The sequence below is a fragment of the Bradyrhizobium sp. Rc2d genome (assembly GCF_900099855.1).
GTDB lineage: Bacteria > Pseudomonadota > Alphaproteobacteria > Rhizobiales > Xanthobacteraceae > Bradyrhizobium.
In genome coordinates, this window is the sequence record NZ_FNCU01000016.1 from 1 (window position 1) to 56,035 (window position 56,035).

Genomic DNA, 56,035 nt, shown 5'->3' on the forward strand with positions numbered 1-56,035 from the left:
TCAAAGATCTACGGGCGGCAAGCAGAAGCTCGGCGCGACATCCAAAATGGGCGAACGCACGCTCAGGCGCCTCCTCATCATCGGCAGCAGCGCCGTAGTGCAGCAGGCAAGCAAACGGGGCGCGCCAAAGGGGTCGTGGCTCGAACAGATGCTGGCTCGCAAACCGCGCATGCTGGTAACGGTGGCGCTCGCCAACAAGATGGCGCGGATCGTCTGGGCGCTACTTGTAAAGCAGGAAAACTACAGAGCTCCGGTCGCCGCCAAGGCGTGAGCCTGGCGGGCCTGAGGTCGTCACAGGTGCAGTCGGTCGAAGGAGAGTATGGCGCAACAGTCGGCGAGACGGGGCTGGAAGAACCAGATGTACTCATCGTGCCTGGAGCACGCATTTATGATTTGGTTCCGGTCCGCGAACTCCCATACAGGCCCGCAGCTCCATCGCTGCATCAGAGGCCGGACAGATGGCAGCATCCGACTACGTGCCAATCTTCCTCTAAAATACCGCTTGCATCCGGCGGGGCGTCCACAGATGAGTACGCGCCCTAATCTTGAGATTATGCGATGTCTTTATTTCAATTTTGCCGGAATGGATCCTGCTCTCGTAGAGATTCGATTAGGAATGAGGGTTGTTCCATCGCCTAACGACGTCGGCAGGTTGTTGATATATTAAAGGTTGTGTTGCCATATATTTCCCGGAAAATGCAGGAAATGGCGGCGCATGACCGTTCGTGCTTACGTGAGAAACAGTCCCGCCCAATCCGCCGGAGCGCAAACGAGTTCAGAAGCAGTGGAAGCCTGTGGTCTCTACCTGCTGAACTGGATCACTATTACAATTCTGGCGCTATTCGTCGGTGTGTCCCTTGCCTTGCTGAAACTCTCGATGGCCCTCGAAGGCGAGTTGTTGGGAGGCATAGCGACGGTTGCAGGTCTCACGGCGGCGGGTCACGTCTTGTTGTCACGAGTACGCGCCGTGCGCATTGCGTACGTTCTTATTTCGATCGCCCAGTTAGGCCTCGTGTCCATGCTCGGGGCCGTCCTGACCTACGTCGCAGCATCTGCAAATTTGCCATTGCAGGATGCCATGCTCGACTCCTGGGACAAATTCTTCGGACTGGATTGGACTGTCTATTACCGGCTCATGACAGCCTGGCCTGCGCTGCTGCCGTATGCATGCTTGTCCTATGGTGCAATCGGTTTGCCGCCGATCGCGGTTCCCATCGTTCTCGGACTGACGAACAACCACGTTCGATTGCAACAGTTCACGATGGCGACGTTGCTCACCCTTTGTGCGGTGGCTTTGATTTCTGCGCTGATACCGGCCATCGGCACCTATCAGCAATACAATTTGCCAACCGAGTTCGCGACCTTCAAGGCTAGCGGCTATCTCATCCAGCTCGATCGCCTGCCCGTGGTGAGAAGCAGCAGCCTACAGGTTCTGAACATCTCGCAGATCGGCGGCATCGTGACCTTTCCCAGCTTCCATGCTGCTGCGGCTCTGCTCGCGCTGTGGGCGTGGTGGGGCGTGTGGTGGATGCGTCCATGGGCTTTAATGATGTGCGTTGCAATGCTGGCAGCAACGCCCTTGTGGGGTGGACACTACTTTGTGGACATCTTCGCTGGTGTAGCCGTTGCAGCTCTTGCGATTGCCTTCGCGAAAGCAATTGAAGGTCAATCGTTGGTCATTCCCCACGGCGCAAAAAGTACCTCGCTTGCATGCGTGACTCCCTGATCGGGCGAAGCTTCGACGGCACGCTGCTGCCGTTCACGATCGACTTCTTCCTGTCGACGCTCGCAGCGCTTGCGATCGTACTGGCGGTGGAAAAGGGACGGCTGTTCAAGCCGCATCATCGCCCCATCGCGTGAGGAACTTCCCGTCCCTCTCGATGTTGTCCTGCAGCAATTCGAGAGGCCACGTTAATGGAACTGGAACACCGCGAAAACCGCGAGGCGAAACGGCAGAAACAGGAGCGTTCGGAGCCGGACGCTGAGCAGGCCACGCTCACGACGCCTTTGGCGAGCGAGGGGCTCGAGCAGGTACGCGACAGCCATTGCTGATCACGAAATCTATTCGGCCGCCCGCCTGCTGGCGCTGAAATCCTCAGCAGCGCTCTCGGGCGCCGCCCCGCTTCCTCGCGGCGGCACCATCAGCACGACCACCTTCCGCGACAGGCCGGGCCGCCCCCACAGAGTTGCCTGCACGGTGAACTCGCGCCTGACGACGTGTCCGGCTTTCGAGGACACCCATCCCATCCACCTGCCACAATAGTCCTGGCCACGAAAACAGAGCGCGGCCCAGCCGCGGTCCAGCGTCGCCTTGCGCGGCAAGCCCCAGGAGTTTTGATGCTCGAACGGCCGTGCACAATGCGGATGGTCGGGGCTGTAGAACGCCGTCGCGAAGGCCAGCGAATCATCACCGCTCACGGCGCTGAGCGGCGTGCCGGCCAACTCGCGCCATTCGCGCGTCAATTCGCCGGCCACCTGCGCGTAGAAATTCCGGCCTTCTTCGTAACCGTGATCGTTGCGATAGACGGCATGGATCGGCGCTACGACCATGACCGCAACGAGCGCGACGCCAGCCACGGTCACGGTGAGGTTGACGGTGTAGAAGCGCTCGATCGGATAGCGCGCGCCGCAAACCACGAGGACGGCGAACAGGAACACCCCCTGCAATGCCCACAGCGACGGCAGATCAGTGCCCATCACGAGCGATGTCAGCACCGGCAACGTGATCGTGCCCATGGCAACGTAGAACAGGAGCCGCAGACCCGGGCTCATTGCAGCGAAGTCGGCCGGAAATTGCTTCAGCCGCGTGCCCGCGATCAAGACCCATAGCACGGCCGACACGCTCATGGCCGCCGCCAGCCCGAGCAGGAAATTCCTGGCCTCGCCGAGCGAGCTTAAGGCATTGCCGTTGGCATGGGCCAGCGCATAGGTGAAAGTCGACGCCCCCGTGGCCGCGAGCCACACGACGTGCGGCGACAGCGCCGCGAGCCCGACCACCGCCGAGATCCAGGGCGAAGCGGAGGTGAAATAGGCGCGCCGCGCCGGGTGCGCCAGCGCGGCAAACGCGAAGCTCGCGACGAGAAAGATCGAATAATATTTGCCGAGCATTGCCAGCGCCGTCGTGCACCCCACCGCGACCGCCCACGACGCGGAGCGCGTCTCGAACGCGCGCAGGAAGCACCAGGTCGCCAGCGGCCAGACCGCGAGCAGCACGGCATTGGCATTGAAGCGCTGGGCATGGAATTGATAGGCCGGCGTCAGCATCAGGAGCAGCAGCACCAGGACGCGCTTGTGCCCGCTTACGAACTGCCGCGCGATGAGGTCCACGAAATACAGCGCAAGCCCGGCGTTGGCCATCGCCATCAATTGCAGCGACCAGTCGCTGAGCGGGAAGACGAAGGTCCAGCTAGCGGCAACCCAGCCGGTCAATGGCGGATGCTTGTGATAACCCCAGGCGAAATGCCGACCCAGGGTCCACGCTTCGAGCGTATCGGGATGCAGGCCGCCGCCGGCGTACGCGATGACGAGATAAAGCGTCCAGATCGCGACAAAGCAGGCGATGAGAAGCGGCACGGCCCATCCTGTCTCGACCGCGTCCAGCCAGTGCAGGAAAGGCCGGCGCCATCGCGCCGGCGCACGATCGGACCGTTCGGCCATCGCCTGGAATGCAAAATCGAGCGGCACGGGAATCAAATGAAAGAAGGAAAAGCGATGCGCGAGGACGACACATCTATTTCAGGACAGAAACAAATAGCAACAATTGAAAACTGGAACGGTTAAAAAGCTCCGGCCTCTCAGCCAACGCAAGGTCGACAAAAGGCAACGGCGCCGCTGATGACAGCGGCGCCGCGTGGTGAAGGAGACGAAAGGCGCGTGGTCTGGCCTGCCCCTACTCCGACTTGTCAATGTTCCAGAACAGCGGCGTCGCGGGGCCGTCGAGCACGCCGCTCAGCGATTTGCGCCAGCCGCTCGGCAGCAGATATTGCCCCAGCGGAATGTAGATCACCTGCTCATAGGCTTCCTTCTGGATGTCGGCGGCGATCTTCTTCTGCTCGTCGATCGAGGGCGCGCGGACGAAGGCGTCCTTGAGCTGCTCGATCTTGGCGTCTTCCGCCCAGCCGAACCAGCCGCCCTTCTTGCCCTGGCCGCCGATCGAGAGATTGGCGATCGGGTTGGAGACGTCGGCCGCGACCCAGTTGGTGAAGAACATGTTCCAGCCGCCCTCCTTCGGCGGCTTCTGGCTGGCGCGACGGCTCACCACGGTCTGCCAGTCGGTCGCCTGCAAGTCGACCTTGAAGCCGGCTTCGCGCAACAATTGGGCCGCAACGATCGGCTGCGCCTTCAGCGTCGTGACATCGCCAGGGGCCATGATCACGACCGGGGTACCGTCATAGCCGGACTCGGCGAGCGCCTTCTTGGCTTCCGCCATGCCATTGCCCTTCACCAGGGTTTCCCCGCCGACCTCGGTCGCGAGCGGCGTATCGCACACGAAGAACGCGCCACAGATCTTCTGGTACTTCGGGTTTCCGACCAGCGCGTCGAGCACGTCCTTCTGGTTTATCGCCAGCAAGGCAGCCCGGCGCACCTTCACGTTATCGAACGGCGGATGAAGGAAGTTCATCCGGCCGAGCGTCTGAAAGCCGAACTTGTTCGAGACTTCGAGCGTGAGCTCCTTGTTCGCCTCCAGTATCGGCAGCATGTCGTAGGGCAGATTTTCCATGAAATCGATGTCGCCCGACTGCAGCGCGTTCACCGCGGTCTGGGAGTCCGGCATGGTGATCCATTCGACGCGGTCGACCTTCACCACCTTGCCGCCGGAGGTCCAGCTCGCAGGCTCCTTGCGCGGCACGTAATCGGTGTTCTTGACGTAGACCGCCTTCACGCCCGGCTGGAATTCCGACTGCACGAACTTGAAGGGACCCGAGCCGATCTGCTCCGGGATCTGCTTGTCCGGCGGCGTTTCGGCGAGGCGCTTCGGCATCATGAAGGCGACGCGCGAGGACGGCTTGCCGATCGAATCGAGCACGAGGCCGTAGGGCTCCTTCAGCTTCAGCGTGATGGTCTTGGCGTCCGTCGCCTCGATGCTCGCGGTGAAGTCCATGAGCTTCTGGCCCATGCCGTCGACCGCGGCCCAACGCTTCAGCGAGGCGACGCAATCCTCCGCCGTGACCGGCGCACCGTCATGCCACTTCAGGCCGTCGCGCAGCGTGAAGGTGTAGGTGAGCTTGTCGTCGGAGACCTTCCAGTCCGCCATCTGCGGCTGGATCTTGAAGTTCGAATCGGTGGCCACCAGCGTGTCGTAAACCATGTAGCCATGGTCACGCGTAATGTAGGCCGTGGTGAAGATCGGATCGATGATGCGCAGATCCGAATGCATCACCGCGGTGATGGTCTTGCCGGCGGCAAACACCGGCGAGGCCATCGCCGTGGACAGCGCGACGACTGACAGCGCAAGTTTGGAGGCAAACGCGCGAGACCCCCGGCGCATGAAGTTGAACATGGAAAGTTTCTCCTGACGTGAAACTGTTCAAAGGCAGATTATTGGTTGAGCATCCGGTTCGTTCTTTGGGCGAACTAACCTCATGCAATGCCTTTATCTTTTCGAGACTTGCAGACCGTGCCGAGCGCGTCAATCCGGTTTCGCTGCAAGCCCTCGCGGCGTGTGCACGGGCTCCACAAGGATCGGTTTGGCTCTACAACACTCTCTGCCTGTCGTGCCCCGCGCCAATGCAATGCGCGTTCCATCTTTCGAAGCTTGAGAGACATTGAGATGAATCCAGCCAATCTTCCTTTCGATTCCGAGGCGATGCTCCAGGGCCTGCGCGGCTGGGTGGAATGTGAGAGCCCGACCTGGGACGCAGGCGCCGTGAATCGCATGCTCGATTTCGCAGCGCGGGATATGGCGATCATGGGTGCGACGATCGAACGCATCGCCGGCCGCCAGGGCTTTGGCGACGTGATCCGCGCGCGCTTTCCCCATCCGAAGCAGGGCGAGCCCGGCATCCTGATCGCCGGGCACATGGATACCGTCCACCCGGTCGGCACCATCGAGAAGCTGAAATGGCGGCGCGAGGGCAATAGATGCTATGGCCCCGGCATCTACGACATGAAGGGCGGCAACTATCTCTCGCTGGAAGCGATCCGGCAGCTGGCGCGCGCCGCCTTCACCACGCCGCTGCCGATCACCGTGCTGTTCACGCCGGACGAGGAAGTCGGCACGCCCTCGACCCGCGACATCATCGAGGCGGAGGCCGCGCGCAACAAATACGTGCTGGTGCCCGAGCCCGGCCGCGCCGACAACGGCGTCACCACCGGACGTTACGCCATCGCGCGTTTCAATCTCGAGGCGACGGGACGACCGAGTCACGCCGGTGCGACACTGTCGGCGGGACGCTCGGCGATCCGCGAGATGGCCCGGCAGATCCTCGCGATCGACGCGATGACCACGGACGACTGCACCTTCTCGGTCGGCGTCGTGCATGGCGGACAATGGGTCAATTGCGTTGCCACGACCGCCACAGGCGAGGCGCTGTCGATGGCCAAGCGCCAGGCCGATCTCGATCGCGGCGTCGAGAGGATGCTGGCGCTGTCAGGCACAACCAATGATGTCACCTTCAAGGTCACCCGCGGCGTGACGCGCCCGGTGTGGGAACCGGACGCCGGGACCATGGCGTTGTATGAAAAAGCCCGCGGCATCGCCAAGTCGCTCGGGGCCGAACTGCCGCATGCGAGCGCCGGCGGCGGCTCCGACGGCAACTTCACCGGCGCAATGGGGATCCCGACGCTCGACGGCCTGGGCGTGCGTGGTGGCAACGGCCACACGCTCGAAGAATATATCGAGGTCGAAAGCCTGGCCGAACGCGGCCGGCTGATGGCGGGGCTGCTGGCAACGCTGGAGTGATTTTTGAGCCCGTCATTCCGGGGCGGCCCAAAGGACCGAACCCGGAATGACGCCTGAGGTGAAAGGGGCGCTCGAAACGACTGGCCGCACTGCAAAAGCTGTGGCCCGCATGGCACGGGAATTGCTGAAATGTTAGGCTGATGGCAGGCTTGCCAAAGACCCTGCCACGATTTGACTCTAATCTGACGGATCCAACTTGCTCGGATATCTCGTTCGCCGAATCTTCGCCGCCGTGCCCGTGATGGGCGTCGTCGCGCTGTTCGTCTTCCTGCTGCTTCGCCTCACCCCCGGCGATCCCGCCGCCATTCTCGCCGGCGACAATGCGACGCCGGAGCGGCTGGAGCGCATCCGCACCTCGCTCGGCCTCAACGAGCCCTTGATCGTGCAGTTCGTCACCTGGGTGAACAAGCTGCTGCACGGCGATCTCGGGACCTCGCTGATCTCCAACCTGCCGGTGATGAAAATGATCGGCCAGCGCGTCGAGCCGTCGATCTCGATCGCGCTGTCGACCATCATCCTCGCCGTCATCGTCGCCGTCCCGCTCGGCGTGATCGCGGCGTGGAAGCACGGCACCTGGATCGACCGCTTCGTGATGGGCCTGTCCGTGCTCGGCTTTTCCGTGCCGGTGTTCGTGGTCGGCTATGTCCTGATCGAAATCTTCGCGATCGATTTGCGCTGGGTGCCGGTGCAGGGCTTCAAGAGCATCTCGAATGGTTTCGGGCCGTTCTTCGAGCGTATCATCCTGCCGACTTGCGCGCTCTCCTTCATCTACATCGCGCTGATCGCGCGCATGACGCGCGCAGCGATGCTCGACGTGCTCGGCGAAGATTACGTCCGCACTGCACGCGCCAAGGGCATCAACGAGGTCGCAGTAATGATGCGGCATGCGCTGCGCAACGCGGCGGTGCCCGTGATCACCGTCATCGGCACCGGATTCGCGCTTCTGATCTCCGGCGTGGTCGTCACCGAGAGCGTGTTCAACATCCCCGGCATCGGCCGCCTCACCGTGGACGCGGTGCTGGCGCGCGACTATCCGGTGATCCAGGCGATGATCCTGCTGACGTCGCTGATCTATGTCGTCGTCAATCTCCTGATCGACGTCGCCTATACGCTGCTCGATCCCCGGATCCGGTACTGAGGCAAGGGTAAGAACAAGAATGTCGGTTGATAGCCTCCCCCAGTCGTCCATTCCGATCACGTCGCCGCTGCGGCCGCGGTTCGGATTCCTCACCTCGACGCCGATCATCGCGACGGCCACGGTCTGCCTCGCGCTGGTCGTGGTGATCTCGATCGTGGCGCCGCTGATCGCGCCGCATGATCCGATCCAGCTCGCGCCGTCGCAGCGGCTCAAGCCGTCGTCGGCGCAGTTCCTGCTCGGCACCGACGCCTACGGACGCGATCTCTTGTCGCGTGTCATCTATGGCGGCCGCATCTCGCTCCTGATCGGCATCGGTTCGGCGATTCTCTCCGTCGCCATTGGCCTTGCGATCGGTCTCGTCTCCGGCTTCTTCAAGCTGGTCGATGCCGTGATGATGCGAATCATGGACGGCCTGATGGCGATGCCGAGCATCCTGCTCGCGATCGCCGTGGTGTCCCTCTCCGGTGCCAGCCTCTGGACCGTGCTGATCGCGATCACCATTCCGGAGATCCCGCGCGTGGCACGCCTGGTGCGCTCGGTGGTGCTGTCGGCGCGCGAGGAGCCTTACGTCGAGGCGGCGATCTCGGTCGGCTCCAGCCTGCCGAAGATCATGTGGCGACATCTGATGCCGAACACGATCGCGCCGCTGATCGTCCAGGGCACCTATGTCTGCGCCTCCGCGATCCTGACCGAGGCCATTCTCTCCTTCCTCGGCGCCGGCATCTCGCCGGAGACGCCGACCTGGGGCAACATCATGGCCGAGGGCCGCCAGTACTTCCAGCTCAAGCCGTCGCTGATCTTCTGGCCGGGCCTGCTGCTCTCGATCGCCATCCTCAGCATCAATCTGATCGGCGATGCCGCCCGCGACGCCCTCGATCCGCGCATGAAGCAGCGGGAGGGGAAGTGATTTGTTTCGCCGGCCCATCCCCTTGTTTCGTCATTGCGAGCGAAGCGAAGCAATCCAGTCTGCCTTCGCGGAAAGATTCTGGATTGCTTCGTCGCCAGCGCAAAATTGCTTTGCAATTTTGTCGCGGGCTCCTCGCAATGACGATGGAGTGACCTGATGACCAACACCATCCTCGACATCAACAATCTCGTCGTCTCCGTCGGCAAGAAGCCGGGCGGGCCGAAGATCATTGACGGCATCTCGATCCAGGTGCGCGAGCGCGAGACGCTGTGCCTCGTCGGCGAAAGCGGCTCGGGCAAGTCGGTGACCTCCCTGACCACGATGGGCCTCTTGCCCAAGGGCACGCTGGTGCCGACCGGCGGCAGCGTCAAGCTGGTCGGCGAGGAGCTGCTCACCGCGACCGACCGCCGCCTGCGCCAGCTCCGCGCCACGCAGATGGCGATGATTTTTCAGGAGCCGATGACCGCGCTCAATCCAGTCGTGCCGGTCGGCCGCCAGATCGACGAAGTCCTGCGCGCCCATACCAATCTCGACGCCAAAACACGGAAGAAGCGCATCCTCGACATGATGGAGCAGGTGCGCCTGCCGCAGGTCGAGCGCATCTTCGCCTCCTACCCGCACCGCCTGTCCGGCGGCCAGCGCCAGCGCATCATGATAGCGATGGCCCTGGTGCTCGAACCAAAACTCCTGATCGCGGACGAGCCGACCACTGCGCTCGACGTCACCACGCAGAAGCAGATTTTGACCCTGATCCGCGATCTCCAGCGCGATCACGGCACGGCGGTGCTGTTCATCACCCACGACATGGGCGTGGTCGCGGAGATCGCCGACCGCGTCGCGGTGATGCGGCAGGGCCGCCTGGTCGAGACAGGTCCGCTCGAGACCGTGCTGCGCAATCCAACCATGGAGTACACCCGGAACCTGCTCGCCTCGGTGCCGAGCCTGGTGCCGCGGTCGCCGCGCGAGGAGACCCGCGAGCCGGTGGTGCTGGAGGCCAACGACCTCAGCAAGGTCTACAAGGAGCGCGCCTTCTTCGGCAAAGGCCGCGAGGTCGTCGCCGCCGACAAGGTGACGCTGACGCTGCGCAAGGGCCGCACGCTCGGCATCGTCGGCGAGAGCGGCTCGGGCAAGTCGACGGTCGCGCGCTGCATCGTCCGCCTGATCGATCCGACCTCCGGCGGCGTGCGCCTCGCCGGCCGCGAGATCGCCGACATTTCGCGCCGCCTGCTCCAGCCGCACCGGCAGAAGATCCAGATCGTGTTCCAGGATCCCTACCGCTCGCTCAATCCGCGCGTCACCGTCGGCGAGAGCATCGCCGAAGGCCCGATCAATTACGGCGTCGCACACGCCGATGCCATGAAGCGCGCGCGCGAGCTGCTCGAGCTGGTCGGCCTGCCCGCAGATGCGGTGTCGCGCTATCCGCATCAGTTCTCGGGCGGCCAGCGCCAGCGCATCGCCATTGCCCGCGCGCTCGCGCTCGATCCGGACGTGCTGGTCGCGGACGAAGCCGTCTCCGCCCTCGACGTCTCCGTGCAGGCGCAGGTGCTGGAACTGCTGGACGAGATCCAGAAGCGGCTCGGCATTGCGATCCTGTTCATCACTCATGATTTGCGCGTCGCGGCGCAGATCTGCGACGAGGTCGTGGTGATGCAGCACGGCCGCGTCGTCGAACAGGGCCCCGCCGCCGAAGTGCTGACGCACCCGAAGGAGGCCTACACTAAGGCGCTGCTGGATGCAGCTCCGGGGCGCGACTGGGACTTTGCGAACTTCCGGCCGGTGTCGGAGGGTGTGGGGGCGAGCGCGTAAAAATCTCTCCGCTGTCGTCCTGGCGAAGGCCAGGACCCATTACCCCGCGAGAAGTTTGGCGAAGACTCATCGCTCGGGACTAACAGCGCACACCACAGATAGACCTCGCGGTATGGGTCCTGGCCTTCGCCAGGACGACACCGGAGGTATGGCAGATGGCTCCTCTCACAACACCCACCGCATCCGCAGCATTCCCAAAACGATCTGACCCTATGCATGGCGCGATTGCTTCGCACCTTGCTCTCGCCGCGGGGCCAAGGCTAACGTCGAAGGCTAACGTCGCGCACTTTCAATGGCCTGGACTGAGTAATGACACGTATCGCCGTCGGCGGCTTCCTGCACGAGACCAACACCTTCGCTCCGACGAAGGCGACGTTCGCGGACTTTCAGCATGGCGGCGGCTGGCCGGCGATGACGCAAGGCGCCGACGTGCTGAAGGTGATGCGGCGCATCAATGTCGGTCTCGCGGGCTTCGTCGACAGCGCGGAAGCGAATGATTGGGAACTCATTCCAACGATCGCCTGCGGTGCAAGCCCGTCGGCGCATGTCACCAAGGATGCTTTCGAACGCATCGTGAAGGTGATGGTCGACGGCATCGCAGCCGCCGGTCCGCTCGATGCCGTTTATCTCGACCTGCACGGGGCGATGGTGACCGAGCACCTCGACGACGGCGAAGGCGAGATTTTGGCGCGCGTGCGCCGCGTCATCGGCAAGGATGTTCCACTCGTCACCAGCCTCGACCTGCACGCCAACGTCACGCCCGAGATGATCGAGCATGCCGACGCGCTGATCGCCTACCGCACCTATCCCCATGTCGACATGGCCGCGACCGGGCGCGCCTGCTCAAGGCATCTCGCGCTGCTGCTGAAGTCGAAGCAGCGCTTCGCAAAGGCGTTCCGGCAATTGCCGTTCCTGATCCCGATCAGCTGGCAGTGCACCAACGACCAGCCCACCCAAGGCATCTACGAAAAGCTCGCCGCGCTGGAAAGCGATGCGGTTCCGACGCTCTCCTTCGCACCGGGCTTCCCCGCGGCCGATTTCCGCGATTGCGGACCGAGCGTGTTTGCCTATGGCAAGACGCAAGCCGACGCCGATCGCGCGGCTGATGCGATCGTCAAGCTGATCGAAAGCCACGAGGACGATTTCGACGGCAAGATCTGGTCACCCGACGACGGCGTGCGCCACGCGATGGAGCTTTCCAAGAGCGCGAGCAAGCCGATCATCATCGCCGACACCCAGGACAATCCGGGCGCCGGCGGGGATTCCGACACGACAGGCATGCTGCGCGCGCTGGTGCGCAACAGAGCGAGTGCCGCGACGGGGGCGATCTACGATCCGGTCTCGGCCAAGGCGGCGCATGCAGCCGGCGTCGGCGCCACCGTGACGCTGTCGCTCGGCGGCAAATCCGGCATCCCCGGCGACGAGCCCTATCGCGAGACCTTCGTCGTCGAAAAGCTCTCCGACGGCCGCTTCATCGCGCCCGGCCCTTATTATGGCGGCCGCGAGATGGAGATGGGTGCCTCCGCGTGCCTGCGCATCGGCGACGTCCGCGTCGTCGTCTCTTCGCACAAGGCGCAGCTCGCCGACCAGGCAATGTACCGCTATGTCGGCATCGAGCCGACCGCGCAGAAGATCCTGGTCAACAAGAGCTCGGTGCACTTCCGCGCCGATTTCGAGCCGATCGCGGCGAAGCTGCTGATCTGCGCCGCCCCCGGCGCGATGCCGGCCGACACCGCCACCCTGCCCTGGACGCGCCTGCGGCCGGGCATCCGCATCAAGCCGAACGGCCCCGCCTTCCATCCCCCATCACGCTAACCGGACAGGACACATGCCCACGATCGACCGCATCGACGGCTATGCCGACGAACTCACTGCTATCAGGCGCGACCTCCACGCCCATCCCGAGATCGGCTTCGAGGAAGTGCGCACCTCCGGCATCGTCGCCGACAAGCTGAAGAGCTGGGGCATCGAGGTGCATCGCGGCCTCGGCGGCACCGGCGTGATCGGCGTCATCAAAGGCAAGGGGACAAGCGGCAAGCGCATCGGCCTGCGCGCCGACATGGACGCGCTGCCGATGGAGGAGAACACCAATCTGAAATGGAGCTCGAAGATCCCTGGCCGCTTCCACGGCTGCGGTCATGACGGCCACACCACCATGCTGCTCGGCACCGCGCGCTATCTCGCCGAGACCCGGAATTTCGACGGCACCGTGCATTTGATCTTCCAGCCGGCCGAAGAAGGCCTTGGCGGCGCCCGCGCGATGATCAAGGACGGCCTGTTCGAGAAATTCCCCTGCGACGAGCTCTACGGCCTGCACAACGCGCCTGACCTCAACCACGGCGAGATCGCAATCCTGCCAGGCCCGGCGATGGCCAGCGCCGACTTCTTCGACCTCCGCATCACCGGCTACGGCGCGCATGGCGCGATGCCCGAGCGCTCCAAGGACGCGGTGATCATCGCGACCACGCTGGCGCAGGCGATCCAAACCATCGTCAGCCGCAACGTCGAGCCGCTGCAGTCCGCCGTCATTTCGATCACCCAGATCCATGCCGGCTCCGCCTACAACATCATCCCCGGCGAAGCGCATCTCTGCGGCACCATCCGCACCTTCTCGGACGAAGTTCGCGCCCTGATCAGCGAGCGCATCCGCACGATCTGTGCCGGCATAGCAGCTGCGTTCCAGTGCACGATCGAAGCCGACATCCGCGACACTTTTGGCGTCCTGATCAACCAGGTCGAGCAGTCCAAGGTGGTCGAGGAGGTCGCGCGCACAGTGGTCGATCCCGCCAATGTGATCACCCGCGCCCAGCCGAAGATGGGCAGCGAGGATTTTGCCGACATGCTGCAGACCATTCCCGGCGCCTATTTCTGGGTTGGCCACGACGGCTCGGTGCCCGTGCACAATCCCGGCTTCGTGCTCGACGACAAGATCCTGCCGATCGGCGCCAGCATGTTCGCCCGCATCATCGAGACCCGCATGCCGGTGGGTAGCCATGCATAAAAAGAGCGCCGAAGAGACGGTCACCTCGCTGCATGATCTGTCCGCGGTCGATCTGATCGCGGGCTATCGCGCCAAGCAGTTCTCGCCGAGCGAGGTGCTGGAGGACGTGCTTGCGCACGTCGCGGCGTGGGAACCGCATCTGAAAGCGCTCTATGCATTCGACCCCGACGGCGCGCGCGAGGCCGCGAAGGCCTCGACCGCGCGCTGGACCGGCGGCGAGCCGTCTGGCGCGCTCGACGGCGTGCCTGTCACGGTGAAGGACAATATCGCGACCAAGGGCGTGCCGGTGCCGCTGGGGGCTGCCAGCGTCAAGCTGGTGCCGGCCGAGAAGGACGCACCGCCCGCCGCGCGGCTGCGCGAGGCCGGCGCGATCATCTTCGCCAAGACCACCATGCCCGATTACGGCATGCTGTCCTCCGGTCTCTCCAGCTTTCACGCGCTCGCGCGCAATCCCTGGGACCTCTCCAAGAACCCCGGCGGCTCCAGCGCTGGCGCCGGTGCTGCCGCGGCAGCCGGCTATGGTCCGTTGCATCTCGGCACCGATATCGGCGGCTCGGTGCGCCTGCCCGCGGGTTGGTGCGGCCTCGTCGGGCTGAAGCCGAGCTTCGGCCGCGTGCCGATCGACCCCACCTATGTCGGCCGCGTTGCCGGACCGATGACCCGCACGGTCGATGATTGCGCGCTGATGATGAGCGCGATTGCAAAGCCCGACCGGCGCGACGGCATGAGCCTGCCGGCCGAGCCCCTCAACTGGAAGGGGCTGGAGAAGTCTCCGCGCAAACTGCGCATCGGCTTGATGCTCGATCCCGGCGTAGGCATGCCGCTGGACAAGCCGGTGCGCGAGGTCGCCGTGAAGGCGGCCAAGGCGTTCGAATCCGCCGGCGCCGTCGTCACCGAGGTCGACGGCATCCTCACGCGCGAGATGCTCGACGGCCTCGACAATTTCTGGCGTGCACGGATGTGGGACGATCTATCCAAGCTGACGCCGGCCGAGCAGGCCAAGGTGCTGCCATACATTTTCAAATGGGGCGAGTCCGGCGCAAAGCTGTCGGGCGTCGACGTCATCCGCGGCTTCAACCAGACCATGGCGATCCGCGCGGCAGCAGGAAAACTATTTTGCGAGATCGACTATGTGATCTCGCCGACCGCCCCGAACGTGAACTACCCGGCGGAATGGGCCTCGCCCACCAACGATCCCATGAAGCCGTTCGAGCACATCGCCTATACCGTGCCGTGGAATATGTCGGAGAACCCTGCGATCTCCATCAACGGCGGCTTCGATGCCAAGGGTTTTCCCATCGGCGTGCAGATCGTCGGCCGCCGCTTCGACGATATCGGCGTGCTCGGCATCGCCAAGGCCTTTGAGGGTCTGCGCGGGGCGCAGCGGCCCTGGCCAAGTCCGCCGGGGCGGTAAGACGCTCTCCTCATCCCGCGCCCTTTAGGCGCAAGCCCGAATGACTTGGGACGGGCAGCATGCGGAGCCTCTCTTGCTTACCCTCCCCTGGAGGGGGAGGGTCGGCTCACATTGAGCGAAGCGACATGTGAGACGGGGTGGGGTGACGGTCTCTCCGCGTCCGACAGTGCCCGAGAGGAGAGATCACCCCACCCCGCTCGCGCTACGCGCGATCGACCCTCCCCCTCCAGGGGAGGGTAAAAAAACTCAAGCCCTCTGCCATCTGCGCAGCGAAAAGAACAACGGAAGGAAACCACCATGGCGTATAAGACGATCAAATACGAGGTCGCCGAGCAGATCCTCACCATCACGCTGAACCGGCCCGACAAGCTCAACGCCTTCAACGCGCAGATGCAAGCAGAGCTGATCGACGCGTTCGACGCCGCCGACAAGGACGACAATGTTCGCGCCATCATCGTCACCGGCGCGGGCCGCGGCTTTTGCGCGGGCGCCGATCTTTCGTCCGGCGCCGACACGTTCGACCGCGACGCGCGCCGCGGGCCAGTGAAGCGCTTCGCCGACGGCAAGGTCGATTATAGCGATCCGCAGGTGCGCGACGGTGGGGGTCAGGTGACCTTGCGCATCTTCAAGTGCCTGAAGCCGGTGATTGCCGCGGTAAACGGCCCCGCGGTCGGCATCGGCGTCACCATGCTGCTCGCCATGGACATCCGCATCGCCTCGGATGCCGCGCGCTTCGGATTCGTGTTCTCCCAGCGCGGCATCGTGCCGGAGGCCGCCTCGAGCTGGTTCCTGCCGCGCATCGTCGGGATCTCGCAGGCGCTGGAATGGTGCTATTCGGGCCGCGTCTTCCCGGCGCAAGAAGCGCTCTCCGGCCGTCTCGTCAGCAAGGTCGTCGCGCCGGATGATCTCCTGCCAACCGCGCGCGCACTTGCCAAGGAATTTGCCGCCAAGACTGCGCCGGTCTCGATCGCCCTGATCCGCCAGATGATGTGGCGCATGATGGGCGCGGACGATCCGATGGAGGCCCACAAGATCGACAGCCGCGGCATCTATGCCCGCGGCCGCTCGGAGGACGTGAAGGAAGGCGTGGTGTCGTTCCTGGAGAAGCGTCCGGCGCAGTTCAAGAACAAGGTGTCCAGCGATATGCCGGACTATTTCCCGTGGTGGACCGAGCGGGAGTATAAGTGAGGCTCTCGTAGGGTGGGCAAAGGCGCTCTTGCGCCGTGCCCAGCATCTACCAGCAACCGAAACCAGAATGGTGGGCACGCTTCGCTTTGCCCACCCTACGGCACCTACAACACCGTCAATCCATCACCAGCGCCACGCGTCCGATCGCCTTGCGGTCGATCAGCAGCCGCATCGCCTTCGCATAGTCTTCCAGCGGCAGGCGGTGCGAGACGTTCGGGCGCAGCTTGCCTTCCTCCGCCCATTGCAGCAGCGCCTTCAGGCGCACTTCGCCGAGCGCGGGATTTCTTCGCACGGCCTCGCCGGCACGCACCCCCAACACGCTGGCGCCCTTGATCAGCAGCAGATTGGTCTTGGCCGAACCGATGCCGCCGGTGAAGCCGATCACCAGAAGCCGCGCGCCCCAGGCGATGCAGCGCATCGAATCCTCGAAAACCTGGCCGCCGACGGGATCGAACACGACATCCGCGCCGCGGCCATCGGTGATGCGCTTGACGGCATCGCGAAACGGCTCGCGATCGTAGCGGACGAGATGATCGGCGCCGCGCGCCTTTGCGATCGCAAGCTTCTCGTCGCTGGAGGCGGTCGCGATCACGGTCGCGCCCAGCATCTTGCCGATCTCGACGGCGGCAAGGCCGACGCCGCCGCCGGCGCCATGCACCAGCAGCACCTCACCCGGCGCGACCCGGCCGCGATCGATCAGTGCATGATAGGCCGTGCCGTGACCGGCGAGATAGGTCGCAGCCTCCGCATAGTCGAAAGTGGACGGCTTAGGTGTGAGCTGAGATGGCGTCACCACCGCCTCATCGGTGAAGGCGCCGTGGCGCATCTTCGCGATGACTTTGTCGCCGACGGCAACGCCCCTCGCCTCCGCCCCCACTTCGATGACATCCCCGGCTGCTTCCATGCCGGGCGTGAACGGCAGCTCTGGCTTGAGCTGATATTCGCCCGCCGCCATCAGCACGTCGGGAAAATTCAGCCCGGCGGCGCGGATCGCAACGCGCACCTCGCCGTGCCCAAGCGGCGGCGACGGAAACTGCTCCAGCCGCAACGTCTCGGGCGCCCCGAGTTCGCGGCAGACGACAGCCCGCACCATCAGGCCGCACTCGCCTTTTGACGCTGCAGCGCCTCGCGGATCAGCGGCAGGCGGTCGTTGCCAAAGTACATGTCGGTCTTGCCCACGAAGATGGTCGGCGAGCCGAAACCGCCACGCGCGACGACCTCCTCCGTATTCGCCTTGAGCTGGTCCTTGATGCCCTGCTCTGCGATGCCGGCGAAGAATTTCTGTTCGTCGATTCCCACCTTCCTGCAGATGTCGGCGAGCACCGCGTCCTGCGAGATGTCCTTGTCCTCGCCCCAGTAGGCCTCGAACACGGCGGTCGCGAACGGCACCATGTCCTTGCCCAGCCAGATGCAGCCACGCATCGCCTTGACGCTGTTCACCGGAAACACCGTCGGCGGCATCTTGATCGACAGGCCAGCCGAGCGGGCCCAGTCGGCGAGGTCCTTTTTCATGTAGCGCGCCTTCAGCGGCACCGGCTTCTCCCGCTGCGCATAGACACTCGGGTTGACGGTGTTGAAGATGCCGCCCACCAGGATCGGCCGCCAGATGATCTCCGCGCCGAGCTCCTTCGCGAGCGGCTGGATGTTGTGGAAGGCGAGATAGGTCCAGGGGCTGGAACAGTCGAAGAAGAATTCGATCATGGCGTTTCCGGTCCGGCGGCGCGGGTTTGACGACTTTTGTCGTTCTGTACCTCGACGTTAAGACATGGCAGGAAGGGGCGCAACACAACCCGCCGGGAGGCCGCCATGCTGTTTCCAACCACGATCGCCGGCTCCTTGCCGAAGCCGGAATGGCTCGCCGAGCCCAACATGCTCTGGGCGCCCTGGAAGTCGCAGGGCGAAGAGCTCTTGCGCGCCAAGCGCGACGCGACACTGATCTGGCTGAAGATCCAGGAGGACGCCGGCATCGACATCGTCACCGAGGGCGAGCAGGCCCGCCAGCATTTCGTGCACGGCTTCCTGGAGAAGATCGAAGGCATCGACTTCGCCCACAAGGTCGAGATGGGCATCCGCAAGGATCGCTACAAGGCGATGGTGCCGCAGGTGGTCGCCCCGCTCCGGCTCAAGGGCCGCGTTCATGCCGACGAGGCGCGGGTCGCGCGTTCGCACACGAAAAAGAAGCTGAAATTCACCCTGCCCGGGCCGATGACCATCATCGACACGATTGCGGACCGTTATTACGGCGACCGCGTCAAGATGGCGTTCGCCTTCGCCGAGCTGCTAAACGAGGAGGCCAAGGCGCTACAGGCCGACGGCGTCGATCTCGTGCAGTTCGACGAGCCCGCCTTTAACGTCTATATGGACGAGGTCAACGACTGGGGCATCAAGGCGCTGGAGCGCGCGGCGCAGGGCCTCTCCTGCGCCACCGCCGTGCACATCTGCTACGGTTACGGCATCAAGGCCAACACCGACTGGAAGGAGACGCTCGGCAGCCAATGGCGGCAGTATGAGCAGATCTTCCCGGCGATCGACGCCAGCCCGATCCAGCAGGTCGCGATCGAGTGCCGCAATTCGAAGGTGCCGCTCGACCTGCTGGCGCTGCTCAAGACCAAGATCGTGCAGGCCGGCGTGATCGACGTCGCCAGCGACACGGTGGAGAGCGCCGACGACGTCGTGAAGGTGATCGAGGCGGTGTCGAAATTCGTCCCCAAGAGCAACATTATCGCCACCACCAATTGCGGCATGGCGCCGATGCGGCGGGAGATCGCGGAAGCCAAGCTGGTAACGCTCGGCGCGGGTGCTGCGCTGGCGCGCGAGAAACTCGGGTGATTGCAAGGGCGGGCGCTGTGCTAAGGCAGCGCCGTCGGATGCAACACTGGCGCGTAGCCGGCGTTCAATGTGCGCAGCGTTGAGGGCGGCGTCAACAACGCCGCTTCGCCAAGCCGACGCCCGACCGCGCTATAGCCCGCCGGTGACCACAGCAGGGTCCTGCCCTGCGTCACCAGAAAGCTCTCCGCACCCTGCTGAACCATCGCACCTTCGGGAAGCTGGTCCAGCGGCACCAGCAGTGCGTGCAGCCGCTTCCTGCCGTGATCGAGCCGCTCGTGATGCAGCACCGTGTCGATGTCGTGCATACGGACGCCGTGCACGCGATTGCCCTTCTCCCATGCGGCCCGGAAGCGATTGGCATCGTCGCGGCGACAATAGAAGCAGGGGCGATGGCCGGCGGCGAGCGCAGTGGCCTCGTCCAGGAAGAACAGCTCGGTCCAGCTGCGCTGTGCCATCACCTCGCGGCGCCGGCCGCGGAATTCGCAAGTGCAGGTGAGCCAGGCCGGCGACGACCAGCGCTTCTTCAGCAGCGTCTTCGTCGCGGGATCATGGATGATGCCGCGGTTGCCGGTGAACAGGCCGCGATGCGGGGTGGCGATGATGTCGCCTGTCGGCGTGACGCGGTTTTGCAGGGGCATGGCTCCCTCCGCCCGTCATTGCGAACGAAGCGAAGCAATCCAGAAATGCATCCGCGGAAGCAGTCTGGATTGCTTCGTCGCTTCGCTCCTCGCAATGACGGCGACAGTCACGCCGCCCCATCTCGCAGCGGCGGGTGGTAGGACAGCGCGGTGTCCCAGGGGAAGAAGATCCAGGTGTCCTGCGACACTTCCGTGATGAAGGTATCGACCAGCGGACGGCCCATCGGCTTGGCGTAGACCGTGGCGAAATGCGCATCGGGCAGCATCTCGCGCACCAGCTTGCCGGTCTTGCCAGTGTCGACGAGATCGTCGACGATCAACAGCCCTTTGCCGGTGCCGCCGCCGAGCTTCATCGCCGCCTCGGAAATACCCTTGAGGACCTGGAGCTCGCCCTGCTTGTTATGCTCGTAACTGGCGATGCAGACCGTATCGATCACGCGCACGCCAAGCTCGCGCGCCACGATCGCGGCCGGCACCAGGCCGCCACGGGTGATCGCGATCACCGCATGGAACGGGCCGACCTCGTTCAGCCGCCAGGTCAGCGCCCGGCAATCGCGGTGGAACTGGTCCCACGAGACCGGGAAGGCCTTGCCCGCCCGCTCCTGCGCGCTCAGTTCCGGTGCCTCACCAACCATTGTCGTCTCCTGCTTCGTCAAACGTCCAGCAAGCTGGGCGCTTTAGCGGGTGATGTTCAATCCCGCCAGCATTTCCTTCACCGCCGCCATCGCCGCCGCGAGCTTGTCCGCATCGCGCGAGCGCACCACGAGATTGGTGTTGGGCCTCTGCTCTTCGTCCATGAAGGGATAGCTGCCGATGATGGTGTCGGGGTGAGCGGCGGCAATGGCCCGCAGTGGACTGCCGATGTCGCCCTCGCGCGCATTGGCGCGGACCGATTCGGAGAGCATGCGCACGCCGGATTTCAGCTTGGGCGAAACGATGTCCATCATCGCCTGCATGATCGAGGGCACACCGGCCATCACGATGACATTGCCGATCTTGAAGCCGGGGGCGAGGATGGTCGCGCTCTGGATCAGCTCGGCACCATCAGGGATGCGGGCCATGCGCAAGCGGGCCTCATTGAGGTCCTGCTCGCTCCAGCGCTCGCGGAAGCGGGCGACCACCTCCGGATGATGATCGATGCCGACGCCAAAGGCCTTGGCGACGCTGTCGGCAGTGATGTCGTCATGGGTCGGGCCAATGCCGCCAGTGGTGAAGACATAGGTGTAGCGTTGCCGCAGTGCATTCAAAGCGGCGATGATGTCGTCCTCCTCGTCGGAGACGATCCGCACTTCCTTCAGGTCGATGCCGATATTGGTCAGATATTCGGCGATGAAGCCGATGTTCTTGTCCTTGGTCCGGCCGGACAGGATTTCGTCCCCAATGACCAGAATGCCCGCCGTGACGATCTCGCTCATAAAACTGTCCCTCACCTGTGGCGCCGACTTTGCCGAGGTAACGCGTTCAAGTCACGCGGTTTTGCTGCCGAAATAAGCAGTCCTCAGCCATTTTTTCAGGCAAGCCGCCGGGCATCCCCGGCAAATGCCCATCCTCCATGCTTATCGCGCTGGCCCGCCCCTTGCTACCACATGAAAGTCATGCACTCTTGCCGCATGGCCACGGAAACAAATCGGGATCTATGGCAATCGCGTTTGATGAAATGAATATTCCCGGCGGGGACCTTCGCCCCGCCTATCAGGAGCTGGCGCGCTGGCTCAAGGAGACGCCTCCCGAGGCGCTCGAATATCGCCGCCAGGAGGCGGAGCTCCTGTTCCGCCGCATCGGCATCACCTTTGCGGTCTATGGCGAGGCCGAGGCGACAGAGCGCCTGATCCCATTCGACGTGATCCCGCGGATCATGTCCGGCAAGGAATGGGCACTGCTGGAGAAGGGCCTGAAGCAGCGCGTGCGCGCGCTCAACATGTTCTTGCGCGACATCTATCATGGCCGCGACATCCTTCGCGCCGAGATCGTGCCTGACGATCTGATCTTCCAGAACCCGGTGTTCCGTCCCGAGATGAACGGCCAGCAGGTGCCGCACGACGTCTACGTGCACATCGCCGGCATCGACATCGTCCGTGTCGACGCCGAGAATTTCATCGTGCTGGAGGACAATGCGCGGACGCCCTCGGGCGTGTCCTACATGCTGGAAAACCGCGAGATCATGATGCGGCTGTTTCCGGATCTGTTCGCCCGCCACAAGGTGGCGCCGGTCGAACGCTATCCGGACGAGCTGCTCGCCGCGCTGCGCTCGGTCGCGCCGCAGAGCGCCTCGGGCGAGCCGACAGTCGCGCTGCTCACCCCCGGCGTCTACAACTCGGCCTATTACGAGCACTCCTTTCTCGCCGACAAGCTCGGCATCGAGCTGGTCGAAGGCCGCGACCTCATCGTCAAGAACAACGAAGTGTTCATGCGGACGACGGAAGGCTTGAAGCGGGTGGACGTGATCTATCGCCGCGTCGACGACGATTTCCTCGATCCCCTCACCTTCCGCCCCGATTCCGTGCTCGGCGTGCCCGGCCTGATGTCGGCCTATGCGGCCGGCAACATCACGCTCGCCAACGCGGTCGGCACCGGCATCGCCGACGACAAGGCGATCTACTCCTACATGCCCGATATCGTAAAATTCTATCTCGGCGAGGAGCCGATCCTGAAGAACGTGCCGACCTGGCGCTGCCGCGAGCCGAAGGATCTCGCCTATGTGCTGGACAATCTCGGCGAGCTCGTCGTCAAGGAAGTCCATGGCTCCGGCGGCTACGGCATGCTGATCGGCCCCGCTGCTACCAAGGCGACGATCGAAGCCTTCCGCGAGAAGCTCAAGCGCGAGCCGGAAGGCTTCATCGCACAGCCGACGCTGGCGCTCTCGACCTGCCCGACCTGCACGGCGTCAGGCCTCGCCCCACGGCATGTCGACCTGCGGCCGTTCGTGCTCACCGGCAGCAAGCGCACCACGATCGTGCCGGGCGGGCTGACACGCGTCGCACTGAAGGAAGGCTCCCTGGTGGTGAATTCGAGCCAGGGCGGCGGCACCAAAGACACCTGGATTTTGGACGAGTAGAGAGATGCTGTCGCGTACCGCCGAAAACCTCTACTGGCTCGCCCGCTACGTCGAACGGGCCGAATACCTCGCGCGCACCATCGATGCGACCTTGCGCGTCACTGCGCTTCCCGCCGCCTATATCGGCAAGACCAATGAATGGGATTCGGCGCTGCTCACCGCCGGCGTCGCCGCCAGCTTCTATCAGCAATATGAGGAAGCCAACGAGCACAACGTCGTCGACTATCTCTCGTTCTCGGCGGACAACCCGTCCTCGATCCGGAACTGCATCGAGGCGGCGCGACTGAACTCGCGCTCGGTGCGCACGGCGCTGACCAGCGAGATGTGGGACACCATCAACTCGGCCTGGATCGAGCTCCAGGCGGTCTGGAGCAAGGGCACCTCCACGCGCGAGGACCTCGCCAAATTCCTGCGCTTCGTGCAGGAGACCTCGCTGCGCTTCGACGGCTCGGCCTATCGGACCATGCTGCGCAACGATGCCTACTGGTTCTCGCGGATGGGCGTGCATCTCGAACGCGCCGACAACACCGCGCGCATCCTCGATGTGAAGTATCACGTGCTGTTGCCCGAGGAGGAGCATGTCGGCGGCCCGCTCGACTTCTACCAGTGGAGCTCGATCCTGCGCTCGGTCTCGGCGCTGACTGCCTATCATTGGGTCTACCGCGAGACGCTGAAACCGTGGCTAATCGCAGACCTGCTGATCCTCAACGACACGCTGCCGCGCTCGCTGGCGAGCTGCTACGGCAATCTCGTGCGCAACCTCGACCAGATCGGCGTCGCCTATGGCCGCCAGGGCCCGGCCCAGCGCCACGCCCGCGGCATCCGCAACCGGCTGGAACACAGCAATATGAACGACATTTTCCAGCACGGCGTGCATGAATTCATTCAAGAATTCATCGCGGACAATTCCAGGCTGGGCGAAATCATCACGAAGCAGTATTTGATCTGATGTCCGCCGACTGACGAAATGGGATACCGTCATGGCCGGGCAACAGCGCGAAGCGCGTCTTCGCGCTAGACGTCCCGGCCATCCACGTTCTTGCTTTCGCGCGACGAAGAAGGACGTGGATGCCCGGGACAAGCCCGGGCATGACGAGCTTCTTTGCGGCGACAGTCGGGCCCAAACCACTAACGACACGGTCTACCATGCGCCTGCGAATCCAGCACACCACGACCTATCGCTACGAGCCGCCGGCCAGCAGCGTGATTCAGATCCTGCGCATGACGCCCGGCAGCCATGACGGGCAATATGTGGCGGAATGGCAGATCGACGTCTCGACCGACACCAAGCTCGACACCCACGAGGACGCGTTCGGCAACGTCACCCATGTGCTGTCCTGCGGGCCCCTCAGTGACATCAAGATCACCGCCGAGGGCCTGATCGAGACCCACGACACCGGCGGCGTGCTGCGCGGCACGGACGAGCGCTTTCCGGCCGGCATGTTTTTGCGCCCGACCGACCTCACCACCGTCAATCCGGCGATGATGGCGGTTGCGCGCCAGTTGCGTAGCGAGGCCGAGAGCGACACGCTCGGCTTCCTGCACACGTTGATGACGCAAATCAGCGATCACATGACCTTCGACGAGGACCCGACCAACAGCGGCACCTCGGCGGCCGAAGCCTTCGCGCTCAAGCGCGGCGTGTGCCAGGACTACGCACATATCTTCATCGCCTGCGCGCGCAGCGGCGGCGTGCCGGCACGCTTCGTCTCCGGGCACTTCCTGCGCTCCGACGGCACGGTGCATCAGGAGGCCGGCCACGCCTGGGCGGAGGCCTATGTGCCCGATCTCGGCTGGGTCGGCTTCGATCCCGCCAACAGCATCTGCGCCACCGACGCCCATGTCCGCGTCGCGATCGGGCTCGACTATCTCGGCGCAGCCCCCGTGCGCGGCACCCGCTATGGCGGCGGCACGGAGACGCTGACGGTGACGGTCAAGGTCGAGCAGGCCGGCCGCGGCGGGCAATCGCAGTGGCAGAGTTAGCTGTCATTCCGGGGCGCGACAACGTCGCGAGCTACGGTACGCAATTGCGCACCTGAGAATCCATCGGGCCGCAGAGCTAGTGGATAAATGGATTCCGGGTTCGCGCTGGGCGCGCCCCGGAATGACGTGTCCCAGGGAATCGGGGGTTGGAGCGGCCCCCGAAATTGGCTAGTAATTCCGCGCAAACGCGTTCGGGGACTGGAAATGACCTATTGTTGCGGAATCCTGGTTCGGGACGGTCTGGTGATGATCGCCGATACCCGCACCAATGCCGGCCTCGACAACGTCTCGACCTTCCGCAAGCTGCACATCTTCTCCAAGCCCGGCGAACGCATCATGGCGATCGCCAGCGCCGGCAACCTCGCCATCAGCCAGTCGGTGCTGTCGACGCTCACCGAAGGCCTGGAGGACCCCGACACGGGCGAGATCGAGACGCTGATGAACGCGCCGACCATGTTCCAGGCGGCTCAGCGCATCGGCCGAGCGATCCGGTCCGTGCACGCGACCGAAGGGCCGGCGCTGAAATCCGAGGATGTCTCGTTCGACGTCTCCTTCCTGTTCGGCGGCCAGATCAAGGGCTCCCGGATGCGCCTGTTCATGATCTACACCGCCGGCAATTTCATCGAGTGCACCACCGACACGCCGTACTTGCAGATCGGCGAGCACAAATACGGCAAGCCGGTGCTCGACCGCGCCATGCATTACGACGTCGAGCTCTACGAGGCGCTGAAGACCGGCCTGATCTCGATGGACTCCACCATGCGCTCCAATCTCGGCGTCGGCTTGCCGATCGACGTGCTGGTGGTGCGCAACGACGCTTGCGAGGCCGATCTCAATCACCGCATCGAGGCGGGCGAGCCCTATTTCCACGATCTGCGCTCGCGCTGGTCGGCGGCGCTGCGCGCCGCGCATCAGAACATTCCGCGCCCGCCCTACAAGAACGAAAAAGAACCCAAAACCTGACAGCGAAAGAAAAGGCAGGAAACAATGAGTGAAACAAAGAAGATCGCAGTGGTGACGGGCGCCGGCACCGGTGTCGGACGTGCGGCGTCGCTGGCGCTGATGAACGCCGGCTTCACCGTTGTGCTCACAGGGCGCCGGCTCGACATGCTCGAGGAGACCGCGAAGCTCGGCCCCGCGGGAAAGAGCCTGTGCGTCACCGCCGACATGACAAAGCCGGATTCGATCGCCGCGCTGTTCGACAAGGTGAAGGCCACCTATGGCCGCCTCGACGTGCTCTTCAACAATGCCGGCATGGGCGCGCCGGCCGTGAACTTCGAGGATCTCAGCCTCGAGCAGTGGCAGGCGGTGGTGAACACCAACCTCACCGGCCCGTTCCTGTGCACGCAGCACGCCTTCCGCATCATGAAGGACCAGACCCCGCGCGGCGGCCGCATCATCAATAACGGCTCGATCTCGGCGCATGCGCCGCGGCCGTTCTCGGCGGCCTACACCTCGACCAAGCACGCCATCACGGGCCTGACGAAAGCAAGCAATCTCGACGGCCGCATGTACGACATCGCGGTCGGCCAAGTCGATATCGGCAATGCGGCGACGCCGATGACCGACCGCATGGTCAACGGCCCCGGCGTGCTCCAGCCCGACGGCACCACCAAGCACGAGCCGCGCATGGATGCGAAAGCGGTCGGCGATGCCGTCGCCTACATGGCAAGCCTGCCGCTCGATGCCAACGTGCTGACCATGACGGTGATGGCGACCAAGATGCCGTTCGTGGGGCGGGGGTGATTAAAGAACGCGGCGCCTCCACAATCGTCATTGCGAGCGCAGCGAAGCAATCCAGACTGCCCCCGCGGTGAGATTCTGGATTGCTTCGTCGCAAGGGCTCCCCGCAATGACCTGGAGAGAGCGGAGCCCCCTACTCCAAACTCTCCACCCGACGCAGGCTGGGGAACAGCTTCATCCACAAGAGCGCCACTGCGACCGTGCAGACGCCGCCGAGCACGGCGGCGGGCATGGCGCCGAACAGGGCGGCGGTGAGCCCGCTCTCGAACTGGCCGAGCTGGTTCGAGGCGTTGATGAAGAGGAAGTTCACCGCGCCGACCCGGCCGCGCATCTCGTCGGGCGTCGACAGCTGCACCAGCGAGAAGCGGATCACAACGCTGATCGTGTCGGCCGCGCCCAAGACGGCGAGCGCGAGCACCGACAGCCACATCCAGGACGACAGCGCGAACACGATCGTGGCGACGCCGAACACGATCACGGCCTGAAACATGCGCAGGCCCACATGCCGCGAAATGGCGTGACGCGCCAGCACCATGGTCATCAAGAGCGCGCCGACCGCAGGTGCCGCACGCAGCACGCCGAGCCCGACCGGGCCGGTCTGAAGGATGTCGCGGGCATAGATCGGCAACAGCGCAGTGACGCCGCCGAACAGCACGGCGAACAGGTCGAGCGAGATGGTGCCCAGGATCGCGGGGTTACCGCGCATGAAGCGGACGCCGGCAAAGATATTGTCCGAGTTCGTCCCCTCCTTTGCGACCGCTTGCGGGCGCGGGCGGATGAAGCCGGTCAAAATCATCCCCAAAACCCAGAACAGCACCATCACGGCATAGGCCAGATGCGGCGCGACCGCATAGGCGAAGCCGCCGAGCGCGGGTCCCGTGATGGTCGCGACCTGCGCCGCGCCGCTGGAGACCGCGGTGGCGCGCTGGAGCGAACCTTGCGGTGCGATCAGCGGCAGCAGCGCCGCCGTGGTCGGGCTCTCGAAGGCGCCGGCGATGCCGAGCACAAAGGTCGCGATAAAGATCTGCACCTCGCCGACGGCACCAAGATAGGTGATGAGGGCCAGATAGAGCGCGGTCGCCGCTTCCACGAGCTGGCAGAGCTGGACGACGCGCTTGCGCTCGTAGCGGTCGGCGGCGTGTCCAGCGACGAACACGAGCAGCGCGGTCGGCAGGAACTGGACGAGGCCGACCATGCCGAGGTCGAAGGCCGAGCCGGTGAGATCGTAGATCTGCCAGCCGATCGCGACCGCCGCAATCTGGCTGGAAAAGCGCGACAGGCTGCGCGAGAGCAGGAAGAACAGGAAGGCGCGGTGGGCGAGAAGCGCGCGGGCACTGACCGGCCGACTGGCTGGTATCGGCTGCTCTGGCATCGCCTCTTGGATCGTGTTTTGGGTCACCCTCGGACCGTCCGCCCCCTGGTTCTCGACGTGCCCCGCGTGACTGAGGCGGACCGGCTTGTCAACAGCGGGACGCCTCCCGCATGTGCCGGCATTGCCTTTGCACCGCAGGCGCGGCCATAATCATTGGGGCTTTGGGGACATCATGCTGCGCTTGCAATCGGCACTCGGCATTTTCGCATTGCTGCTGATCGCCTTCGCGCTCGCAGAGAATCGGCGCGCCGTCTCGCTGCGACAGGCGGCGATCGGCCTCGCCGCCACCTTCGCGACCGCCATCGTCCTCCTGAAGCTGCCGATCGTCGCGCGCGCCTTCGGCGCCATCAACGACGCGGTCGGTGCGATCTCCGCGGCCTCGCGCGCCGGCTCCTCGTTCGTGTTCGGCTATGTCGGTGGTGGCCCCCTGCCCTTTGACGTGAAGGTGCCGGGTGCCGATTTCATCCTGGCGTTCCAGGCGCTCCCGATCGTGCTGGTGATGAGCGTGCTGACGACGCTGCTGTTCTACTGGCGGGTGCTGCCGCCGATCGTGCGGGGCATGGCTTGGCTGCTGGAGCGCACGTTAGGCGTCGGCGGCGCGGTCGGGCTGTCCACCGCCGCCAACATCTTTCTCGGCATGGTCGAGGCGCCGCTGTTCGTGCGGCCATATCTGAAGCAGATGACGCGCAGCGAATTGTTCCTGGTGATGACCGGCGGCATGGCCGGCATCGCCGGCACGGTGCTGGTGCTCTATGCGACGCTCCTTGCTCCCCTCATCCCCGACGCCGCTGCGCATTTCGTCATCGCCTCCGTGCTGGGCGCGCCGGCCGCGATCCTCGTCAGCCTGATCATGGTGCCGGAGACCTCAGACAGGCGCACCGGCGGCGCGCTGGAAAATCCCGAGATGGAGGTCTCCGGGACGATGGACGCGATCGTGAAAGGGACGAGTGCGGGGATCGAGCTGCTGATCAACATCGTTGCGATGCTGCTGGTGCTGGTGGCGCTGGTCTATCTCGTCAACGCAATCCTCAGCCTGCTGCCTGATATCGGCGGCGCCCCAATCTCGCTGCAACGGCTGCTGGGTCTGGTGATGGCGCCGGTATGCTGGCTGATGGGACTGCCATGGGACCAGGCGGTCACCGCCGGCAGTCTGATGGGCACGAAAACCGTGCTCAACGAGCTGATCGCCTATGTCGACTTCTCGAAGCTGCCACCCGATACGCTCGATCCGCGCTCGCGCCTGATCATGCTCTACGCGATGTGCGGCTTCGCCAATTTTGCCAGCCTCGGCATCATGATCGGCGGCCTCGGCGTCATGGCGCCGGAGCGGCGCGAGGAGATCAACGCGCTCGGATTGAAGTCGATCGTGTCGGGGACGCTGACGACGTGCCTGATGGGCGCGGTGGTGGGGGTGTTGGCGTAGCGACGGTCCCGTAGCCCGGATGGAGCGCAAGCGCAATCCGGGACCAGCATCGCCGCGGAGAGACTTCCCCGGATTTCGCTTCGCTCCATCCGGGCTACGAACCAGCTCTCCCCGTCATTGCGAGCGAAGCGAAGCAATCCAGAAATGCATCTGCGGACATAGTCTGGATTGCTTCGTCGCAAGAGCTCCTCGCAATGACGGCGGGGCGAGCGCCTACGCCTTCAACTCCACCGTCCTGAATTCCGCCGGCAGGATCACCTCCAGCAATTCCACGTCGTCGGAATAATCCAGAATCATGTGCTTGATCTTCGGCGGCTGGGTCCAGGCACTGCCTTCCTTCATCAAGGTCTCGCCCTGCCCGTCCATGTAGGTCTTCACCCAGCCCTTGAGCACGTAGACCATCTGGAAGTCGACGTCGTGGAAGTGCAGCTTCGACACCTCGGCCGGATTGCAGGGGCCTTGCAGGCGGATCACATGCGCTTGCGCGAGGCCGTGGGTCGCCTCGGCGATGCCGAGGTCGCGGTATTTGGCGTAGGCGCGCAGGCCGTCGGCTTTGAAGTCTTCCTCCCGGTGATGGCTGATCGCGATGCGCTGCTTAGGACGTGCGGGCTTCTTGGGTGCGGCAGTGCGGGCCTTCGCCTTCACCGCCTTGCGTGCAGAGGATCGCGCCGCTGCCTTGGCGCCGCTCCGCTTCTTCACCGCGGTCTTCGTTGCGGGTCTCGATGCCTTTTGCTTGGCCATTGTCTGCCTCCCTGATCTGAGCCGCCCCGCCGGACGGGTACAACCCGAAAGGCAGATTATCCAGTCTTGGACGAGGCAGCAATTGCCGGGCTTAAGACCAGTCACTCGACGACCCAATCGGTCGTAGCTTGTCCCAAGCTGTCGTGGCGAGCGGCCATCGTCTCGTATTCGTTCTCACGCTGAATTAATCTCGCCGGGAGATTCTGGGGGAATTGATTCATGGGCAACAGCGTAGGTCAGCGTGCATTTCAAAATGCCCGGCTTCAGAAACGGCAAAAGGCCGAAGTGTTGCCATTGCTCGGGCACGCGCTCCAGCTGCACAAGATGGGGCTTCTCCCCGAGGCCCAGACTGCCTATCGCCAACTCCTGCAGCTCGCACCCAACCAATTCATCGCGCTGCATATGCTCGGCACTTTGGAGTCCGATGCCAAAAACTACCAGCAAGCCGAAATTCTGCTGAACCGAGCGGTTGCCGTGGATCCGCGATCTGCCGAAGCTCATATGAGCCTAGGCGTCGCGCGAAACGGGCTACGACGTCACGATGAGGCACGCGAGAGCTATCGAAAGGCCCTCGCCTTGCGACCCAACTACGCCCTGGCCCTGTCCAATCTCGGCAACGTGAGCGTGGCTCTTGATCTCGTCCAAGAAGCGCTCGAGAGCTACGACAAGGCGCTCGCAATTAACGGCAACCTTGCCGAAGCCCACAACGGTCGGGGTTGGGCGCTCTGCCGTCAGCGCAACTATGACGAGGCCGTCGCAAGCCTGAACCGTGCGCTGTCGATCAAGCCTGACTATGCCTCAGCGCTCGCGAACCGCGCCATCGCGTTGCGAGAACTTCAGCGATTTGACGAAGCCCTGGCAGACGGCGATCGGGCAATCGCGCTGGCACCCGACGACGCGAATGGGTGGCTCGCACGGGCCGGTGTCCTGCTCCAGATCCAGCAAATTTCCCAGGCATCGCACGATTGCGAGAAGGCCCTCGCGATCGCTCCCGATTCCATTCAAGCTCACTCGATGCTCGGCCTTTGTCTCGCCGGGCTTGGCCGGATCGAGGAAGCCCTCGCCAGCTTCGACAGAGCCCTTGACATCCAGCCTGACCTCCAGAGCGCGATCTCTAACAAGATATTCACGCTCGATTTTATGCCGGACGCCAGCGTTGAGCAGCATCAGCAAGCGCGGCGAGTATGGTGGGAGCAGATCGGCGCGAAAATCGCTTCAGAAGCGGCGGGACCGCATGACAATGGCCGCGATCTGGATCGCCGTCTGGTGCTTGGCTATGTCTCGTCGGACTTTAACGCGCATTCGGCCGCATTTGTTTTCAAGCCAGTCCTGCAACACCATGACCGGGCGCAGTTCGAGATCGTGTGCTACTCTTGTTCGTCAAAAGTGGATGCGACGACCGGCGAATTTCAAGGGTTCGCCGATCGCTGGCGCGACGCCTCGCAATGGACCGACGATCGCCTCGCCGCTCAGATCCGCGCCGATGGCGTCGATATCCTGATCGATCTGTCCGGCCATACCAGAGGAAACCGGCTCGGCGTGTTTGCGCGCAAGCCGGCACCGATCCAGGTGCATGGTTGGGGCCACGGCACAGGCACGGGGCTGCCAACGATCGATTATCTGTTCTCGGACCCCGTCGCGATTCCTTTCGCGGTTCGGCATCTGTTTGCGGAGACCGTCGTCGACCTGCCGTGCTTCGTGACGCTGGCGCCGCTGCCCGCCGGGATTGCTCGGGCGGAGGCGCCGGCGCTCTCGAACGGCTTCGTCACATTCGGTGTCTTCAACCGCATCAGTAAAATTTCGGACGAGGCGGTGGAAGTCTGGTCCAGGATTCTCGAGCGGGTGCCGGGTTCGCGACTTCTGATCAAGGATGTTGCGCTGGACGATCAACTGGTCCGCGACAATCTGCTGGCGCGGTTTGCGGCTTGCCGATTGCCGGCCGAACGCGTCGATCTGCTCGGAGCCACCTTGCGAAGCGAACATCTGGCATCGTTCAATCGCGTCGACATTGCGCTCGACACCTTCCCACAGAATGGCGGCGTCAGCACATTGGAAGCCTTGCAGATGGGGGTGCCCGTGGTGGCGAAGCTCGGGACCAGTCTGCCCAGCCGTGCCGGCGGCGCCATCCTCACCGCGCTTGGCCTGCCGAACTGGGTCGCGGATGGCGATGAGGCCTATATCGAAATCGCAGCTGGCGGTGCGGCGCAGATCGGCGACCTCGACAAGTTGCGCCGCGAACTGCCCGGACAGATCGACGCTGCGGCCGCCGGCAATCCTGCCTCATACGCGCGAGCGGTGGACGAGGCCTATCGCGCGATGTGGAAACGCTATTGCAACGGCGGCGTCTGATCTCTCCTCAATGCAGCCGGAACACGCCATCTACGGCGCGCAGCTCGGCCGGCTTGATCAGCTTGGAATGCGCCACCGTCACCGAGAACAAGGGCCCGTCGAGCTTCTCCTGCCAGAAGGCGAGGAAATCCTTCAGCGCCGGAAATTTCGGAAACATGTCGTAGTTCTGCCAGACATACGTCTGGAGCAGCGAGGGATGATCCGGCATCCGATAGAGAATTTGCGCCGTCGTCAGCCCGTAACCCAGCATCTGTTTCCGGAAATCCTCGGAAACGCCCCCACTCCGCAGTCCCATGCCAACCTCCTTTGCAGGAGCGCATTGAAGGGGGCGGCCTGGTCGGTGTGTGCTTGACGAGCCACCCGGTACTGATGCGCTCACATGAGAGAAATGTGACGCAAACTGACAATTCATCTCAAGCCCAAAAGTTTAACAAGCTGTTGAAATTCAATGCGTTAGCAGCAGACGCGGCTCCGTGCTAATACGGGCCCGGCGCGCCGTTAACGATGGAAAAGAGATTCTGGCAGTCCGCGCTTCCGGGTGCTAATTTTTCTGCTAGAAGCCCTTGCCCCCGCAAAATTCCCGTCCTATTTCTGCCTCGCCCGTGCTAGCACTCGCGGGCAACGACTGCTAACCATCTAAAAATCCTCAACCCGTGCAATTGCTTAGGAGGACTGCATGAAATTCCGTCCGCTTCACGACCGCGTCGTGGTCAAGCGCATCGACGCAGAAGAGAAGACCGCTGGCGGCATCATCATTCCCGACACTGCCAAGGAAAAGCCCTCCCAGGGCGAAGTCATCGCCGTCGGCCCCGGTGGCCGCGACGAAGCCGGCAAGCTGATCCCGATCGACCTCAAGATCGGCGACCGCGTGCTGTTCGGCAAGTGGTCCGGCACCGAAGTCAAGATCGACGGCGAAGACCTGCTGATCATGAAGGAAAGCGACATCATGGGCGTCCTCGACGTCCCCGCTTCCAAGAAGAAGGCGGCCTAAGAGCCTCTCTTTCCCTCCAGTCAAACACCTCAAGGAAAATTCCAGATGGCAGCCAAAGAAGTCAAATTCTCGGTTGAAGCGCGCGACAAGATGCTGCGCGGCGTCGACATCCTCGCCAATGCGGTGAAGGTCACGCTCGGTCCGAAGGGCCGCAACGTCGTACTCGACAAGTCGTTCGGCGCTCCGCGCATCACCAAGGACGGCGTCACCGTCGCCAAGGAGATCGAGCTCGACGACAAGTTCGAGAACATGGGCGCCCAGATGGTGCGCGAAGTCGCCTCCAAGTCCGCTGACGCGGCCGGCGACGGCACCACCACCGCGACCGTGCTTGCGGCGGCAATCGTGAAGGAAGGCGCCAAGTCGGTGGCCGCCGGCATGAACCCGATGGACCTCAAGCGCGGTATCGACCTCGCGGTCGAAGCCGTGGTTGCGGACCTCCAGAAGAACTCGAAGAAGGTCACCTCGAACGACGAGATCGCCCAGGTCGGCACCATCTCCGCCAACGGCGACGCCGAGATCGGCAAGTTCCTCTCCGACGCCATGAAGAAGGTCGGCAACGAGGGTGTCATCACCGTCGAGGAAGCCAAGTCGCTCGAGACCGAACTCGACGTCGTCGAGGGCATGCAGTTCGACCGCGGCTACATCTCGCCCTACTTCGTCACCAACGCCGACAAGATGCGCGTTGAGATGGACGACGCCTACATCCTCATCAACGAGAAGAAGCTCTCCTCGCTGAACGAGCTGCTGCCGCTGCTCGAGGCCGTGGTGCAGACCGGCAAGCCGCTGGTCATCGTCGCCGAGGACGTCGAAGGCGAAGCCCTCGCCACCCTGGTCGTGAACCGCCTCCGCGGCGGCCTCAAGGTCGCCGCCGTCAAGGCTCCGGGCTTCGGCGATCGCCGCAAGGCCATGCTGCAGGACATCGCGATCCTGACCGGCGGCCAGGCGATCTCGGAAGATCTCGGCATCAAGCTCGAAAACGTCACGCTCAACATGCTCGGTCGCGCCAAGAAGGTGATGATCGACAAGGAGAACACCACGATCGTCAACGGCGCCGGCAAGAAGGCCGACATCGACGCCCGCGTGGCCCAGATCAAGGCGCAGATCGAGGAGACCACCTCGGACTACGACCGTGAGAAGCTCCAGGAGCGTCTGGCCAAGCTCGCCGGCGGCGTCGCGGTGATCCGCGTCGGCGGCGCGACCGAGGTCGAGGTGAAGGAGCGCAAGGATCGCGTTGATGACGCGATGCATGCGACCCGCGCGGCCGTGGAAGAAGGCATCGTCCCGGGCGGCGGCGTCGCCCTGCTCCGTGCCTCCGAGCAGCTCAAGGGCCTGCGTACCAAGAACGACGACCAGAAGACCGGCGTCGAGATCGTGCGCAAGGCGCTGTCGGCTCCCGCTCGCCAGATCGCGATCAACGCCGGTGAAGACGGCTCGGTGATCGTCGGCAAGATCCTGGAGAACAAGGCCTACAATTACGGCTTCGACTCCCAGACCGGCGAATATGCCGACCTCGTCAAGAAGGGCATCATCGACCCGACCAAGGTGGTCCGTACCGCGATCCAGAACGCCGCCTCGGTGGCCGCGCTCCTGATCACCACGGAAGCCATGGTCGCCGAACTGCCCAAGAAGGGCGGCGCCGGTCCGGCGATGCCCCCCGGCGGCGGCATGGGCGGCATGGACTTCTAAGGTCCAGCCACCTCAACGACTACGAAACCCCGGCAGCGATGCCGGGGTTTTTGTTTGGTGGAATGCGCAGAGGCGGTGGCCTTGTAGCCCGGATGGAGCGCAGCGCAATCCGGGGCACCGTGTCCGGCGTAGCCAGTTTTCCTGGATTTCGCTACGCTGCATCCAGGCTACGAACCCACCTCATTCTGGCCTCACTCCACCTTCCCCAGCCGCTCCATGTGCGGCTCGCCGTCTTCGTCGAGCGACCAGAAGATCCGCGTTACCTTACCGACGAGATTGTCCATCGGCACGAAACCGAATGTCGACATCATGCGGCTGTCGGTGGAATTGTCGCGATTGTCGCCGAGCACGAAGAAGTGGCCCGGCGGCACCGTGAAGACGTTGGTGTTGTCCAGGAAGCCGTTGTCGATGCAGTCATAGGTCACATAGGACGCGCCGCTCGGCAGCGTCTCGCGCCAGCGCCTGACCTTGACGCCGCCGTCCACACCGCAGGCAGTGCCGGCGAGGCCGTACTCGAGCGCGACGCGCGTCACAGGGCGGTCGTTGAGGATGAGCTGGCCCTGCCGCATCTGGATGCGGTCGCCGGGCAGCCCGACCACGCGCTTGACGTAATCGACCGAACTGTCCTTCGCCGTCCGGAACACGACGATGTCGCCGTGTTCGGGCTCGGCGGCAAAGACACGGCCCGAGATCCAGGACTGCGCGAACGGGAAGGAATAGCGGCCGTAGCCATAGGCATATTTTGCGGCGAAGACGTAGTCGCCGACCATCAGCGTCGGCGCCATCGAACCAGAAGGGATGTTGAATGGCTGATACAGGGAGAAGCGAAACAGGAACGGCGGCGACCACAGCACCGGGATCAGCAGGATCAGGATGACAATCGCCTTCAATTCACGCGACTGCGCCGACGACCGCGGCCGGATCGTTTCTTGAAGAATGGTCATGCACCTGCCCTGATCAAGTTCGTAGCCGTCGCGAGATTACGCAACTTTTGCGCGCGTGCAATCCCGGCTCCGTGATCTTGGTCGCACAGGCGCGGCCACGCGTTCATAGCAGGGCGACAGACGGATATGTGAAGGGCCGCCAATGGGCGGCCCTCCGGTTTTCACGCGCTCTCGGGGGTTATCCCCGCGCAAGCTCGCTGAAACAGGTCCGCACCCAGTCGATTGTCACGCGGGTCGCGGCGTCGCGCTTGAGATGGTTTTGCACCAGCAGCCAGACGTCGCGCCGTTTCGGCAGCAGCGTGGCGCGCACGCGGCGGTCGCCGAGCAAATCGGTGCAGCTGTGCTCCGGCAGCACGCCCGCGGCCTGGTGCGAGCGGATCAGCGTGCGGATGACGCGGACATTGTCGGTGACGCAGCGCGGCCGGATTTTCTTCGTCCGCAGGAATTGCATCTCGGGAATGGCGCCGAGCTCGTCCGGATAGGCGCACAGCACCGGCTCGCCTTCAGTCGCGACCGGTTCGAAATAGTAGATGCGGATGTCGCCGAGTCTGGAGATCGAGAAGTCTCCCTTGTCGGGCTTGCACAGACGGATCGCGAGATCGGCTTCCCAGCGGGAGAATTTGACGTTCTCACTCGAGGTCAGGAATTGCAGCGTCAGGCCGGGATTGGCGCGCAGGAAGGCGCTCGCGCGCGGCGCCAGCACCTCCTCGGCGACCGCATTGGTCGTGGCGATGCGCAGTCGTCCCACCGGGCCCGGCAAGCTTTCACTGATGCGGCCGATCTCGGCGGCATGCACCGCCATGGCCTGGACATGCGCCAGCACCGCCTCGCACTGACGGGTCGGCTTGCGAAGACCGTCCGCAGCTTCAAACAGGCGCAGGCCGAGCGCACGCTCGATGCGCGACAGCCGGCGTCCAACCGTGGTCTCGTCGATGCGCAGCCGCGCGCTGGCGCCGGCATAGGTGCCCTCGTCCCTGACCGCGGCGATGATGCGAAGGTCGTCCCAATTCATGGCTTCAAGCCTATATCGGTCGGCATTGACCTGCAATATCGCAGCCATCGGCTGCAATATCCCTGCATATCAGCAGGCACCCGACCGACCTATGCTAAGGCCAACGTTCCGCCTTGGAGATTCTGAAGATCATGACGCCCGCAAAGACCCTGCTGCAGCTCGCCGGTGCCGACCTCACCCCGCCGCGTCTTGGCGACGCCGCGCTGGTGCTGATCGACATCCAGAATGAATATCTCGCAGGTCCCCTCGCCCTGCCCGACGCCAAGCCTGCGATCGCGCGGGCGGCTGCCCTGCTGGCACGGGCGCGCGAGCGCGGATCTGCGATCATCCACATCGCCCATCGCGGCAAATCCGGCGGTCTGTTCGATCGCTCCGCCGATCGCGGCGCCATCGTCGCCGAGCTCGCGCCGCGCGCGGACGAGCTCGTGATCGAGAAGGAGCTGCCGAACGCTTTCGCCGGCACCGACTTGCAGGCGCAGCTCGCCGCGAGCGGACGCAAGAACATCGTGTTGGCCGGCTTCATGACGCACATGTGCGTCAGCTCCACCGCCCGTGCCGCGCTCGATCTCGGCTTTCGCACGACCATCGATGCCGATTCCTGCGCCACACGTGATCTGCCCGACGGCCGCGGCGGCACGCTGGACGCCCCGACCATCCACGAGGTCGCGCTGGCCGAGCTGTCAGACCGCTTCGCGATCATCGCGCGCGGCGATGCGCTGACGTGAGTGCCGGCTGAATCTGGGCTTTTCCCCGCAAGGGGGCATTGAAGTCGGCCCAAAAGCGCGATGACGATTCATCCTCATCTCATCTTTAGACGGGCAAACATCGGCGGGCTTTGCCGACGTCACTCCACCCGCGCCAGCACCGCGAGCTTGCGGATGCCCTTGTTGCGGTAGGCGTCGAGGAATGCGTAATAGTCCTTGAACGACACGCAGCCGTTGGAATCGCCGTTCGGTCCGAGCATGAAGGTGTGCGCGAGCAAGCCGTCGCGGCCGTAGATCGCACTCTCGCCGCCGACCGGGGTCAGGCGCAGCGCCGGCACGCCGTGGAACAGCGCCTCGCGCGGCTTCAGCGTGTAGATGTGCGGCGGCGTCACGCCGCGCATGCGGACTTTCGACGAGCGCGGGTCGTCGAGATTGGAGCCGAGGCCGGAATGCGCCTCGAGCTTGGTGCCATCGGGCAGATAAACCGTCTTGGCGGTGATGTCGTAGACCGCGGTGTCGCGCTCATAGGGCGGCGCGCCACCGAACATCGGGTTCTGCTCCTTCGGCGCGATCGACGCGGTAATGCTGGCATCGGCCGAGGCATAGGCGAGCAGCCCGCCGGACGGCTCACGCTTGCCCCAGAGTTTTTCGACCATCGACTGGCGCGGACCGGTGATCGACATCACCGCGGCCTTGGCGCGATCGGCGAAGGATTTTGGCTTTGCCTCGGGCGCCGGCACGATCTCGGCCGGATCGGCCGAGGCCAGCTGCACGCCTGCGTCAGCGCGCTTGGCCTTGCCAGCGTCCGCAATCTTGGCCGAGCCGTGCGGCTTCAGCGCGTCCGCGACCTTCGCGATCACGCTCGGCTTCGCGGCCTCCTTTAGCGCGTCCTTTGACGTTTCCTTGGCCTCGGCAACCGTGGTTGCGGGCGCGGCAGGCGCGGCGCTGGCGGCGTTCGAGGCCACACCTTGCGTCGCAGCCGCGGCAAAGCGCTCGTTGAACATCTCGCGCGAGATCGGCGCGGCCACCTGCAACCGGTCGGGCAAGAGCGCGAAGGCTTCCTTGACCGCCTCACCCGCCTCGCGCAGCGCGACCTTGGGCGCGCGCTTGATCACCGGCTCGTCGTAGCCGCTGTTGCCGACGGTCGGATAGACGCTGGCGCCGAGGATGTTGGTGTAGACGGTCCAGCCGGCGCCGATCACGACGCAGCCGATCGCCGCGGCGCCAAGCCAATTGTGGGTGGTCATTTTCCGGGAAGATTTCCGCGAATAATTCTTCGAGAATTTCTTGGACTTCCGTGCCGCGTTACTCTGCGCAGCGATACTCGTACTCATTCGCCTTGCGTCCAGGACGGTGTCACTCAGTCCCCCTTCGAAGCGCCGCTGGTCACGATCCGGGAACAGCATCTCGCAGAGGGTCGGAGCGTCATTAAGGCGACTTTTAGTTAAATGCGGATTAAGTTCAGGCAGATGTGGGGCAACTCGTTAATGCTGTCCCATTTCGAGAAAAAAGCCCGCAGAACTACGGACTTAGGCGAGATTGTTAACTATAATTCTCGGCCGGAGCGGTGCGGTCAGCGCCCCTCCTCGGCCGCCTTTCTAAACGCATCCAACCAAGTCAATTTCGTGGTCTTCAATACCGCCTCACCCTAGCGGCGGAGCATTGCGCGAGGCTGGTGGACTCCGCTTCCAGCAGCCCTGCCCTGAGCCGACCGATCGCGGCAACAGCTCACGCACATCTCACATCGCGAACGGAAGCGCTCATGCGGCACGGCGCCGTGACTGAAAGTTGATCGCGCCGGTCTGGCAATCGCCGCCACGAGAAAATAGCTCCCACCTCGGCACTTTTCAGCAGCCTCTGCGGGTGATACGGTGGCGTATCAACATCGCCTTGAACTGTGCCGAGCACGCGAAACGGAGGCTGGCATGAGAGGCTTTTCACGCGCCGGGTTTTACGCCGCGGCGTGGTCATTGTTGTTGATTGGGTTTGCAAGTGCACAGCCTGCGACCAATGCGGGCTGCACGGCATCACCGTCGGTCGCGGGCACGCAAGTCTGGCGCTGCGACAACGGCATCACGATCGTTGCCGAAAACGGCGCCAGATTTGAACTAAAGGACGCCAACCGCGACGGACATATAGACTCCGTGGAGTTGAGCAGCAAAGCCCTGCTGATCGAGGTGCGCAAGAAGCCCGGCGGCAATCCCTTCAAGGTACTGACGCCGCAGGCGATCGCCGCAGTGCGCGGCACGAAATGGGCGGTCGATGTCGCTGACGCCAAGACCTCCGTGTTCGTCGCCGACGGCCGCGTCGGCGTGAGCCGCAGGGCCCGCGGACGCGGTGTCGTGCTCGGACCGGGTGAAGGCGTCGATGTCGAGCCAACCGGCCCGTTGACCGTCAAGACATGGGGCCAGCCGCGCGTCGACGCGCTGATGGCAAGGCTCGGACAATAAGGCCGGGTCGACAACGCTCGGCCAATGAGTTTTGGACGATAAAAGATTGCAAACCGACCGCATGCGTAGCCGACGCGTTCAGATCCTGGTGGCACTCGTCCTCACCGCGCTGTGGGGCGCGGGCGTCTATGCCGCGCACGCCAACGGCCATCTGCGCTTTCTCGACCGCCTCGAAGCGACGCTGACGGATTGGCGGACCCAGGTCCGCGGCGTGCAGCGTCCGCCCGATCTCGTCACCATCGTCGCGATCGACGATACCGTGGTGAAGCGCGGCGGCAGCTATCCGCTGCCGCGCGCCGATCTCGCCCGCGTCGTCGACACCATCGTGCAATTCAAGCCGAAGGTCGTCGCGATTGACTTGTTACTGGTCGACCGCAGCGCCGCGATCGGAGATGCGACGCTGGCAAATACACTTGCCACCGGTCCCATGGTGCTCGCCGCCGCGGCGATCTTCCCGTCCGCCAGCGAGACCGTGGCGCCGAGCAGCGACGGTCCCCTCGCCGTCCTGCCGCAGGCCGAGCGCTTCCTGCTGCCGCTGCCTGCGTTCGCCGACCATGCCGAGGTCGGCGTCGTCAACGTCGCGACGGGACAGTCGGGCTCGCCGCTCTCGGTGCCGATGCTGTTCCGGACGGCCGACAAGGTCGAGCTGTCGTTTCCCTTGCGCGTGGCGGCCCGCGCGCTGGACAAGCCGCTGACGATCGCGCCGGATCATCTCAGGCTCGGCGACCGCACGGTGCCGACCGACAGCGAGTTCGCGCTGCCGATCACCTATTACGGCCCGCGCCGCACCATCCGCACCGTCAGTGCGCAGAGCATCTTCGACGGCACGCTCAACCGCGCGGTGATCGAGAACCGGATCGTCGTGATCGGCGCTGCGGTCGCGGGCGGCGGCGACTTCTACCCGACACCGTTCGATTCGCTGATGCCGGGTGTCGAGGTGGTCTCGACCGCAATCACCCATCTCGTCGCCGGCGACAGTATCGTGCGCGACCGCAGGGTCCATATCGCCGACGCACTCGCCGCGATCCTCTTGCCGATGCTGCTGGTCGGCCTGCTCGCCTGGCGGCGCAGTGCGCTCGGCATCATAGCGGCGGCCGCGGTGATGCTCGCCTGGGCCGGGTTCAACGTGCTCGCGTTCACGCATGGGGTCTGGCTGAACGCCGCGACCACGCTCGCGGCCACGGTGCCGCCGGTTGCGGTGTTTGCCGGCGTGCAGTTGTGGGCGGGAGGCCGCCGTACGCAGTTTCTCGCCGCCAAGAGCAGGTCGCTGGCGCAATTCCAGGCGCCGGCGGTGCAGGACTGGCTGGCGCGCGATCCGAATTTCCTGTCCAAGCCCGTCCGCCAGGACGCAGCCGTCGTCTTCATCGATCTCTCCGGCTTCACGGCGCTGAGCGAACGGACCGATCCGGACGCGCTCCAGGACATGCTGAAGGCGTTTCACGCGCTGATCGACAAGACTGCGGTCGATTGCGGCGGCTTGATCACCGGCTTTCTCGGCGACGGCGCCATGATCCTGTTCGGCCTGCCGCGCGCCATGCCCGATGACGCGGTGCGCGCGCTGAAATGCGCGATCGACTTGCATCGCGGCGTCGAGCACTGGATCGCCTCGCTGCCGCCAGCGATCGGGCATCAACTCGGCTTCAAGATCGGCGCGCATTACGGCGAGATCGTTGCCTCCCGCCTCGGCGAAACCCACCAGCACATCACCGCGACCGGCGACACCGTCAACGTCGCGAGCCGGCTGATGGAGGTCGCCGCCCAGAACGACGCGCGGCTCGCGCTGAGCGATACGCTGCTGAATACCGCTGACTTCCACGGCGCCCCCGACGGCGTTCTGTCGGGCCCCCTGCTCACCCAGGTCCGCGGTCGCTCCGGCGTCGTGACCGTCTGGTTCTGGCGGGACCACGATGGGCCGAGGCAGGCTGTGGCTGAGGCCAACGCGGCGAGTTAACGAGAGCTACCCGCCCAGCATTTCGCTGTCGTCCCGGCGAAGGCCGGGACCCATACCGCGTGATCTATCGATGAGCGCCGGTGCTTGTAGCGCGCGAAGACCTATTCACTACCGGTCTTCGTCAAACTCCTTCCTGGGGGTATGGGTCCCGGCCTTCGCCGGGACGACGATGCGGGGGCAGCGCGGTCGCTACCGCGCTTCCGGCGGCGGTGAGCGGTCGAGCACGTCGCCCTTGGCGCCTTCCAAGAGATCGATGCCGTAGGTCTCGACCACCAGCGGCCCGCGCTTGCGCTGCAATTGCGCAATCTGCGTCACCGTCGCGAAGAGGTCGTTGAGGACGGGATGACCATCGCTGCGCAGCTCGTCGACATAGAGCAGCTTGCCGGCGAGCAGCTTGGGATCGGGCTCGGGCATGTTGACCCAGCGGATGCGCTGGCTCTGCTGCGCCACGCAGGTGCCGCGCGGCAGATAAAAGGCAAGCCAGCCCGTGGTGCCATAGTCCTGCGCGAGCACACAGGTCGCGCCACTGCGCGCGCGCACGGCTTCGATCTCGGCAGCAAGATCGCGCCAACCGATGCCGACGCTGCGGACGGTGGCATCGCGGCGATATCCGGACAGCCAGCCGGTATTGGCCTGCACGATTAGGGCTGCAAACATCACGACGCCTGTTGGCGCGGCCCAGCGCAGGCAGAAATCCAACAGGCGCCGCTGGCGCGGCTTCCATTGCACGAGATTGGCGGCAGCGGCCGCGGCGACGATGAAGGGCGGATAGACCGGCGCGAACCAGTTGGCCTCGACGCGGGCATGCAGGGAGTGCCAGACGAAATAGGCGACGATGGTCCAGAACATCGTCTCGATCAGCACGCGCGAGGCCAATGCACCGGCCCGGTGCCAGGTCAGCGCATGCAGCCCCATCGCGCCCAGGATGAAGACGAGCGGGGTCGCGAACGCGATCTGGGTCGGGATCAGCTCGGCGATGAAAACGGGACGGAAGTCCTCGATTTTGGCCCGCCCGAGCTGCTTTGCGAACGAGACCCATTGATGGTCCGCATTCCAGAGGATCACCGGCGAGAACAGCGCAAGAGCAACGAGACCACCGAGATAGGGCCACGGCGAGAGGAACCAGGGCCTGAGCTTCGGCACGGCCGCGAGCCAGATCAGGATCGCTAGCCCGAAGAACATTGCCGTATATTTCGACAGCAGCGCCGCGCCAACGGCTGCGCCGACCGCGAGCCACCAAACGCCGCGGCCGGTCTCCAGCACCTTTGCGAGGAAGAACAGCACGAAGCTGGAGGCGACCAGCAGCGGCGCATCGGGCGTCACGATCAACGTGCCGACCGACGCCATCATCGTCACGTTGAGCAGGATGGCGCTGTTCGCGGCCACGCGCGCGCCGCCGAACAGGATCGCGGCGGAGCGATAGACCGCATAGCTCATCGGCAGCGCCAGCAGAATCGAGACGAGGCGAACGCCGAGCTCGGTGTCGCCGGCGATCATGGTGCCGGCGCGGATGACATAGGCTACCATCGGCGGGTGGTCGTAGTAACCGCCCGCCAGATTGTTCGACCACATCCAGTAATAGGCTTCGTCGAAGGTGATCGGCGTGAACGCGGCGGCGACCAGTCGCAAGCCGACCAGCGCAAGAATTGCCAGCGCGGTGTTGCGGACGATCCCCGCGTCAGCTCCGCCCATATCGCGCTATTTCTTGCGCCAGACGAACAGTCCGGACATCGCGTAGTTCCACACCACGCCCATCAGCGCGCCGGCCATGCCGGCCAGCCACCAGATCGGCTCCTGGTCATAGACCGAGAATGCGACGCCGACATTGGCGAGCAGGCCGACGCTGCACACGATGTAGAAGGCGATCAGGCCGCGCAGCAGCGCAAGACCCTTCAGCCGCTGGTCGCGATAGGTGAGGAAGTTGTTGAGAATGAAGTTGCTGGTCATGGCAACAATAGCGCCGGCGGCCTGCGCCTCCGGGAACGGCACCTTGAACAGCTGAAGCGCAATGAACAGCGTGGTCAAGTGCACCACGAGGCCGATGCCGCCGACCATCGCGAACAGGATGAATCGCAGCGAGACGATGTCGTTGCTCAGCTTGGCCAGGACGAGGCCGAGGAAGTCCAGCGCGACCATGGAATCGAGCTTGCTCTCGCCATGCTGGCGGGCGCCGAAGGTGTAGGGAATCTCGACCGCCCGCAAGCCGCCATGCGCGGTCGCGACGAGGTCGAGCAGGATCTTGAAACCGTGCACCGAAAGCTTTGGCGCGAGCTGCTCGAAACGATCGCGGCGGATCATGAAGAAGCCGCTCATGGGATCGGCGATCTCGACCCGCAGCATCTTCCTGGCGACCTCGGTCGCGAGCGCACTGGCGCCGGCGCGCTGCTTGTTGAAGCCCTCGCTCTTGTAGCCCTCGATGTAGCGGCTGCCGACCACGAGGTCGGCCTCGTCGCTCGCGAGCAGCAACAGCATCTTCGGCAGTTGCGTCTCGTCGTGCTGGAGGTCGGCGTCGATCACGGCCACAAAGGGGGCGCTCGAGGCGAGGATGCCCTCGATGCAGGCGCCCGACAGGCCGCGGCGGCCGATGCGGCGGACGCAGCGCACGCGGCTGTCGCGCTGCGCCAGCGCGCGCACGACGTCCCAGGTGCCGTCGGGCGAATTGTCGTCGACGAACACGACCTCCCAGGCGACGTTGGTGAGTGTCGCCTCCAGCCGCCGGTACAGCACCGTGACGTTGTCGCGCTCGTTGAAGGTCGGGACGATGACCGACAGTTCCGGCCCTTCTTGAGCCTGCGGCAGGTTATCGACGCCCGGTCTGATCACTTCATTCATGACGGCAGCGTATATCCGCCGCGTCATGCGCTGCCAAGCCGGGGTTTTCCAAGGGGAACGGGCCAAAAGAGGCCCTAAAATGCCAACGACCCCGGAACGGCGGACCGCGCGTACATCCGGCGCGAGCCCAAGCTATTCCAAGGTCGTCCCAGCGACGGAGTTTTCGCTCAACGTCGCCGTTGAAAGCTAGATAGGAACGACGAATCCGCTTCGCAAGGGGACCAAAACCCGATTTTGGCGCCCTATTGGTTGGGTACTTCCCGAATCACCGGCCCTCGCGGCGCCGGAGCGGCCGGGGCTGCGGGTGCCGCAGAAGGGGCCTGCTCGACTTTCGCCGGCTTGCCGTACTGGCCAATCGGTCCGAACACGACGGCGACCGCAAGCACGATCGCCGCGACGATCGCGCCCAGAATGCCCCCCACCGACTCAGACGACATGGACCCATCCCTGTTCCAGATGCGTCCAGTGATACCATGGATGAGCGCGCAGCCGGAAGAGCTGCCGGGCAGCAACGGTCAATGGAGTTATTTCTGCGGCGGCCGGTGCTTGACGAAGGCCGTCACGATGTCCTTCTGCGCCGACTCCACCGCCCTGTTCGCGGTGGCGAGATGGGCGCCGGCATCGATGTTGGGATACTGCGTGGTGAGATAGTCGAGCAGCACCACCCGGTAATATTGCCGCTCCGACGGACAGGCGCCCGCGACCGAACGGCCAAAATCCTGTTCCGACAGGCCCTGATTTGAGTCGCGGGAATATTCCCGCGCCAGGCAATGCCAGTAATCGTCGCGGCCCTGCTGGGCGAGCTTCTGTGCGCTTTTCGCGTCGTCATCATCCGCCATGGCAGCAGATGTCATCATGACGAGCGCGGCTCCCAGCAACAGCATCCGCATTCTTGTTCTCCTTCTTCGCGGGTCGCGAGCTTAGACGGGACGGGCCAACTGGCCAATCACAACTGGTTTGATTAGGATGAGGTCCCTCCCCGTCGATGCGAGATCCTTCCGTGGCCAAAGCAAAAACCGCGTCCAAAAAATCCGGCAACATCTTCATCGGCATCGGCGGCTGGACCTTCGAGCCCTGGCGCGGCGTGTTCTATCCGGAGAAGCTGACGCAGGCCAAGGAGTTGTCCTACGCGGCCTCGAAGCTGACCTCGATCGAGATCAACGGCACCTATTACGGCTCGCAGAAGCCGGAGAGCTTTCGCAAATGGGCAAGCGAAGTGCCCGAGGGATTCGTGTTCTCGGTAAAGGGCCCACGCTTCGCCACCAACCGCCGTGTGCTCGCCGAGGCCGGCGATTCCATCAAACGGTTCTACGATTCCGGCGTGCTGGAGCTCGGCGACCATCTCGGGCCTGTGCTGTGGCAGTTCGCGCCGACCAAAAAATTCGACGGCGCCGATTTCGGCAAGTTCCTCGAGCTACTGCCGCGCAAGCTCGAAGGCCGCGCGCTGCGCCATGTCGTGGAAGTGCGCCATGACAGCTTCTGCACGCCTGACTTCGTCGCGCTGATCCGCGAATTCGAGACGCCGGTGGTGTTCGCCGAGCACGGCAAATATCCGGCGATTGCCGACGTCGCCGGCGATTTCGTCTATGCGCGGCTTCAGAAGGGCAATGACGAGATCAAGACCTGCTATCCGCCGAAGCAGCTCGATGCCTGGGCTGAGCGCTTTCAGGCCTGGGCGTCGGGAAGCGAACCCGACGACCTCCCGAAAGTCGACAAGGCCAAGCCGACGAAGGAGCCACGCGACGTGTTCGCCTACGTCATCCATGAGGGCAAGGTGCGCGCGCCGCACGGTGCCATGGAACTGATTGCGCGGGTGAGCTGAGGTCTCCCATGGCAAAGGCGAAGAAGCTGTTCACCATCGGTTATGAGCAGACGCCGCCCAAAGCCGTGCTGGACGAGCTGGAACAGGCCGGCGTCAAGCTCGTGGTCGACGTGCGCGCGGTAACGTCCTCGCGGCGGCCGGGCTTCTCCAAGAAGCAGTTGTCCGCGGGCCTCGATCAGCGCGGTATCGCCTATGTCCACCTCGCCGCGCTCGGCACGCCCAAGGAAGGCCGGCTCGCTGCGCGCAGCGGGCAGTACGATGTGCTGGAAAAGATCTGTTCAAAGCACCTGAAGACGCCGCAGGCGCGAGAAGAGATGGACGAGCTCTCGGCGTTGGTGAAGAAGGCCGGCCCCGTATGCCTTCTCTGCTACGAGCGCGACCACACCCACTGCCACCGCCAGATGATTGCGGAGATCATCGAGGAGCGCGATGGCGTGGCGGTGAAGAATTTGGCGGGACGGCAGGTGTAGCCACGCGGCAGGTGTAGCCACACCGTCATTCCGGGGCGCGCGCAGCGCGAACCCGGAATCCATTAAGCCAAGGAGTTGGTGGATGAATGGATTCCGGCCTCAGCGCTTCGCGCTGTCCCGGAATGACGAGTGGAGAGCGCCCTAGCCCTCTCCCGCCAACCGAAACGTCCCCTCCATCATCTGCACGCAGCTGCCGCCGACATGGGCCGAGATGATCTTTCCCTCCTGCTTGCGCACCCGCGTCAGCAGCAGGCTCGGCCGGCCCAAGTCAAAGCCCTGACCGACCGTGAGCTTCAATTCGCCGTCGCGCGCGGGGTCAAGATCGGCGAACAGCGCGGCGGCCGCGACCGTGGCGCTGCCGGTGGCAGGGTCCTCGGCGAGACCGCCGGCACCGCGCATGAACATCCGCGCTTGAAGCTCGCAAGGCGCCTCCGCCGCGGGCACATCGCGCGTATAGAACCAGGCCGAGACTGCGCCGTCGCGCGGAAATATCCTGCCGAAGGCCGCCGCGTCGGACCTCGCCCGCTTGAGCGCATCGCGCGAATGCAGCTCGATCACCAAAAATGGCGTTCCAACACCGACGACCTGCGGCGCGTGACGGTCGACCCTGATATCCTCCGCGCTGAGCGAGATGCAGCTCGCGGCATCCGCGGCAGACAGTTGCGACAACCGCGCCAGCGGCTGCGGCGCGGTGAGCTCGGTGCTCACCACCCGGCCCTGCTCCCGCCGAATGTCGACCGGCACGAGCCCGGCCTTCTCTTCGAACAGCAAGCGCGGCTTCGGCTCCTTGGTGATCGTCGCCAGCACGAAAGCCGTGCCGACATTTGGATGACCCGCGAAGGGCATCTCCCTGACCGGGGTGAAGATGCGCACCTCGGCATCATTCGCCTTGTCACGCGGCGGCAGCACGAAGGTCGTCTCGGAATAGTTGAACTCGGTGGCGATCGACTGCATCTGCCGAGTGGAGAGCCCGCCGGCATCGAGCACCACGGCGAGCTGATTGCCGCCGAAGGCGCGGTCGGTGAACACATCGACGGTGATGTAGCGGCGCTGCATCTTTCACTTCCCCATGCAAGTCGCGGCCGCAACCGGCCGCATCGCCGGCAAGTCTACAGGCCGGCGACATCGCCCGTCATGCCCCAAAATTCGGAGCAATCGGAGCATTCGCGCGAGGGAGTCAGAAGCGGAAGAGTGGGCGCGGCCTTGCCTACGCCCCGTTCTAGACAGCGCTCACCCCAGCTGAAACACCGCGACCGGCCGCTCATAGCCGCGCACCTCGACCTCGCCGAGCGCGACGGCATCGCTGCCGTCGTCTCCCAGTGCCTCGCGCACGGACTCGGAGATCAGGAGCTGGGAGCCGAGCTCCTTGTTCAGCGCCTCCAGGCGCGAGGCGAAGTTCACGGTGTCGCCGATGACCGTGTATTCCTTGCGCCGGGGCGAGCCAATATTCCCGGCGACGACCTCGCCGAAATGGATGCCGATGCCGATCCGCAGCGGCCAGCTCGTCTGCGCGTTGATGCGGTCCATCGCCGTCAGCATCTCGCGGCCCGCAGCGACCGCGCGGTGCGCGGCATCGGAGGCCTCCAGCGGCGCGCCGAACAGCGCGAGAAAGCCGTCGCCCAAAAATTTGTTTACGATACCGCCGTGGCGGTCGAGGATATCGACCAATACGGCGAAGGCGCCGTCGAGCCGGTCGACCACCTCCTGAGGCGTGCGCGACTGCGCACCGGCCGTGAAGCCGCGGAAATCGACGAACATCACCGCGACGCGGCGGAGATCACCGCTTGCAGTCGTGCCCGCCGCCATCAGCCGTTCCACCACCTGCGGCGAGACGTGCTGGCCGAACAGATTGGTCACCCGGTCGCGCGCGGTGGTCGCCGCAATGCTCGCGGCAAATTGCCGCCGCAGCTGCGCGCCGACGGCGCCCGCCAGCACGCCGCAGATCAGGATGACGATGCTGCGCACGGCGTGGAAATAGATCAGGGGTTCGTCGGCCTCGCTCGCCGCATTGTAATACAGCGCGACTGCCAGAAGCCCGGCTGCGGCCACGAAACCCGTGAAGGTTGAGAGCCAGAAATCGAGCCGCAGGGTCGAGAGAATGACGAAGATGAAGTACATCAGCGGCACGGCGAAGCCGAGCGCCTGGCTCGCGCCCATGGTCCGGATCTGGAGGATGAGGATCACGGTGGGCAGCGACGTCTCGATCAGCGTGCCGAGATAGCGCCTGATCACCGGCAGGTCGCGATCAAGGCGGAGATTCCTCCTGATCTGGGTGTGGACCCAGACCTCGAACAGGATGAAGCCGACCAGAAGGCCGTAGATCTCGATGAGCCCTTCCGTTCCGCGCCAGACCCGGTTCACGACAGCAGGATCGATCAGGTAGATCGTAGTGAGGAACAACATCATGACGCAGCCCGTCATGATCAGCGCGCGCACCCGCAACAGCTCGGTGCGCAGCACCTCCCGCGTCAGCTCGCGCTCGAAATCCTCCGATAGCACAGCATGCTGCCGGGCTTTCCTGCTTGCAAACCTGACCATTTCAGCCCTCGATTCCGGGGGCATTGTGCCTCAATCCAGCGTACGGCGGAAGCGCGTCACGGCGATGGTCATGGCGAGCAGCATCAGGGCCGCCAGCGCCAGCGTATCGAAGCGCAGGTTCTGCATGGTCGCGCCCTTCAGCATGATGGCGCGGACGATGCGCAGGTAATGGGTCAGCGGCAGGGCCTCGCCGACATATTGCGCCCAGGCCGGCATGCCCGCGAACGGGAACATGAAGCCGGAGAGCAGGATGCTGGGCAGGAAGAACATCATCGACATCTGCATGGCCTGAAGCTGGTTCTGCACCAGCGTCGAGATGGTGTAGCCGATCGACAGATTGGTGGTGATGAACAGCGTCGAGAGCAGCGCCAGCAGGAACAGATTGCCGAGCACGGGCACGCCGAACAGGCCGACACCGATGCCGATGATGAGGAAGGCCTGCACGAAGCCGACCAGGACGTAAGGCACGATCTTGCCGAACATCACCTCGACCGGCTTGATCGGCATCGACAACAGGCTCTCCATGGTGCCGCGCTCGACCTCGCGCGTGACCGACAGCGCGGTGAAGATCAGCATGGTCATGGTGAGGATGGTGCCGACCAGGCCCGGCACGATGTTGAGGCTGGAGGCCGCGGCCGGGTTGTAGCGGGCATGCGCGCGGATCTCGAACGGCATCTCCGGGGGATCGCCGATGTAGAGATCGTGCTTGAGCGCGGTCTGCACCACCATGCCGAGCGAACCGATCGCCGAGCTCGCCGCAACGGGATCTGTGGCGTCGGCCGCGACCAGCAGCGCCGGCCTGTCGCCGCGCCGCACCGCCCGCTCGAAGCCGCGCGGGATCTCGACGCCGAACAGCACCTTGCCCGATTTCAGCAGATTGTCGAAATCTTCGACGTCGTGCACTTCATAGAGGAAGCGGAAATAGGCGGTGTTCTCCAGCGCCTTCAGGATCGAGCGGGCGAGATCGGAATCCTCCTGGAGCAGCACCGCGCTCGGCAGATTGTGGGGCGTGGTATTGATGGCGTAGCCGAACAGCATGAGCTGCATCACCGGCAGCATCACGATCATCGCGAACGAGACGCGATCTCGCCTCAGTTGGATGAACTCCTTAATCAGCATCGCATAGGAGCGTCTCCAGAAGCCAAAGCGCTCCCGGATTTCGTGCTGTGGCGCGGGATGATCGACAACGCTCATTGGACATTGTCCTTACTGGAAATTGTCCTTGGAATGGCTCATCAGCTCGATGAACACGTCTTCGAGCGATGGCGACGATTTCTGCCAGTCCAGGCCGCTCTTCTCGCGCCACGGCCCGATGCTGGCTTCGAGCGCGGCGACGTCGCGCCCCGAAACATGCAGCGAGGTGCCGAACGGCGCCACCATGTCGATGCCGGGCTTGCCGGTGAGCTCGGCCGCGAGCCCATTCAGGTCTTCACCTGTGACAGTGTAGGTGGTGAGCGCGGATTTGGCGATCACCTGCTCCACCGTGCCATGAGTCAGGAGATGGCCATAGGCGATGTAGGCGATCTCGTGACAGCGCTCGGCCTCGTCCATGTAGTGAGTCGAAACCAGCACGGTAAGGCCGTCGGCGGCGAGCGCGTGGATCTCGTTCCAGAAGTCGCGCCGCGCCTTGGGATCGACGCCGGCGGTCGGCTCGTCGAGCAGCAGGAGTTGCGGATTGGGCAGCGTGCAGGCCCCGAGCGCCAGGCGCTGCTTCCAGCCGCCGGAGAGCTCACCCGCGAGCTGCTCCTCACGGCCGGAGAGCCCGAGCCGTTTGATCATGTCGCGCGCAGCGCCACGCGCGTCAATGAGGCCATAGAGCCGCGCGACGAATTCGAGGTTCTCACGCACCGAGAGGTCCTGGTACAGGCTGAAGCGCTGGGTCATGTAGCCGACCTGGCGCTTGATCTTTTCGGCATCGCGGCGGATGTCGTAGCCGAGGCAGGTGCCCTCGCCGCTGTCGGGCGTGAGCAGGCCGCAGAGGATGCGGATGGTCGTGGTCTTGCCCGAGCCGTTCGGCCCGAGGAAGCCGTAGATCGAGCCGCGCTTCACCTGCATCGACAGATCGTGCACGACCTCGCGGCCCCCAAACGACTTGGTCAGGCCCTTGACGTCGATCGCGATGCCGTTGCCGCCGCTCATCGCTTGTCCGCCACCGGTGTCTTCGGATTGAGGTAGACGTCGATCGGCTGTCCGACGCGCAAGGCGTCGGGGCGCGAGGGCCGCGCCTGGATCAGGTAGACGAGCTTGTTGCGCTCATCGAGGCTGTAGATGACGGGCGGGGTGTATTCGGCCGAAGTCGCGATGAAATAGATCTTTGCGGTGAGATCGGCCGCGCAATTATCGCAAACGATCCGCACCGTGTCGCCGATGGCAAGCTTCGGCAGCTCGGCCTCCGGCACAAAAAAGCGCAGCTTCATGTTGCCGGGCGGCATGATCGAGAGCACCGGCCGCTGCGCCGCCACCATCTCGCCCTCGCGAAAATAGATCTGCTGGATGGTGCCGGCGACCGGCGCAAAGCCCTTGCGCCGCGCCATCCGCGTCTCCGACGTCGCCACCCGCGCTTGCGCGACGCGCAAGGCGGACACGGCGGAGTCCAGATTGGCCTGCGTGCCTGAGCCAGTCTTGTTCAGCGAAGCTGCGCGATCATAGGTTTGCTGCGCATTCGCCAGCGTCGCCTTGTTCTGGTTGAGATCGGCAAGCTGGAGATCGTCGTCGACGGAATAGAGGTGATCGCCGACCTTGACTTCGTCCCCCTCGCGGACATTGAGCTTGGTCACCCGGCCGGCTTCGTCCGGGCTGACGAAGATCATGTCCGCCTCGACCCAGCCCTGGAAGCCGGGATCGCGCTTCTCGTTGCAGGCTACAAGCGCGGTTGCGAGCACGACGGCCAATGCAAATCTAAAAATCGCTCGTGACGACCTCATGTCGTCCTCCGTTCGCCAAAAATCAAATCGAGATGAACGCGCAGCATGTCCTGCGCGTCGAGCGGCGCATGCCGCACAAAAAGGCTCTGCCAGATCACCGCGATCATCGCGGGCGCGACCAGGATCTGTGGATAGCGCGCGAGGTCCTTCTCCCGAATCTCGCCGCGGGCGATGCCGAGCTCGATCAGCGCGCGCATGGCGGCAATCCCGCGCGAGACCACTTCGCGATAGTAGAAGTCGGCAACGGACGGAAAGCGCGGCCCCTCCGCCACGATCAGGCGCACGAGGTCGCCGCGCCTGGTGCCGATGACCTCCTTCAGGAAGTTGCCGGCGAAGGCCTCTATCAGGTCGCGCACCGAGCCCACCGGCGGCGGCAGCGCCGTGAGGCGCGTGACCACCGGCACGATGACAATGCGCACCAGCTCCTCGAACATCGATTCCTTGTCCTTGAAGTGCAGGTAGATCGTGCCCTTGGCGACACCGGCGCGCTTGGCGATGTCGTCGAGCCGCGTCGCGGCAAAGCCGCGCGTGATGAACTCGTCCATCGCCGCCTCCACGATCGCTGCACGCCGCTCCGCGGCCCGGGCGGCGCGGTTTGACACGCGGGCCTCGGCGTCAGCGCCGGCTTCGGGTGCGTGGCTCCCGGCTCGGGCCACGGATGCAATCGCTGTTCTGGCGGGCTTCTTCGTCATTTGCTATTTATGACTGACTAGTCAGTCATTGTCAATCAATGAAGAAATCGAGGTTGGCACGACAAATTAGTGTTTACTAATGAATTAGCAGATGCTAATGTGTTTCTCATGATGGAAGTCACCACCAACCCCGTAACCGCCGTGATGCGCGCCCTCGCCGACCCAACGCGCCGCGCCGTGTTCGAACGCGTCTTCGACAGCAGGGAAATCAGCGTCGCCGAGCTGACACGCGGCAGCGGCGTGACCCAAGGCGCGATCTCGCAGCACCTGAAATCCCTCAAGCAAGCCGGCCTCGTCGCCGAGCGCGCCGAGGGCCGCAATGTCTACTACCGCGCCGCGCCGCAAGGCCTCGAGCCGCTGGTCACCTGGATGGACCATTACGGCGTGTTCTGGCGCGAGCGCTTCCAGAACCTGCGTGACCTCTTGAAGGAGATCGATCAGTGAGTGCAGCCGAGTTGAAAGCCGAGACCCAAGACAACATCCGGGACATCGTCATTGACGAAGTGCTCCCTCATGCGCCGGAGACGATCTGGAAGGCGCTGACCAGTGCCCAGTTGATCGCGCGCTGGCTGATGCAGCCGACCGGCTTCGAGGCGATTGAAGGCAACACCTTCACATTCCAGACCACCCCGGGCGGCGCCTGGGACGGCGTCATTCATTGCCGGGTTCTCGAGGTCGTGGCCAACCGGCGCCTCGTCTACGCCTGGAAGGGCGGCGATGAGCGCAACACCGGTTACGGCGCGCCGCTCGACACTGTCGTGACGTGGTCCCTCACCCCGGTCGAAGCCGGCACGCGGATCCGCCTGGTCCATGCGGGCTTCGTGATGCCCAGGAACGAGTCGGCCTACAACGTGATGAGCGGCGGCTGGAAGAAGGTCGTCAGACAGCTCGACGAGATCAGCGGCGAGAAGTGAGGAGATATCGCGATGGACAAGCCCTTTACTGGCGGCTGCGCCTGCGGCGCGATCCGCTATTCGATTGCCGGCGAGCCGCTGTTCAGCAACCACTGTCAATGCCGGGACTGCCAGCGGGAAAGCGGCAGCGGCCATGGCTCGTACGCGACGTTCGCGCGCGCCGGCCTCACGCTGACCGGTGAAGCGAAGCATTGGGACATGGTCGCTGACAGCGGCAACGTGAAGACGCGCGGCTTCTGCACACAATGCGGCGTGCCTGTGTACATGACCTTCGCGGCACAACCCGGCGTCTTCACGATCCGCGCCGCAACCCTCGACGAGCCCGCCCGCTACAAGCCGCAGGCGGTCACTTTCGCCGCGCGCGGCTATGACTGGGATCGCCTCGACGCCAGCCTGATAAAGTTCGAAGGCATGCCGCCGGGGTGAGATGCTAAAGCGCGATGAGATTGGGATGAATCGTCATCGCGCTTTAGGTTATTGTTTGAGCATGATCTTTTCGGAAAACCGCTTCGCACTTTTCCGGATCATGCTTTAGCCAAAATCCAGCACCATGCGGCCGTCGATCTTGCCGGCCTTCATGCGGTCGAAGACGTCGTTGATTTGCGTGAGCGGCACCTTCATCACCTCGGCCTTGACCTTGCCATCCGCGGCAAACGCGATGGCTTCGTCGAGATCGCGCCGTGTGCCGACGATCGAGCCGCGCACGGTGATGCGCTTGAGCACGACATCGAAGATCGGCGTCGGGAATTCGCCCGGCGGCAGGCCGACGAGGCTGACGGTGCCCTTGCGGCGCACCATCTTCAGCGCCTGGGCGAACGCTGCGGTCGAGACCGCCGTCACCAGCACGCCATGCGCCCCGCCCCCGGTTGCCGCAAGAACATTGTCCACGGCCCCTGCGGCGAGTGCGTTGACCGCGAGATCGGCGCCGGCCTCACGTGCGAGCGCGGGCTTGTCCTCGGCGATATCGACCGCCGCGACCTTGAGCCCCATCGCCTTGGCGTACTGAATTGCGACATGGCCGAGCCCGCCGACGCCTGAGATCACGACCCACTCGCCGGGTCGCGCCTCGGTCTCCTTCAATCCCTTGTAGGTGGTGACACCGGCGCAGAGGATCGGCGCAATGGCCGCGAAATCGACGCTCGCCGGCAGCTTTGCGGCGAAGGCGGCCGAGGCGATGACATATTCGGCGAAGCCGCCGTTCACGCTGTAGCCGGTGTTGTGCTGGTGCTCGCACAGCGTCTCCCAGCCGGTCTCGCAATATTCGCATGACATGCATGCATCGTGCAGCCAGGCCACGCCCACGGCATCGCCGACCTTCAGATTCTTCACGCCGGACCCGACCGCGGCGACGATGCCGGCTGCTTCATGGCCGGGAATGAAGGGCGGCACCGGCTTCACCGGCCAGTCGCCGGACGCCGCGTGCAGATCGGTGTGACAGACGCCACAGGCCTTCACCTTGACCAGAACCTCTCCCGGACCGGGCTGCGGCACCAGCACGTCCTCGATCACCAGCGGCTTGCCGAATTGTCTGACAATTGCGGCTTTCATGGTCGGCATCGGTCTGCTCCTTTGCATTACAGACGCAGACTAGCGATACCGAGAGGTCCTCCTTTGATG

Annotated in this window: 52 protein-coding genes and 2 pseudogenes; 30 read left to right on the top strand and 24 right to left on the bottom strand. The window is 64.3% G+C overall.

Annotation, left to right across the window (positions count from 1 at the left end; all coding sequences use genetic code 11):
- The 4 genes and pseudogenes from BLV07_RS20315 to BLV07_RS47670 all read left to right on the top strand — a co-directional run.
- A pseudogene (locus BLV07_RS20315) lies at positions 1-271 on the top strand (IS110 family transposase); the annotation flags it as partial.
- Between the two features lie 444 nt (positions 272-715).
- A complete protein-coding gene (locus tag BLV07_RS20320) occupies positions 716-1,726 on the top strand; it encodes a phosphatase PAP2 family protein (protein ID WP_091888836.1) in 1,011 nt (336 codons plus the stop codon).
- A pseudogene (locus BLV07_RS46350) lies at positions 1,726-1,860 on the top strand (MFS transporter); the annotation flags it as partial. The gene BLV07_RS20320 and the pseudogene BLV07_RS46350, both read left to right, overlap by 1 nt.
- 54 nt (positions 1,861-1,914) lie before the next feature.
- Positions 1,915-2,052: a hypothetical protein gene (locus BLV07_RS47670; RefSeq protein WP_176945655.1), complete on the top strand. Its 138-nt coding sequence runs from the start codon at positions 1,915-1,917 to the stop codon at positions 2,050-2,052.
- 9 nt (positions 2,053-2,061) lie between these two features.
- Here BLV07_RS47670 and BLV07_RS20325 read toward each other — a convergent pair whose 3' ends face one another.
- Together BLV07_RS20325 and BLV07_RS20330 are read right to left on the bottom strand one after the other, a co-directional pair.
- The gene (locus BLV07_RS20325; RefSeq protein ID WP_176945656.1) at positions 2,062-3,657 is read right to left on the bottom strand and encodes a glycosyltransferase family 39 protein; all 1,596 of its coding nucleotides are present in this window, start codon (positions 3,655-3,657) and stop codon (positions 2,062-2,064) included.
- A 232-nt stretch (positions 3,658-3,889) separates the two neighbouring features.
- Positions 3,890-5,500: an ABC transporter substrate-binding protein gene (locus BLV07_RS20330; RefSeq protein WP_091888840.1), complete on the bottom strand. Its 1,611-nt coding sequence runs from the start codon at positions 5,498-5,500 to the stop codon at positions 3,890-3,892.
- Between the two features lie 270 nt (positions 5,501-5,770).
- Here BLV07_RS20330 and BLV07_RS20335 point away from each other — a divergent pair, with 270 nt between their 5' ends.
- From BLV07_RS20335 to BLV07_RS20375, 8 genes are all read left to right on the top strand, one after another.
- On the top strand, positions 5,771-6,901 hold the full coding sequence (locus BLV07_RS20335; protein WP_091888842.1) for a M20/M25/M40 family metallo-hydrolase: 1,131 nt from the start codon (positions 5,771-5,773) through the stop codon (positions 6,899-6,901).
- Between the two features lie 196 nt (positions 6,902-7,097).
- Positions 7,098-8,039, top strand: coding sequence for an ABC transporter permease (locus tag BLV07_RS20340; RefSeq protein WP_164934790.1), 942 nt, complete (start codon positions 7,098-7,100; stop codon positions 8,037-8,039).
- Positions 8,040-8,058: 19 nt separating this feature from the next.
- A complete protein-coding gene (locus tag BLV07_RS20345) occupies positions 8,059-8,946 on the top strand; it encodes an ABC transporter permease (protein ID WP_091888843.1) in 888 nt (295 codons plus the stop codon).
- A 156-nt stretch (positions 8,947-9,102) separates the two neighbouring features.
- Positions 9,103-10,752, top strand: a complete 1,650-nt coding sequence (locus BLV07_RS20350; protein ID WP_091888845.1) for an ABC transporter ATP-binding protein — start codon at positions 9,103-9,105, stop codon at positions 10,750-10,752.
- 309 nt (positions 10,753-11,061) lie between these two features.
- The gene (locus BLV07_RS20355) at positions 11,062-12,567 is read left to right on the top strand and encodes a M81 family metallopeptidase (RefSeq protein ID WP_091888848.1); all 1,506 of its coding nucleotides are present in this window, start codon (positions 11,062-11,064) and stop codon (positions 12,565-12,567) included.
- A 13-nt stretch (positions 12,568-12,580) separates the two neighbouring features.
- The gene (locus BLV07_RS20360; RefSeq protein ID WP_091888850.1) at positions 12,581-13,753 is read left to right on the top strand and encodes a M20 aminoacylase family protein; all 1,173 of its coding nucleotides are present in this window, start codon (positions 12,581-12,583) and stop codon (positions 13,751-13,753) included.
- Positions 13,746-15,167, top strand: a complete 1,422-nt coding sequence (locus BLV07_RS20365; RefSeq protein WP_091888852.1) for an amidase — start codon at positions 13,746-13,748, stop codon at positions 15,165-15,167. The genes BLV07_RS20360 and BLV07_RS20365 overlap by 8 nt, the downstream gene beginning before the upstream one ends.
- A 297-nt stretch (positions 15,168-15,464) precedes the next feature.
- Positions 15,465-16,355, top strand: a complete 891-nt coding sequence (locus tag BLV07_RS20375; protein WP_091888855.1) for a crotonase/enoyl-CoA hydratase family protein — start codon at positions 15,465-15,467, stop codon at positions 16,353-16,355.
- A gap of 115 nt (positions 16,356-16,470) precedes the next feature.
- Here the strand turns inward: BLV07_RS20375 and BLV07_RS20380 are convergent, their stop codons facing one another.
- Positions 16,471-17,448 carry an NADPH:quinone oxidoreductase family protein gene (locus BLV07_RS20380; RefSeq protein WP_091888857.1) on the bottom strand — a complete coding sequence of 326 codons (978 nt, stop codon included), beginning with the start codon at positions 17,446-17,448 and terminating at the stop codon, positions 16,471-16,473.
- Complete coding sequence (locus BLV07_RS20385; protein ID WP_091888859.1) at positions 17,448-18,056, bottom strand: 2-hydroxychromene-2-carboxylate isomerase; 609 nt, start codon at positions 18,054-18,056, stop codon at positions 17,448-17,450. The genes BLV07_RS20380 and BLV07_RS20385 overlap by 1 nt, the downstream gene beginning before the upstream one ends.
- 105 nt (positions 18,057-18,161) lie before the next feature.
- Here BLV07_RS20385 and BLV07_RS20390 point away from each other — a divergent pair, with 105 nt between their 5' ends.
- Complete coding sequence (locus BLV07_RS20390) at positions 18,162-19,184, top strand: methionine synthase (RefSeq protein ID WP_091888861.1); 1,023 nt, start codon at positions 18,162-18,164, stop codon at positions 19,182-19,184.
- 20 nt (positions 19,185-19,204) lie between these two features.
- Here the strand turns inward: BLV07_RS20390 and BLV07_RS20395 are convergent, their stop codons facing one another.
- The 3 genes from BLV07_RS20395 to BLV07_RS20405 all read right to left on the bottom strand — a co-directional run bounded on the left by BLV07_RS20395 (position 19,205) and on the right by BLV07_RS20405 (position 21,237).
- Entirely contained in the window at positions 19,205-19,822 is a 618-nt protein-coding gene (locus BLV07_RS20395) for a hypothetical protein (RefSeq protein ID WP_091888863.1), read from the bottom strand.
- Positions 19,823-19,929: 107 nt separating this feature from the next.
- A complete protein-coding gene (gene gpt, locus BLV07_RS20400) occupies positions 19,930-20,457 on the bottom strand; it encodes a xanthine phosphoribosyltransferase (protein ID WP_091889155.1) in 528 nt (175 codons plus the stop codon).
- A 42-nt stretch (positions 20,458-20,499) separates the two neighbouring features.
- Positions 20,500-21,237: a competence/damage-inducible protein A gene (locus tag BLV07_RS20405; RefSeq protein WP_091888865.1), complete on the bottom strand. Its 738-nt coding sequence runs from the start codon at positions 21,235-21,237 to the stop codon at positions 20,500-20,502.
- 221 nt (positions 21,238-21,458) lie between these two features.
- Here BLV07_RS20405 and BLV07_RS20410 point away from each other — a divergent pair, with 221 nt between their 5' ends.
- The 5 genes from BLV07_RS20410 to BLV07_RS20430 all read left to right on the top strand — a co-directional run bounded on the left by BLV07_RS20410 (position 21,459) and on the right by BLV07_RS20430 (position 26,606).
- Positions 21,459-22,877, top strand: coding sequence for a circularly permuted type 2 ATP-grasp protein (locus tag BLV07_RS20410; protein ID WP_091888867.1), 1,419 nt, complete (start codon positions 21,459-21,461; stop codon positions 22,875-22,877).
- 4 nt (positions 22,878-22,881) lie between these two features.
- Complete coding sequence (locus BLV07_RS20415; protein ID WP_091888869.1) at positions 22,882-23,826, top strand: alpha-E domain-containing protein; 945 nt, start codon at positions 22,882-22,884, stop codon at positions 23,824-23,826.
- A gap of 197 nt (positions 23,827-24,023) precedes the next feature.
- Positions 24,024-24,860, top strand: coding sequence for a transglutaminase family protein (locus BLV07_RS20420; protein WP_091888871.1), 837 nt, complete (start codon positions 24,024-24,026; stop codon positions 24,858-24,860).
- Positions 24,861-25,064: 204 nt separating this feature from the next.
- Positions 25,065-25,823, top strand: a complete 759-nt coding sequence (locus BLV07_RS20425; protein ID WP_091888873.1) for a proteasome-type protease — start codon at positions 25,065-25,067, stop codon at positions 25,821-25,823.
- Positions 25,824-25,847: 24 nt separating this feature from the next.
- Positions 25,848-26,606 (top strand): SDR family oxidoreductase, encoded by a 759-nt coding sequence (locus tag BLV07_RS20430; protein ID WP_091888875.1) that lies wholly within the window; start codon positions 25,848-25,850, stop codon positions 26,604-26,606.
- Positions 26,607-26,736: 130 nt separating this feature from the next.
- Here the strand turns inward: BLV07_RS20430 and BLV07_RS20435 are convergent, their stop codons facing one another.
- The gene (locus BLV07_RS20435; RefSeq protein ID WP_091888877.1) at positions 26,737-27,975 is read right to left on the bottom strand and encodes an MFS transporter; all 1,239 of its coding nucleotides are present in this window, start codon (positions 27,973-27,975) and stop codon (positions 26,737-26,739) included.
- 172 nt (positions 27,976-28,147) lie between these two features.
- Here BLV07_RS20435 and BLV07_RS20440 point away from each other — a divergent pair, with 172 nt between their 5' ends.
- Positions 28,148-29,398: a NupC/NupG family nucleoside CNT transporter gene (locus BLV07_RS20440; RefSeq protein WP_091888879.1), complete on the top strand. Its 1,251-nt coding sequence runs from the start codon at positions 28,148-28,150 to the stop codon at positions 29,396-29,398.
- Positions 29,399-29,611: 213 nt separating this feature from the next.
- Here BLV07_RS20440 and BLV07_RS20445 read toward each other — a convergent pair whose 3' ends face one another.
- A complete protein-coding gene (locus BLV07_RS20445; protein ID WP_091888881.1) occupies positions 29,612-30,139 on the bottom strand; it encodes a cupin domain-containing protein in 528 nt (175 codons plus the stop codon).
- 219 nt (positions 30,140-30,358) lie between these two features.
- Here BLV07_RS20445 and BLV07_RS20450 point away from each other — a divergent pair, with 219 nt between their 5' ends.
- On the top strand, positions 30,359-32,488 hold the full coding sequence (locus BLV07_RS20450) for an O-linked N-acetylglucosamine transferase, SPINDLY family protein (protein ID WP_091888883.1): 2,130 nt from the start codon (positions 30,359-30,361) through the stop codon (positions 32,486-32,488).
- Positions 32,489-32,495: 7 nt separating this feature from the next.
- Here the strand turns inward: BLV07_RS20450 and BLV07_RS20455 are convergent, their stop codons facing one another.
- On the bottom strand, positions 32,496-32,783 hold the full coding sequence (locus BLV07_RS20455; RefSeq protein ID WP_091888885.1) for an usg protein: 288 nt from the start codon (positions 32,781-32,783) through the stop codon (positions 32,496-32,498).
- A 381-nt stretch (positions 32,784-33,164) separates the two neighbouring features.
- Between BLV07_RS20455 and BLV07_RS20460 the strand changes: the two genes are divergently transcribed.
- Together BLV07_RS20460 and groL are read left to right on the top strand one after the other, a co-directional pair.
- Positions 33,165-33,479 carry a co-chaperone GroES gene (locus tag BLV07_RS20460; RefSeq protein WP_091888887.1) on the top strand — a complete coding sequence of 105 codons (315 nt, stop codon included), beginning with the start codon at positions 33,165-33,167 and terminating at the stop codon, positions 33,477-33,479.
- Between the two features lie 45 nt (positions 33,480-33,524).
- Positions 33,525-35,165, top strand: a complete 1,641-nt coding sequence (groL, locus tag BLV07_RS20465; protein ID WP_091888889.1) for a chaperonin GroEL — start codon at positions 33,525-33,527, stop codon at positions 35,163-35,165.
- A gap of 191 nt (positions 35,166-35,356) precedes the next feature.
- Here groL and lepB read toward each other — a convergent pair whose 3' ends face one another.
- Positions 35,357-36,109, bottom strand: a complete 753-nt coding sequence (gene lepB, locus BLV07_RS20470; protein WP_091888891.1) for a signal peptidase I — start codon at positions 36,107-36,109, stop codon at positions 35,357-35,359.
- Between the two features lie 178 nt (positions 36,110-36,287).
- Complete coding sequence (locus BLV07_RS20475; protein ID WP_091889157.1) at positions 36,288-37,121, bottom strand: LysR family transcriptional regulator; 834 nt, start codon at positions 37,119-37,121, stop codon at positions 36,288-36,290.
- Between the two features lie 131 nt (positions 37,122-37,252).
- On the opposite strand from BLV07_RS20475, the gene BLV07_RS20480 reads away from it, so the two are divergent.
- A complete protein-coding gene (locus tag BLV07_RS20480; RefSeq protein WP_091889159.1) occupies positions 37,253-37,846 on the top strand; it encodes a cysteine hydrolase family protein in 594 nt (197 codons plus the stop codon).
- 119 nt (positions 37,847-37,965) lie between these two features.
- On the opposite strand, the gene BLV07_RS20485 is transcribed toward BLV07_RS20480, so the two are convergent.
- Positions 37,966-39,072, bottom strand: coding sequence for a DUF2778 domain-containing protein (locus tag BLV07_RS20485; protein WP_176945657.1), 1,107 nt, complete (start codon positions 39,070-39,072; stop codon positions 37,966-37,968).
- A 678-nt stretch (positions 39,073-39,750) separates the two neighbouring features.
- On the opposite strand from BLV07_RS20485, the gene BLV07_RS20490 reads away from it, so the two are divergent.
- Together BLV07_RS20490 and BLV07_RS20495 are read left to right on the top strand one after the other, a co-directional pair.
- Positions 39,751-40,275, top strand: coding sequence for a FecR domain-containing protein (locus BLV07_RS20490; RefSeq protein WP_091888895.1), 525 nt, complete (start codon positions 39,751-39,753; stop codon positions 40,273-40,275).
- 61 nt (positions 40,276-40,336) lie between these two features.
- A complete protein-coding gene (locus BLV07_RS20495) occupies positions 40,337-42,226 on the top strand; it encodes a CHASE2 domain-containing protein (RefSeq protein WP_091888897.1) in 1,890 nt (629 codons plus the stop codon).
- 189 nt (positions 42,227-42,415) lie between these two features.
- Here the strand turns inward: BLV07_RS20495 and BLV07_RS20500 are convergent, their stop codons facing one another.
- The 4 genes from BLV07_RS20500 to BLV07_RS20515 form a co-directional block, all read right to left on the bottom strand.
- Positions 42,416-43,918 (bottom strand): glycosyltransferase family 39 protein, encoded by a 1,503-nt coding sequence (locus BLV07_RS20500; RefSeq protein ID WP_091888899.1) that lies wholly within the window; start codon positions 43,916-43,918, stop codon positions 42,416-42,418.
- 6 nt (positions 43,919-43,924) lie between these two features.
- A complete protein-coding gene (locus tag BLV07_RS20505) occupies positions 43,925-45,058 on the bottom strand; it encodes a glycosyltransferase family 2 protein (protein ID WP_091889161.1) in 1,134 nt (377 codons plus the stop codon).
- A gap of 242 nt (positions 45,059-45,300) precedes the next feature.
- Positions 45,301-45,495, bottom strand: a complete 195-nt coding sequence (locus tag BLV07_RS20510) for a hypothetical protein (RefSeq protein WP_091888901.1) — start codon at positions 45,493-45,495, stop codon at positions 45,301-45,303.
- Between the two features lie 87 nt (positions 45,496-45,582).
- Complete coding sequence (locus BLV07_RS20515; protein ID WP_091888903.1) at positions 45,583-45,948, bottom strand: hypothetical protein; 366 nt, start codon at positions 45,946-45,948, stop codon at positions 45,583-45,585.
- 95 nt (positions 45,949-46,043) lie between these two features.
- Here BLV07_RS20515 and BLV07_RS20520 point away from each other — a divergent pair, with 95 nt between their 5' ends.
- The gene (locus tag BLV07_RS20520) at positions 46,044-46,880 is read left to right on the top strand and encodes a DUF72 domain-containing protein (RefSeq protein WP_091888905.1); all 837 of its coding nucleotides are present in this window, start codon (positions 46,044-46,046) and stop codon (positions 46,878-46,880) included.
- A gap of 8 nt (positions 46,881-46,888) precedes the next feature.
- Entirely contained in the window at positions 46,889-47,350 is a 462-nt protein-coding gene (locus BLV07_RS20525; RefSeq protein WP_091888907.1) for a DUF488 domain-containing protein, read from the top strand.
- 141 nt (positions 47,351-47,491) lie between these two features.
- Here the strand turns inward: BLV07_RS20525 and BLV07_RS20530 are convergent, their stop codons facing one another.
- The 6 genes from BLV07_RS20530 to BLV07_RS20555 all read right to left on the bottom strand — a co-directional run bounded on the left by BLV07_RS20530 (position 47,492) and on the right by BLV07_RS20555 (position 53,504).
- On the bottom strand, positions 47,492-48,406 hold the full coding sequence (locus BLV07_RS20530; RefSeq protein ID WP_091888909.1) for a PhzF family phenazine biosynthesis protein: 915 nt from the start codon (positions 48,404-48,406) through the stop codon (positions 47,492-47,494).
- Between the two features lie 174 nt (positions 48,407-48,580).
- Complete coding sequence (locus tag BLV07_RS20535; protein WP_091888911.1) at positions 48,581-49,888, bottom strand: adenylate/guanylate cyclase domain-containing protein; 1,308 nt, start codon at positions 49,886-49,888, stop codon at positions 48,581-48,583.
- Positions 49,889-49,918: 30 nt separating this feature from the next.
- Entirely contained in the window at positions 49,919-51,082 is a 1,164-nt protein-coding gene (locus BLV07_RS20540; protein WP_091888913.1) for an ABC transporter permease, read from the bottom strand.
- A gap of 12 nt (positions 51,083-51,094) precedes the next feature.
- Positions 51,095-52,027, bottom strand: a complete 933-nt coding sequence (locus tag BLV07_RS20545; protein ID WP_091888915.1) for an ABC transporter ATP-binding protein — start codon at positions 52,025-52,027, stop codon at positions 51,095-51,097.
- On the bottom strand, positions 52,024-52,812 hold the full coding sequence (locus tag BLV07_RS20550) for an HlyD family secretion protein (RefSeq protein WP_091888917.1): 789 nt from the start codon (positions 52,810-52,812) through the stop codon (positions 52,024-52,026). The genes BLV07_RS20545 and BLV07_RS20550 overlap by 4 nt, the downstream gene beginning before the upstream one ends.
- Positions 52,809-53,504: a TetR/AcrR family transcriptional regulator gene (locus BLV07_RS20555; RefSeq protein ID WP_091888919.1), complete on the bottom strand. Its 696-nt coding sequence runs from the start codon at positions 53,502-53,504 to the stop codon at positions 52,809-52,811. The genes BLV07_RS20550 and BLV07_RS20555 overlap by 4 nt, the downstream gene beginning before the upstream one ends.
- A gap of 108 nt (positions 53,505-53,612) precedes the next feature.
- On the opposite strand from BLV07_RS20555, the gene BLV07_RS20560 reads away from it, so the two are divergent.
- From BLV07_RS20560 to BLV07_RS20570, 3 genes are read left to right on the top strand one after another with little or no spacing between them, the layout of a single operon-like run.
- A complete protein-coding gene (locus BLV07_RS20560; RefSeq protein ID WP_091888921.1) occupies positions 53,613-53,948 on the top strand; it encodes an ArsR/SmtB family transcription factor in 336 nt (111 codons plus the stop codon).
- On the top strand, positions 53,945-54,418 hold the full coding sequence (locus BLV07_RS20565; protein ID WP_091888923.1) for an SRPBCC family protein: 474 nt from the start codon (positions 53,945-53,947) through the stop codon (positions 54,416-54,418). The genes BLV07_RS20560 and BLV07_RS20565 overlap by 4 nt, the downstream gene beginning before the upstream one ends.
- A gap of 12 nt (positions 54,419-54,430) precedes the next feature.
- The gene (locus BLV07_RS20570; protein WP_091888925.1) at positions 54,431-54,844 is read left to right on the top strand and encodes a GFA family protein; all 414 of its coding nucleotides are present in this window, start codon (positions 54,431-54,433) and stop codon (positions 54,842-54,844) included.
- Between the two features lie 105 nt (positions 54,845-54,949).
- Here the strand turns inward: BLV07_RS20570 and adhP are convergent, their stop codons facing one another.
- The gene (adhP, locus tag BLV07_RS20575) at positions 54,950-55,975 is read right to left on the bottom strand and encodes an alcohol dehydrogenase AdhP (RefSeq protein WP_091888927.1); all 1,026 of its coding nucleotides are present in this window, start codon (positions 55,973-55,975) and stop codon (positions 54,950-54,952) included.
- Between the last annotated feature and the right edge of the window lie 60 nt (positions 55,976-56,035).

Coding starts and splice junctions, on each gene's coding strand:
- adhP (WP_091888927.1), bottom strand. CDS start 55,975: ATGCCGACCATGAAAGCCGCAATTGTCAGACAATTCGGCAAGCCGCTG.
- BLV07_RS20440 (WP_091888879.1), top strand. CDS start 28,148: ATGCTGCGCTTGCAATCGGCACTCGGCATTTTCGCATTGCTGCTGATC.
- BLV07_RS20385 (WP_091888859.1), bottom strand. CDS start 18,056: ATGATCGAATTCTTCTTCGACTGTTCCAGCCCCTGGACCTATCTCGCC.
- BLV07_RS20335 (WP_091888842.1), top strand. CDS start 5,771: ATGAATCCAGCCAATCTTCCTTTCGATTCCGAGGCGATGCTCCAGGGC.
- BLV07_RS20410 (WP_091888867.1), top strand. CDS start 21,459: ATGGCAATCGCGTTTGATGAAATGAATATTCCCGGCGGGGACCTTCGC.
- gpt (WP_091889155.1), bottom strand. CDS start 20,457: ATGGTTGGTGAGGCACCGGAACTGAGCGCGCAGGAGCGGGCGGGCAAG.
- BLV07_RS20350 (WP_091888845.1), top strand. CDS start 9,103: ATGACCAACACCATCCTCGACATCAACAATCTCGTCGTCTCCGTCGGC.
- BLV07_RS20360 (WP_091888850.1), top strand. CDS start 12,581: ATGCCCACGATCGACCGCATCGACGGCTATGCCGACGAACTCACTGCT.
- BLV07_RS20330 (WP_091888840.1), bottom strand. CDS start 5,500: ATGTTCAACTTCATGCGCCGGGGGTCTCGCGCGTTTGCCTCCAAACTT.
- BLV07_RS47670 (WP_176945655.1), top strand. CDS start 1,915: ATGGAACTGGAACACCGCGAAAACCGCGAGGCGAAACGGCAGAAACAG.
- BLV07_RS20485 (WP_176945657.1), bottom strand. CDS start 39,072: ATGACCACCCACAATTGGCTTGGCGCCGCGGCGATCGGCTGCGTCGTG.
- BLV07_RS20505 (WP_091889161.1), bottom strand. CDS start 45,058: ATGAATGAAGTGATCAGACCGGGCGTCGATAACCTGCCGCAGGCTCAA.
- BLV07_RS20355 (WP_091888848.1), top strand. CDS start 11,062: ATGACACGTATCGCCGTCGGCGGCTTCCTGCACGAGACCAACACCTTC.
- BLV07_RS20475 (WP_091889157.1), bottom strand. CDS start 37,121: ATGAATTGGGACGACCTTCGCATCATCGCCGCGGTCAGGGACGAGGGC.
- BLV07_RS20510 (WP_091888901.1), bottom strand. CDS start 45,495: ATGTCGTCTGAGTCGGTGGGGGGCATTCTGGGCGCGATCGTCGCGGCG.
- BLV07_RS20535 (WP_091888911.1), bottom strand. CDS start 49,888: ATGGTCAGGTTTGCAAGCAGGAAAGCCCGGCAGCATGCTGTGCTATCG.
- BLV07_RS20555 (WP_091888919.1), bottom strand. CDS start 53,504: ATGACGAAGAAGCCCGCCAGAACAGCGATTGCATCCGTGGCCCGAGCC.
- BLV07_RS20500 (WP_091888899.1), bottom strand. CDS start 43,918: ATGGGCGGAGCTGACGCGGGGATCGTCCGCAACACCGCGCTGGCAATT.
- BLV07_RS20445 (WP_091888881.1), bottom strand. CDS start 30,139: ATGGCCAAGCAAAAGGCATCGAGACCCGCAACGAAGACCGCGGTGAAG.
- BLV07_RS20325 (WP_176945656.1), bottom strand. CDS start 3,657: ATGGCCGAACGGTCCGATCGTGCGCCGGCGCGATGGCGCCGGCCTTTC.
- BLV07_RS20515 (WP_091888903.1), bottom strand. CDS start 45,948: ATGCGGATGCTGTTGCTGGGAGCCGCGCTCGTCATGATGACATCTGCT.
- BLV07_RS20380 (WP_091888857.1), bottom strand. CDS start 17,448: ATGGTGCGGGCTGTCGTCTGCCGCGAACTCGGGGCGCCCGAGACGTTG.
- BLV07_RS20320 (WP_091888836.1), top strand. CDS start 716: ATGACCGTTCGTGCTTACGTGAGAAACAGTCCCGCCCAATCCGCCGGA.
- BLV07_RS20545 (WP_091888915.1), bottom strand. CDS start 52,027: ATGAGCGGCGGCAACGGCATCGCGATCGACGTCAAGGGCCTGACCAAG.
- BLV07_RS20430 (WP_091888875.1), top strand. CDS start 25,848: ATGAGTGAAACAAAGAAGATCGCAGTGGTGACGGGCGCCGGCACCGGT.
- BLV07_RS20455 (WP_091888885.1), bottom strand. CDS start 32,783: ATGGGACTGCGGAGTGGGGGCGTTTCCGAGGATTTCCGGAAACAGATG.
- groL (WP_091888889.1), top strand. CDS start 33,525: ATGGCAGCCAAAGAAGTCAAATTCTCGGTTGAAGCGCGCGACAAGATG.
- lepB (WP_091888891.1), bottom strand. CDS start 36,109: ATGACCATTCTTCAAGAAACGATCCGGCCGCGGTCGTCGGCGCAGTCG.
- BLV07_RS20395 (WP_091888863.1), bottom strand. CDS start 19,822: ATGCCCCTGCAAAACCGCGTCACGCCGACAGGCGACATCATCGCCACC.
- BLV07_RS20450 (WP_091888883.1), top strand. CDS start 30,359: ATGGGCAACAGCGTAGGTCAGCGTGCATTTCAAAATGCCCGGCTTCAG.
- BLV07_RS20550 (WP_091888917.1), bottom strand. CDS start 52,812: ATGAGGTCGTCACGAGCGATTTTTAGATTTGCATTGGCCGTCGTGCTC.
- BLV07_RS20540 (WP_091888913.1), bottom strand. CDS start 51,082: ATGAGCGTTGTCGATCATCCCGCGCCACAGCACGAAATCCGGGAGCGC.
- BLV07_RS20435 (WP_091888877.1), bottom strand. CDS start 27,975: ATGCCAGAGCAGCCGATACCAGCCAGTCGGCCGGTCAGTGCCCGCGCG.
- BLV07_RS20480 (WP_091889159.1), top strand. CDS start 37,253: ATGACGCCCGCAAAGACCCTGCTGCAGCTCGCCGGTGCCGACCTCACC.
- BLV07_RS20570 (WP_091888925.1), top strand. CDS start 54,431: ATGGACAAGCCCTTTACTGGCGGCTGCGCCTGCGGCGCGATCCGCTAT.
- BLV07_RS20345 (WP_091888843.1), top strand. CDS start 8,059: ATGTCGGTTGATAGCCTCCCCCAGTCGTCCATTCCGATCACGTCGCCG.
- BLV07_RS20460 (WP_091888887.1), top strand. CDS start 33,165: ATGAAATTCCGTCCGCTTCACGACCGCGTCGTGGTCAAGCGCATCGAC.
- BLV07_RS20390 (WP_091888861.1), top strand. CDS start 18,162: ATGCTGTTTCCAACCACGATCGCCGGCTCCTTGCCGAAGCCGGAATGG.
- BLV07_RS20375 (WP_091888855.1), top strand. CDS start 15,465: ATGGCGTATAAGACGATCAAATACGAGGTCGCCGAGCAGATCCTCACC.
- BLV07_RS20525 (WP_091888907.1), top strand. CDS start 46,889: ATGGCAAAGGCGAAGAAGCTGTTCACCATCGGTTATGAGCAGACGCCG.
- BLV07_RS20365 (WP_091888852.1), top strand. CDS start 13,746: ATGCATAAAAAGAGCGCCGAAGAGACGGTCACCTCGCTGCATGATCTG.
- BLV07_RS20490 (WP_091888895.1), top strand. CDS start 39,751: ATGAGAGGCTTTTCACGCGCCGGGTTTTACGCCGCGGCGTGGTCATTG.
- BLV07_RS20425 (WP_091888873.1), top strand. CDS start 25,065: ATGACCTATTGTTGCGGAATCCTGGTTCGGGACGGTCTGGTGATGATC.
- BLV07_RS20495 (WP_091888897.1), top strand. CDS start 40,337: ATGCGTAGCCGACGCGTTCAGATCCTGGTGGCACTCGTCCTCACCGCG.
- BLV07_RS20420 (WP_091888871.1), top strand. CDS start 24,024: ATGCGCCTGCGAATCCAGCACACCACGACCTATCGCTACGAGCCGCCG.
- BLV07_RS20415 (WP_091888869.1), top strand. CDS start 22,882: ATGCTGTCGCGTACCGCCGAAAACCTCTACTGGCTCGCCCGCTACGTC.
- BLV07_RS20560 (WP_091888921.1), top strand. CDS start 53,613: ATGATGGAAGTCACCACCAACCCCGTAACCGCCGTGATGCGCGCCCTC.
- BLV07_RS20520 (WP_091888905.1), top strand. CDS start 46,044: ATGCGAGATCCTTCCGTGGCCAAAGCAAAAACCGCGTCCAAAAAATCC.
- BLV07_RS20405 (WP_091888865.1), bottom strand. CDS start 21,237: ATGAGCGAGATCGTCACGGCGGGCATTCTGGTCATTGGGGACGAAATC.
- BLV07_RS20530 (WP_091888909.1), bottom strand. CDS start 48,406: ATGCAGCGCCGCTACATCACCGTCGATGTGTTCACCGACCGCGCCTTC.